This is a genomic window from Pseudomonas sp. GW821-FHT07F01 (assembly GCF_059418825.1).
On the sequence record NZ_JBWKQO010000005.1, the window covers coordinates 1 to 56,124 of the forward strand.

General features: G+C 65.0%; 47 protein-coding genes, 1 rRNA gene and 4 pseudogenes (1 of these 52 only partly in view). 26 read left to right on the forward strand and 26 right to left on the reverse strand.

Going from position 1 to position 56,124, the window contains the following annotated elements; all coding sequences use genetic code 11:
- Positions 1-146 precede the first annotated feature (146 nt).
- The 4 genes from rrf (at position 147) to AC07R1_RS18245 (ending at position 3,977) form a co-directional block, all read left to right on the forward strand.
- Positions 147-262 (forward strand): 5S ribosomal RNA (gene rrf / locus AC07R1_RS18230).
- Between the two features lie 149 nt (positions 263-411).
- Positions 412-1,071 (forward strand): paraquat-inducible protein A, encoded by a 660-nt coding sequence (locus AC07R1_RS18235; RefSeq protein WP_015637045.1) that lies wholly within the window; start codon positions 412-414, stop codon positions 1,069-1,071.
- The gene (locus AC07R1_RS18240) at positions 1,058-1,681 is read left to right on the forward strand and encodes a paraquat-inducible protein A (protein ID WP_015637044.1); all 624 of its coding nucleotides are present in this window, start codon (positions 1,058-1,060) and stop codon (positions 1,679-1,681) included. The genes AC07R1_RS18235 and AC07R1_RS18240 overlap by 14 nt, the downstream gene beginning before the upstream one ends.
- Positions 1,674-3,977 (forward strand): PqiB family protein, encoded by a 2,304-nt coding sequence (locus AC07R1_RS18245; protein WP_011063484.1) that lies wholly within the window; start codon positions 1,674-1,676, stop codon positions 3,975-3,977. Before AC07R1_RS18240 ends, AC07R1_RS18245 begins: the two co-directional genes overlap by 8 nt.
- A 155-nt stretch (positions 3,978-4,132) precedes the next feature.
- On the opposite strand, the gene mksF is transcribed toward AC07R1_RS18245, so the two are convergent.
- From mksF to mksB, 3 genes are read right to left on the reverse strand one after another with little or no spacing between them, the layout of a single operon-like run.
- Positions 4,133-6,976, reverse strand: a complete 2,844-nt coding sequence (gene mksF / locus AC07R1_RS18250; RefSeq protein WP_015637042.1) for an Mks condensin complex protein MksF — start codon at positions 6,974-6,976, stop codon at positions 4,133-4,135.
- Entirely contained in the window at positions 6,973-7,680 is a 708-nt protein-coding gene (mksE, locus tag AC07R1_RS18255) for an Mks condensin complex protein MksE (protein ID WP_015637041.1), read from the reverse strand. Before mksE ends, mksF begins: the two co-directional genes overlap by 4 nt.
- Positions 7,670-8,947, reverse strand: coding sequence for an Mks condensin complex protein MksB (mksB, locus tag AC07R1_RS18260; protein WP_041120711.1), 1,278 nt, complete (start codon positions 8,945-8,947; stop codon positions 7,670-7,672). Before mksB ends, mksE begins: the two co-directional genes overlap by 11 nt.
- A gap of 179 nt (positions 8,948-9,126) precedes the next feature.
- Between mksB and AC07R1_RS18265 the strand changes: the two genes are divergently transcribed.
- Positions 9,127-9,927, forward strand: a complete 801-nt coding sequence (locus AC07R1_RS18265; protein WP_495110810.1) for an energy transducer TonB — start codon at positions 9,127-9,129, stop codon at positions 9,925-9,927.
- Positions 9,924-10,376, forward strand: coding sequence for a ribosomal protein S18-alanine N-acetyltransferase (gene rimI, locus AC07R1_RS18270; RefSeq protein WP_220223283.1), 453 nt, complete (start codon positions 9,924-9,926; stop codon positions 10,374-10,376). The genes AC07R1_RS18265 and rimI overlap by 4 nt, the downstream gene beginning before the upstream one ends.
- Before the next feature lie 138 nt (positions 10,377-10,514).
- On the opposite strand, the gene AC07R1_RS18275 is transcribed toward rimI, so the two are convergent.
- The gene (locus tag AC07R1_RS18275; protein ID WP_011063478.1) at positions 10,515-10,847 is read right to left on the reverse strand and encodes a hypothetical protein; all 333 of its coding nucleotides are present in this window, start codon (positions 10,845-10,847) and stop codon (positions 10,515-10,517) included.
- A gap of 155 nt (positions 10,848-11,002) precedes the next feature.
- On the opposite strand from AC07R1_RS18275, the gene can reads away from it, so the two are divergent.
- Complete coding sequence (gene can, locus AC07R1_RS18280) at positions 11,003-11,647, forward strand: carbonate dehydratase (protein ID WP_011063477.1); 645 nt, start codon at positions 11,003-11,005, stop codon at positions 11,645-11,647.
- 113 nt (positions 11,648-11,760) lie between these two features.
- Here the strand turns inward: can and AC07R1_RS18285 are convergent, their stop codons facing one another.
- The 5 genes from AC07R1_RS18285 to AC07R1_RS18305 form a co-directional block, all read right to left on the reverse strand.
- The gene (locus AC07R1_RS18285) at positions 11,761-12,933 is read right to left on the reverse strand and encodes a hypothetical protein (protein WP_019093569.1); all 1,173 of its coding nucleotides are present in this window, start codon (positions 12,931-12,933) and stop codon (positions 11,761-11,763) included.
- A 116-nt stretch (positions 12,934-13,049) separates the two neighbouring features.
- Positions 13,050-14,771: a J domain-containing protein gene (locus tag AC07R1_RS18290; RefSeq protein WP_495110811.1), complete on the reverse strand. Its 1,722-nt coding sequence runs from the start codon at positions 14,769-14,771 to the stop codon at positions 13,050-13,052.
- Positions 14,772-14,782: 11 nt separating this feature from the next.
- The gene (locus tag AC07R1_RS18295) at positions 14,783-16,480 is read right to left on the reverse strand and encodes a molecular chaperone HscC (protein WP_011063474.1); all 1,698 of its coding nucleotides are present in this window, start codon (positions 16,478-16,480) and stop codon (positions 14,783-14,785) included.
- A gap of 192 nt (positions 16,481-16,672) precedes the next feature.
- Positions 16,673-18,376 (reverse strand): acid phosphatase, encoded by a 1,704-nt coding sequence (locus AC07R1_RS18300; RefSeq protein WP_212805691.1) that lies wholly within the window; start codon positions 18,374-18,376, stop codon positions 16,673-16,675.
- Positions 18,377-18,562: 186 nt separating this feature from the next.
- Complete coding sequence (locus tag AC07R1_RS18305) at positions 18,563-19,981, reverse strand: short-chain fatty acid transporter (protein ID WP_011063472.1); 1,419 nt, start codon at positions 19,979-19,981, stop codon at positions 18,563-18,565.
- A 115-nt stretch (positions 19,982-20,096) separates the two neighbouring features.
- On the opposite strand from AC07R1_RS18305, the gene AC07R1_RS18310 reads away from it, so the two are divergent.
- Together AC07R1_RS18310 and AC07R1_RS18315 are read left to right on the forward strand one after the other, a co-directional pair.
- Positions 20,097-20,330 (forward strand): hypothetical protein, encoded by a 234-nt coding sequence (locus AC07R1_RS18310; protein WP_041774476.1) that lies wholly within the window; start codon positions 20,097-20,099, stop codon positions 20,328-20,330.
- A 4-nt stretch (positions 20,331-20,334) separates the two neighbouring features.
- Positions 20,335-21,723 carry an aminotransferase-like domain-containing protein gene (locus tag AC07R1_RS18315; RefSeq protein WP_041119892.1) on the forward strand — a complete coding sequence of 463 codons (1,389 nt, stop codon included), beginning with the start codon at positions 20,335-20,337 and terminating at the stop codon, positions 21,721-21,723.
- Here the strand turns inward: AC07R1_RS18315 and panB are convergent.
- Entirely contained in the window at positions 21,711-22,538 is an 828-nt protein-coding gene (gene panB / locus AC07R1_RS18320; RefSeq protein ID WP_011063469.1) for a 3-methyl-2-oxobutanoate hydroxymethyltransferase, read from the reverse strand. The genes AC07R1_RS18315 and panB overlap by 13 nt on opposite strands.
- A gap of 175 nt (positions 22,539-22,713) precedes the next feature.
- On the opposite strand from panB, the gene AC07R1_RS18325 reads away from it, so the two are divergent.
- Both AC07R1_RS18325 and AC07R1_RS18330 read left to right on the forward strand, forming a co-directional pair.
- Complete coding sequence (locus tag AC07R1_RS18325) at positions 22,714-24,042, forward strand: MFS transporter (RefSeq protein ID WP_053153842.1); 1,329 nt, start codon at positions 22,714-22,716, stop codon at positions 24,040-24,042.
- A gap of 168 nt (positions 24,043-24,210) precedes the next feature.
- On the forward strand, positions 24,211-24,729 hold the full coding sequence (locus AC07R1_RS18330; protein ID WP_065365164.1) for a hypothetical protein: 519 nt from the start codon (positions 24,211-24,213) through the stop codon (positions 24,727-24,729).
- A gap of 72 nt (positions 24,730-24,801) precedes the next feature.
- Here the strand turns inward: AC07R1_RS18330 and AC07R1_RS18335 are convergent, their stop codons facing one another.
- Positions 24,802-25,218: a lysozyme inhibitor LprI family protein gene (locus tag AC07R1_RS18335; RefSeq protein ID WP_015637031.1), complete on the reverse strand. Its 417-nt coding sequence runs from the start codon at positions 25,216-25,218 to the stop codon at positions 24,802-24,804.
- An 87-nt stretch (positions 25,219-25,305) separates the two neighbouring features.
- Positions 25,306-26,676 carry a GntT/GntP/DsdX family permease gene (locus AC07R1_RS18340; RefSeq protein WP_011063465.1) on the reverse strand — a complete coding sequence of 457 codons (1,371 nt, stop codon included), beginning with the start codon at positions 26,674-26,676 and terminating at the stop codon, positions 25,306-25,308.
- Positions 26,677-26,924: 248 nt separating this feature from the next.
- On the opposite strand from AC07R1_RS18340, the gene AC07R1_RS18345 reads away from it, so the two are divergent.
- Positions 26,925-27,821: a cation diffusion facilitator family transporter gene (locus tag AC07R1_RS18345; protein WP_123431438.1), complete on the forward strand. Its 897-nt coding sequence runs from the start codon at positions 26,925-26,927 to the stop codon at positions 27,819-27,821.
- A gap of 57 nt (positions 27,822-27,878) precedes the next feature.
- Here AC07R1_RS18345 and AC07R1_RS18350 read toward each other — a convergent pair whose 3' ends face one another.
- Positions 27,879-28,553: a heavy metal response regulator transcription factor gene (locus tag AC07R1_RS18350; RefSeq protein WP_011063463.1), complete on the reverse strand. Its 675-nt coding sequence runs from the start codon at positions 28,551-28,553 to the stop codon at positions 27,879-27,881.
- A 386-nt stretch (positions 28,554-28,939) separates the two neighbouring features.
- Between AC07R1_RS18350 and AC07R1_RS18355 the strand changes: the two genes are divergently transcribed.
- From AC07R1_RS18355 to AC07R1_RS18365, 3 genes are all read left to right on the forward strand, one after another.
- The gene (locus AC07R1_RS18355) at positions 28,940-30,190 is read left to right on the forward strand and encodes a TolC family protein (RefSeq protein ID WP_495110812.1); all 1,251 of its coding nucleotides are present in this window, start codon (positions 28,940-28,942) and stop codon (positions 30,188-30,190) included.
- Positions 30,191-30,390: 200 nt separating this feature from the next.
- Entirely contained in the window at positions 30,391-31,560 is a 1,170-nt protein-coding gene (locus AC07R1_RS18360; RefSeq protein WP_015637025.1) for an efflux RND transporter periplasmic adaptor subunit, read from the forward strand.
- A 26-nt stretch (positions 31,561-31,586) separates the two neighbouring features.
- On the forward strand, positions 31,587-34,724 hold the full coding sequence (locus tag AC07R1_RS18365; protein ID WP_495110813.1) for a CusA/CzcA family heavy metal efflux RND transporter: 3,138 nt from the start codon (positions 31,587-31,589) through the stop codon (positions 34,722-34,724).
- A gap of 172 nt (positions 34,725-34,896) precedes the next feature.
- On the opposite strand, the gene AC07R1_RS18370 is transcribed toward AC07R1_RS18365, so the two are convergent.
- Positions 34,897-35,118, reverse strand: coding sequence for a hypothetical protein (locus AC07R1_RS18370; protein WP_011063459.1), 222 nt, complete (start codon positions 35,116-35,118; stop codon positions 34,897-34,899).
- A gap of 176 nt (positions 35,119-35,294) precedes the next feature.
- Positions 35,295-36,623, reverse strand: a complete 1,329-nt coding sequence (locus AC07R1_RS18375; RefSeq protein ID WP_015637023.1) for an OprD family porin — start codon at positions 36,621-36,623, stop codon at positions 35,295-35,297.
- A gap of 321 nt (positions 36,624-36,944) precedes the next feature.
- Between AC07R1_RS18375 and AC07R1_RS18380 the strand changes: the two genes are divergently transcribed.
- Positions 36,945-37,277 carry a DUF2790 domain-containing protein gene (locus tag AC07R1_RS18380; protein ID WP_015637022.1) on the forward strand — a complete coding sequence of 111 codons (333 nt, stop codon included), beginning with the start codon at positions 36,945-36,947 and terminating at the stop codon, positions 37,275-37,277.
- Between the two features lie 60 nt (positions 37,278-37,337).
- Here AC07R1_RS18380 and AC07R1_RS18385 read toward each other — a convergent pair whose 3' ends face one another.
- Positions 37,338-37,832, reverse strand: a complete 495-nt coding sequence (locus tag AC07R1_RS18385) for a RidA family protein (RefSeq protein ID WP_011063456.1) — start codon at positions 37,830-37,832, stop codon at positions 37,338-37,340.
- A gap of 216 nt (positions 37,833-38,048) precedes the next feature.
- Here AC07R1_RS18385 and AC07R1_RS18390 point away from each other — a divergent pair.
- From AC07R1_RS18390 to AC07R1_RS18405, 4 pseudogenes are all read left to right on the forward strand, one after another.
- Positions 38,049-38,819 (forward strand): annotated as a pseudogene (locus AC07R1_RS18390) (PAS domain-containing protein); the annotation flags it as partial.
- Between the two features lie 111 nt (positions 38,820-38,930).
- Positions 38,931-39,365 (forward strand): annotated as a pseudogene (locus tag AC07R1_RS18395) (methyl-accepting chemotaxis protein); the annotation flags it as partial.
- A gap of 273 nt (positions 39,366-39,638) precedes the next feature.
- A pseudogene (locus AC07R1_RS18400) lies at positions 39,639-40,415 on the forward strand (PAS domain-containing protein); the annotation flags it as partial.
- A gap of 105 nt (positions 40,416-40,520) precedes the next feature.
- A pseudogene (locus AC07R1_RS18405) lies at positions 40,521-40,955 on the forward strand (methyl-accepting chemotaxis protein); the annotation flags it as partial.
- Positions 40,956-40,994: 39 nt separating this feature from the next.
- On the opposite strand, the gene AC07R1_RS18410 reads toward AC07R1_RS18405, so the two are convergent.
- The 3 genes from AC07R1_RS18410 to AC07R1_RS18420 all read right to left on the reverse strand — a co-directional run bounded on the left by AC07R1_RS18410 (position 40,995) and on the right by AC07R1_RS18420 (position 43,367).
- The gene (locus AC07R1_RS18410) at positions 40,995-41,522 is read right to left on the reverse strand and encodes a GNAT family N-acetyltransferase (protein ID WP_015637021.1); all 528 of its coding nucleotides are present in this window, start codon (positions 41,520-41,522) and stop codon (positions 40,995-40,997) included.
- A gap of 53 nt (positions 41,523-41,575) precedes the next feature.
- A complete protein-coding gene (locus AC07R1_RS18415; RefSeq protein WP_019093558.1) occupies positions 41,576-42,484 on the reverse strand; it encodes a LysR family transcriptional regulator in 909 nt (302 codons plus the stop codon).
- A gap of 109 nt (positions 42,485-42,593) precedes the next feature.
- On the reverse strand, positions 42,594-43,367 hold the full coding sequence (locus AC07R1_RS18420) for an SDR family oxidoreductase (RefSeq protein ID WP_011063451.1): 774 nt from the start codon (positions 43,365-43,367) through the stop codon (positions 42,594-42,596).
- Between the two features lie 164 nt (positions 43,368-43,531).
- On the opposite strand from AC07R1_RS18420, the gene AC07R1_RS18425 reads away from it, so the two are divergent.
- The gene (locus AC07R1_RS18425; RefSeq protein ID WP_011063450.1) at positions 43,532-44,137 is read left to right on the forward strand and encodes a flavin reductase family protein; all 606 of its coding nucleotides are present in this window, start codon (positions 43,532-43,534) and stop codon (positions 44,135-44,137) included.
- Between the two features lies 1 nt (position 44,138).
- Here the strand turns inward: AC07R1_RS18425 and AC07R1_RS18430 are convergent, their stop codons facing one another.
- Positions 44,139-45,221, reverse strand: a complete 1,083-nt coding sequence (locus tag AC07R1_RS18430) for an SDR family oxidoreductase (protein WP_495110814.1) — start codon at positions 45,219-45,221, stop codon at positions 44,139-44,141.
- A 95-nt stretch (positions 45,222-45,316) separates the two neighbouring features.
- Between AC07R1_RS18430 and AC07R1_RS18435 the strand changes: the two genes are divergently transcribed.
- The gene (locus AC07R1_RS18435) at positions 45,317-46,219 is read left to right on the forward strand and encodes a LysR family transcriptional regulator (protein WP_011063448.1); all 903 of its coding nucleotides are present in this window, start codon (positions 45,317-45,319) and stop codon (positions 46,217-46,219) included.
- Positions 46,220-46,287: 68 nt separating this feature from the next.
- Entirely contained in the window at positions 46,288-46,794 is a 507-nt protein-coding gene (locus tag AC07R1_RS18440; protein WP_019093556.1) for a YbaK/prolyl-tRNA synthetase associated domain-containing protein, read from the forward strand.
- Positions 46,795-46,800: 6 nt separating this feature from the next.
- On the opposite strand, the gene AC07R1_RS18445 is transcribed toward AC07R1_RS18440, so the two are convergent.
- A complete protein-coding gene (locus AC07R1_RS18445; RefSeq protein ID WP_019093555.1) occupies positions 46,801-47,685 on the reverse strand; it encodes a LysR family transcriptional regulator in 885 nt (294 codons plus the stop codon).
- A gap of 97 nt (positions 47,686-47,782) precedes the next feature.
- Between AC07R1_RS18445 and AC07R1_RS18450 the strand changes: the two genes are divergently transcribed.
- A complete protein-coding gene (locus AC07R1_RS18450) occupies positions 47,783-49,189 on the forward strand; it encodes an MFS transporter (RefSeq protein WP_495110815.1) in 1,407 nt (468 codons plus the stop codon).
- 5 nt (positions 49,190-49,194) lie between these two features.
- Here AC07R1_RS18450 and AC07R1_RS18455 read toward each other — a convergent pair whose 3' ends face one another.
- On the reverse strand, positions 49,195-50,127 hold the full coding sequence (locus AC07R1_RS18455; RefSeq protein ID WP_011063444.1) for a DMT family transporter: 933 nt from the start codon (positions 50,125-50,127) through the stop codon (positions 49,195-49,197).
- Between the two features lie 102 nt (positions 50,128-50,229).
- On the opposite strand from AC07R1_RS18455, the gene AC07R1_RS18460 reads away from it, so the two are divergent.
- Positions 50,230-51,129 carry a LysR substrate-binding domain-containing protein gene (locus tag AC07R1_RS18460; RefSeq protein WP_011063443.1) on the forward strand — a complete coding sequence of 300 codons (900 nt, stop codon included), beginning with the start codon at positions 50,230-50,232 and terminating at the stop codon, positions 51,127-51,129.
- A gap of 36 nt (positions 51,130-51,165) precedes the next feature.
- Here AC07R1_RS18460 and AC07R1_RS18465 read toward each other — a convergent pair whose 3' ends face one another.
- The 4 genes from AC07R1_RS18465 to AC07R1_RS18480 all read right to left on the reverse strand — a co-directional run bounded on the left by AC07R1_RS18465 (position 51,166) and on the right by AC07R1_RS18480 (position 55,553).
- Positions 51,166-53,406 (reverse strand): ATP-binding protein, encoded by a 2,241-nt coding sequence (locus AC07R1_RS18465; protein ID WP_495110816.1) that lies wholly within the window; start codon positions 53,404-53,406, stop codon positions 51,166-51,168.
- Complete coding sequence (locus tag AC07R1_RS18470) at positions 53,403-54,017, reverse strand: biliverdin-producing heme oxygenase (RefSeq protein ID WP_041119872.1); 615 nt, start codon at positions 54,015-54,017, stop codon at positions 53,403-53,405. Before AC07R1_RS18470 ends, AC07R1_RS18465 begins: the two co-directional genes overlap by 4 nt.
- Before the next feature lie 258 nt (positions 54,018-54,275).
- Positions 54,276-54,662 (reverse strand): cupin domain-containing protein, encoded by a 387-nt coding sequence (locus AC07R1_RS18475; protein WP_011063440.1) that lies wholly within the window; start codon positions 54,660-54,662, stop codon positions 54,276-54,278.
- 81 nt (positions 54,663-54,743) lie between these two features.
- Positions 54,744-55,553, reverse strand: a complete 810-nt coding sequence (locus AC07R1_RS18480) for an AraC family transcriptional regulator (RefSeq protein WP_047285399.1) — start codon at positions 55,551-55,553, stop codon at positions 54,744-54,746.
- A 243-nt stretch (positions 55,554-55,796) separates the two neighbouring features.
- On the opposite strand from AC07R1_RS18480, the gene AC07R1_RS18485 reads away from it, so the two are divergent.
- A protein-coding gene (locus AC07R1_RS18485) for a LysE family translocator (protein WP_053153815.1) crosses the window boundary here: on the forward strand, positions 55,797-56,124 show its 5' portion. 314 nt of this gene lie beyond the right edge of the window; 328 of the gene's 642 nt are visible here — the first part of the coding sequence; its start codon is at positions 55,797-55,799; its stop codon lies off the right edge, out of view.

A 56,124-nucleotide genomic window follows, 5' to 3' on the forward strand; every position in this document is an offset into this window, starting at 1 on the left:
TTGACCATATAACACCCAAGCAATTTGCTTAAGAAGCGAGTTGCGGTGTGTGAAGACGATACAAACCGAAAGTTTGCAAACACACAAAGCTATTACATACCCATTCGCTGGCACGTTGCACAAGCAACGGACTGGCTACCGAATTTCTTGACGACCATAGAGCGTTGGAACCACCTGATCCCATCCCGAACTCAGAAGTGAAACGATGCATCGCCGATGGTAGTGTGGGGTTTCCCCATGTGAGAGTAGGTCATCGTCAAGATTAAATTCCGAAACCCCAACTGCACATGCAGTTGGGGTTTTGTTTTTGCGCGTGGAAAAACTTGCTCTTATTCGCAAACAAATTTGCACAGTTATTTTCGGATTGGAACACTAGAATAACCGTTACTTTCTCCACTCCCAGAGCCTTCTATGCCAGAACCGGTTGACGCCCCCGGGTTGTCAGAATTACCACTGGACGACCTGGTTGCCTGCCATGAATGCGACTTGCTGATGCGCAAGCCCAAGCTCGCCCTCGGTGAGAAAGCCCAGTGCCCGCGTTGTGGCTATGAGCTCTACGCGCACCGGCACAATGTGGTCGAACGCAGCCTGGCCTTGGTGATCGCGGCCTTGTTGCTCTATGTGCCGGCGAACTTTCTACCCATCATGCAGCTCAATCTACTGGGACAGTCTTCCGAGGACACGGTCTGGAGCGGTGTGCAGGGGCTGTTCGACACCGGGATGGAAGGCGTGGCGGTGGTGGTGTTCCTGTGCAGCATGGGCATTCCCCTGCTCAAGTTGATTTGCCAGCTTTTAGTCCTGCTGAGTATTCGTTGGGACATCGGCCGCAGTTACGGCCTGCTGCTCTATCGCATTTATCACCATCTGCGCGACTGGGGCATGCTCGAGGTCTACCTGATGGGGGTGCTGGTGGCCATCGTCAAGTTGGCCGACATGGCATCCATTACCGTGGGCCTGGGCCTGGTGTGTTTTATCAGTCTGTTGTTGGTGCAGGTCTGGCTGGAGGTGGTGATGTCGCCTCACCAGATCTGGCAAGCGTTATCGGGAGAGGATATACATGCGGGCGATTGAGGCAGGCATTCTGATCTGTACTGAATGCCACGAGTTGAATCGGCAGGAGGCTGACAGCGAAGAGCAGACCTGCACTCGCTGCGGGGCCATGGTTCATCCTCGCCGCCCCAATAGCATACTGCGCACCTGGGCGTTGCTGCTCACCGCCGCGATCCTCTACATCCCGGCCAACGTGCTGCCGATCATGACCGTCAGTTCCCTGGGCCAGGGTGACCCCAGCACCATCATGTCCGGGGTCATCCAGCTGGTGCAGCACGGCATGTTTCCCATCGCTGCGGTGGTGTTCGTCGCCAGTATCCTGGTGCCCACCTTCAAGCTGGTGGGCATTGCCCTGTTGTTGTTTTCGGTGCAGCGTCACCAGCCGCTCTCGGCCCGACAGCGGATCATCATGTACCGCTTTATCGAGTTCATCGGCCGCTGGTCGATGCTGGATATCTTTGTCATCGCCATCCTGGTGGCGGTGGTCAACTTTGGCCGGCTGGCCAGCATCGAGGCCAATCTCGGTGCGGTCGCCTTTGCCAGCGTGGTGATTCTGACCATGCTGGCTGCAGTAACTTTCGATCCCCGACTGATCTGGGATAACACGGAGTCGGACGACGACCATGAGTGATTTGCCTACCGCCAAAACCCGCCCGGCCTCCAACTGGTCGGCTATCTGGGTATTGCCCCTGATTGCCCTGATCATCGGCGGCTGGCTGGGCTGGCGTGCCTACAGCCAGACCGGTATCGAGATCCAGTTGCGCTTTGAAAGCGGCGAGGGGATCCAGGCCAACAAGACTGAAGTGGTCTACAAGGGCATGCCCGTAGGTAAGGTCAAGACCCTGGCTCTGGACGATGAGGGCAACTCCAAGGGAGTGATTGCCACGGTCGAGATGAACAAGGACGTCGAACAGTACCTGAAGACCAACACCCGCTTCTGGCTGGTCAAACCCAGTGTCAGCCTGGCCGGGATCACTGGCCTGGAAACCCTGGTCTCGGGCAACTACATCGCCGTCAGCCCCGGGGATGGCGAGCCGAGTCGCAAGTTCAAGGCCCTGGCCGAAGAGCCTCCTTTATCTGATGCCAAACCGGGCCTGCACCTGACCATCAAGGCCGAGCGCCTGGGGTCGCTGAACCGTGGCAGCCCGGTGTTCTACAAGCAGATCCAGGTTGGCCAGATCAAGAGCTTCCTGCTCTCCGAAGACCAGAACACGGTAGAGCTCAAGGTCTATATCGAGCCCACCTATGCCAATCTGGTGCGCAAACACACACGTTTCTGGAACGCCAGCGGCATCAGCATCGACGCCAACCTGTCGGGGGTAAAAGTACGCAGCGAGTCCCTGTCCAGCATCGTCGCCGGGGGGATCGCCTTTGCCACGCCGGAGAATCGCAAGGACAGCCCGCCCACCGACCCAAGCCTGCCGTTCCGTCTGTATGAGGACTTCGACGCCGCCCAGGCCGGGATCCGGGTCAAGGTCAAGCTCACCGATTTCGAAGGCCTGCAGGCCGGGCGCACCCCGGTGATGTACAAGGGCATCCAGGTGGGTAGCCTGAAGGCCCTGAAGGTCGACTCCGACCTGAGCAGCGCCACCGCCGAGCTGACTCTCGATCCCCTGGCCGAGGATTACCTGGTCCAGGGCACCCAGTTCTGGACCGTCAAGCCTTCGATCTCCCTGGCCGGCATCACCGGTCTTGAGGCCCTGGTCAAGGGTAACTACATCGCTATCCGTCCCGGCGACAAGGGCGCCGCGCCCCAGCGCGAGTTCGAGGCCCGGGCCAAGGCCCCGCCGCTGGACCTGCGTGCCCCCGGCCTGCACATGGTGCTGTTCACCGACAACCTGGGGTCCCTGGATGTCGGCAGCCCGATTCTCTATAAACAGGTCAAGGTCGGGTCGGTGCAGAGCTACCAGTTCTCCCACACCCGCAAGCAACTGGTGATCGGCGTCCACATCGAGAAGGAATATGAAGGCCTGGTCAACGGTTCGACGCGCTTCTGGAACGTCAGTGGCATCACCCTGACCGGGGGCCTGACCGGTGGTATCCAGATCAAGAGCGAGTCGCTGCAAAGCCTGATGGCGGGTGGCATCGCCTTCGAGACCCCGCTGCCCAACGTGCCGCTGAAAAAGCGCATTCCACGTTTCCGCCTGTTCGCCAACCAGGAGGAGGCGGCGCAGCGCGGCACCCTGGTGAGCATCAAGGTTGATCGCGCCGACGGCTTGCGGGCCGGTACGCCTGTACGCTTCAAGGGCCTGGACGTGGGCAAGCTGGAAGAAGTGACCCTCAGCGCCGATATGCAATCGGTCATGCTCAAGGCGCGGATCACCGAAGTGCCCGAGCGCATCGCCCGGGTCGGCAGCCAGTTCTGGGTGGTCAAGCCGGAGTTGGGCCTGATGAAGACCTCGAACCTGGAAACCCTGGTCACCGGCCAATACATCGAGGTCCAGCCTGCGACGAAGAGCCAGGGCGTGCAGACCAGTTTTGTCGCCTTGCCGCAACCGCCGGAAGCCAGCGTTCAGGAAGCCGGCCTGAGCCTGGTGTTGAGCGCTGCTCGGCGTGGCTCGCTGAAAGTCGGAGTGCCGGTAACCTACCGCGAAGTGGCGGTGGGCAAGGTGACCGGTTACGAGCTGGGCCAGACGGCCGATCGGGTACTTATCCACATCCTCATCGAACCCAAGTACGCACCGCTGGTTCGCAGTGGTACGCGCTTCTGGAACAGCAGTGGATTTGGTGTCGACTTTGGCCTGTTCAAGGGGGCGACGGTGCGTACCGAATCCCTGGAGACCCTGATCCAGGGGGGGATTGCCTTCGCGACACCGGATGGCGAGCGCATGGGCAACCCGGCGCGGCCTCAGCAGACCTTCCCGCTGTTCGACAAGTTCGAAGAGGAATGGCTGACCTGGGCACCGAAGATCCCCCTGGGCAAATAACCTTCTTGTAGGAGCCGGCTTGCCGGCGAAGAGGCCCTCAGCCTTGCGTCGCGCCAGAGGACGCCTTCGCTGGCAAGCCAGCTCCTACAACAGCTTTCCCATAAAAAAGGCCGCGCTCGGAAGAGCGCGGCCTTTTTCGTTGCAGCGTTACGAAATCAGACTTCGTCCAGCTCCGCTTCTGCTTCCGGCTCTGCGTTCAGCACGGCCTTGACCTGATCGTGACGACGGATGAACTTCCAGTCGGCCTCGTCGATGTAGATGCCGTTCGGTCCGCTGCCACCTTCCAGGTCGATGGCCACCTGGGCCGAAACCTGGGGCTTCACACTGGCCAGGATTGGCACGAAGCCCAGTTGCAGGCTGGTTTCCAGCAGCGCCGCCTGGTTGCGCTCGTCGATGTCCGCCGCCTCGTCGAGGTAGTAAGGCAGGCGGATGCGCCCGGCCTGGTCGCGGTCCATCAAGTGCAGCAACAGGTACATGTTGGTCAGCGCCTTGATGGTCATGGTGGTGCCGTTGGACGCCGCGCCATCGATGTCGGTGTGGATGACCGGCTGGCCGTTGACCTTGGTGATCTCGAACGCTAGTTCGAACAGGTCCTTGAGGCCCAGCTGGTTGTGGTTGGCCGCCACCAGCCGCGCCAGGTACTCCTTGGCTTCTTCGTTCTTGTTGTCCTGCTCGGCGCTCTGGCTCAGGTCGAACACCGACAGGGTCTCGCCTTCTTCGTATTGCCCGGCGCTGTGGATGATCTGGTCGATGTGCTTGAGGGCTTCCTTGTTCGGCGCCAGGACGATGCGGAAGCTCTGCAGGTTGGACACCTGGCGCTTGTTGATCTCGCGGTTGAACAGCGCCAGCTGGTGTTCCAGGCTGTCGTAGTCGCTGCGGATATTGCGCAGGGTCCGGGCGATATCGGTGACCGCGGCGCGGCGCGCCTTGCCCAGGGTCAGGGCTTCGTCGGTGCGGTGGGCATAGGCGTTGATCAGCAGCTGCAGGCGCCGCTCTACGTCATCCTCACTGTCGAACTTGGCCACGCCCTTGAGGCGCACCTGGGCATACAGCGCCTCGATCTGTCCGTCGACCCGTTGCAGACCCTGCCAGCTGTCCTGGTAGTCGTTGAGCAGTGGCAGCAGGTTGTCCATGGAGTCGTCCACTGGGTCCATGAACGGCGTGCCGAACGGCAGGTCCGCCGGCAGCAACTGACGGCGACGCAGGGCGTCGTCGAGGGTGCGCTGCTTGGCTTCCATGTCGGCAATCTGCCGGCCCACCAGTTGCAGCTTCGCGGACAACTGCTGGACGCGCTCGGTGAAGGCGTCGCTGGAGCGCTTGAGTTCGTCCTGGGCGGCCTCCATCTGTGCCAGCTGCTCCAGCTTCTCGCCTTCCTCGGCGCTCAGAGTCTGAGCGCGGCGGAAGTCTTCCAGGGCCTTCTGGGCATCCAGTACCTGTTGGTACAGGGCTTCGGTCTGGGTCTTGCTCGCGGCGCGGTCGGCGGCCACGGCGGCCTGGGTCTTGAGCTGCTTGAGCTCTTTTTCCAGGCGTTCTTTCTGATCCCGCAGGGCGGCGCGGTCGGCCAGGGCCTGCAAGGCTGGCGGTTCGATGTGGGAGATGTCGATCGACAGCCCCGGCACTTCGAAACGCTCGCCCTTGAAGCCGTCGAGGATCAGCTCCACCGACTTCACCCACTCGCCGTTGTCGTCCAGGGCAATGCCATGCTCGCCCAGGGGCAGGCTGAACAGCGCGCTGTTGAACAGGCGCATCAGGCGCTCCACGTCCTGCTGGGAGAACTCTTCCCGCAGGCGGGCGTAGCTGTTGTTGTCGGCATGATCGAGCTGCTGCTTCACCGACTTCAGGCGTTTTTCCAGGTCCCGCAGGCGCTCTTCCAGGTCTTCGGCGGAGAATTGCCGGGACTGGGCCAAGGCGCCGGCCAGCTCGTCGTGAGCATCCTTGGCCGCCAGCAGTTGCTGTTCCAGGACCTTGACGTCATCCACCAGGGCGAAGCGGTGCTTGAGCACCGACAGCTCACCCAGCCAGCGCTGGGTGCCGGTGATTTCCCGCTCCAGGCGCATCATTTCCTGGGTGCTGCTGCGCTGGTCGTTCTGCAGCGCGTCCTGCTCGTTGCGGTAATGCTCGGCCTGGATGGTCAGCTCTTCCTTGCGGGCGCCGGCGTAGTCCGACCAGGTGCCCAGCAGCGAGTCCAGCAGTGGCGACAGGCGATGCAGTTTGCCCCGCAGAATGTCCCGCTGCTTCACGCCGTTGGCCAGGGCCTCCACCAGGGGGCCGGCGGCCACCAGGGAGTTGTAGTCCTGCTCCATGCGCCGCACATCGCGGAAAGCTTCGTCGCACGCGGCGATGTAGTCGACGCTGCCGGAGCGCAGGCTGTGCTCGAAGGCGTCGAGGAACAGCTGCTTGAGCTTGGCCGCGGTGATTTCGCGCATGTGCAGCAGGTTGATGAACAACGCGCGGAAGGTCTTCAGGCTTTGCTCGCTGGTGGAGCGCAGCGGGATCAGGGTCAGGTCCAGGGGGATCGAGGTGTGGCCGCCCACCAGCAGGCGCCGCAGTTCATCGGGCTTGAGCTCATAGGCCTTGAGGCCCTGGCGCTCCAGGTTGGTGAACAGCTCTTTCTGCCGCAGGCAGGTGTCGTCCTTCTGGTAGTGCGCCAGGTCCAGCTGCCCGGCGTAGGCGAAGAACTGGTGGCCGAAACCGCCGCCCGGGCCGCGCCCGACCACGCCGATCACATGGGGGCCGTGGGGCAGCGAGACTTCCACCAGGATGTAGCTGGTGTCGGAAGCGAAGTAGAAGCGCCGGGATTGTTCCAGGCTGTACTTGCCGAAGCTCATGTCCGACATGCGTGCCAGGATCGGGAATTGCAGGGCGTTGATGGATGCCGACTTGCCCAGGTTGTTGGCCCCGTACACCGACAGCGGCTCTTCCAGGGGGAACAGGCCGAGGCTGTAGCCGGCGGTGTTCAGTAGGGCGAAGCGGCGGATGCCGTAGCGTTCCTTGCTCATGCGTCGAGCTCCTGTTCTTCGGCGATGGCTCGGGCCAGCGCGTCTTCTTCACTTTCTTCGGACTCGTCGAATTCGCTCAGGTCCAGCGGGTCATCGGTCTGCAGCAGTTTCTCGTCGCTGTCGTTGTCCACCAGCACCGGGGTCGGCAACGGCAGCACGCTGTGCAGGCTGGCGGCCAGGTCGCGGTCCTGCTGCACCGACAGGCAGACATCGAGGAAGCGGTGCATCGGCGGCAGGAAGCGATAGATCCCCGGCTCCTCGGCGGCAAAACCCAGCTGGGTCATGCGGCGCATGATCTTCTCTTCCAGCTCTTCCTGGGTCTGCACTTCGGCCTGGATGAACAGGTCGCGGTACTTTTCCAGCAGCGACGGCAGTTCGTCGCGGCCCAGGCTGCCGCCGTCGAGCACGGCGATCGGGTCGCGGCCCTGGTCGGCCAGGTGCTCCACCAGGATGAAGGTGAACAGCGCCAGGCGCTGAGCGGTCTTGTTCACCTGGGCGGCGGCGTTGTCCGGCACGAAGTAGTAGAAGCCGCGGGTATCGCACACCAGCTCGAAGCCCAGGGCCTTGAACAGGGTGCGGTACTGGTCCTGGAAGTTCGACAGTTGGGCGTACAGCTCCGGGTCGCGGCGGCTGACGTGGTAACCCTTGAACAGCTCGCGGAAGATCGGCGCCAGCTGGGACAGTTCGGAAAGATCAAGATGCATTGGCGTTGCTCGCAGAATGCTCGGCGGCGTCATCGCGGGCCGAGAGCAGGGCGAAGGAGCGCAGGCTGACCTGGTGCTCCTGGGTGTGGTAGTCGCGGCGTTCGAGGCGCTCGCGCTTGAAGCGTTTTTCCCGGGACAGGCGCGAGAACCAGTACAGCAGTTCGTCGGTGGCGCCATCGGGCTCCTGGTCCAGCAGCCAGCTCATCAGGTCCGGCATCGGCAGGGCGTCTTCGCAGCGCTCGAGCATTTCCCGGACCGTACGCGGTGCCTTGGGGGCCACGCCCTTGTGGGTCTTGTGGGCCTTGGGGAAGCGCGCGGGCTTGGGTTCGAAGCGGGCCAGGGCGTAGACATAGGCTTCCACCTGGCCGGAGCTGCCGAGGAAGGTGCTTTGCGGACGGGTGAACATCGGCATGGCGGCCTGGGGCACGGCGTCGATGCCCTTGCGGCGGATGGCCGACAGGGCCAGGGCCGCGCCGCGGGTCACGGCGTTATGACGGCGCGCCTCCTCACGCAGCGGCAGCAGCAGTTCCCGGGCATGGCGCAGGGTCAGCTGGGCGCTGGTCTGCATTTCCAGGATCCGCGCGTGGGTGCGCAGCAGCATGTCGTCGTCCACCAGGTGGCCCAGGCGCTGCTGTTCGGTGAGCATGCGCAGCAGGACGTTCTCCACCTTGCGCACGCCCTGTTCGAACGCGCCGTCGGCGTTCACCAGCTGGATCATCGGTTCGACGTATTCGTCCCAGGTGGCCAGCACCTCGGCATAGCGCTGGCGCAGGGGGATCTGCCGGTCGCTGGTCTTGGCCCGCTCGGCCACGGCCACCAGGGCCTGTTCGTCGTTGGCGAGCTTCTTCAGGACATCGCGCACGCGCATGTCCAGCAGCCGCAGCTGGCGCGCCAGGTCGTTGCCGTCGCGCACGTCGAAGGCGTCCTGGATGTAACCGGCCAGGCGCTCGAGGTGGCGCAGGTAGGCTTCGATTTCCAGGCACAGGCCCAGGCGGTGCTCACGGCGCAGGTAGGCGAGGAAGTCGTGGATCTGCGCATTGAGCTCGAAACGGTTCGGGCTTTTCGCCACCGGGACCAGGATGTCCAGGCGTATCCATACGTCCAGCAGGTGGGTGATGTCCTGGGGCGTGCTGTCCAGTTGTTGGGCAGACAGCTGTGAACGCAGTTCGGCAAGACTCAGGGTGCCTTGGTCGAAGTGCTCGCACAGCGGCTCCAGAAGTGCCCAGTGTTCGGCGAGGGCGCGCAAGACGCGCTTGGGTTCGATCATCGGAATGGCCGGCTGGTTGGCAATGAAAAGCGGCGATTGTACTGCATCAGGGGGCTGACGATTCACCCCCAGGTCCAGGTATGAGACGGACAGTCGCTTTTGTGCGCAATCAACTGCGGGCGATCTTCGGCGAAGGACGGTAGAATCCCCCACCTCAGTTATCCACAAGTGGCCGACCTTTGCTTATCGAGTCCCGTCGTCGCGCTTATCTGTCCGCCATGCAGGTGGTCAGTTGGCTGCCGCGCAGCGAATTGCCCTTTGCCGCCCCTTCGCGCCCCGAGTTGCTGGCCCTGCCGGAACCGGAGGTGGAGGCGCCGCCTGCCCCTGTGGTCGAGGCCAAGGCTCCCGCGGCGCCGGCTGCAAGGAACGTCGAACGGCCGAAGATCGAGGTGCCGCGCCCCTCCACCGCCCCTGCGCGCCCAGCCAGCAAGGCGCCGATCGAGGGCGAAGAGGCCCCGGCCCCGGTGGTCAAGGCCCCGGTGGTACCGCCGCCGCGTTTTGCCCTGCAGTTGCTGCGCGCCGGCCGTTGCCTGCTGCTGGTGGAGTTACCCACAGGCGAAGCCTTCCAGAGCCGCGACCCGGCCTACCTGTTGCTCAAGGACATGCTGCGCGCCGCCGGCCTGCCGGACAGCCCGCAGATCCTCGCCGAGCCGGTGCGCTGGCCGATGCTGACCCGGGGCAACCTGGACCAGGGCCCCGAGGCTGCGCGGGATTTCGTCCAGGCCTTTGTCGGCGTGCGGATCGAGCAGGAACCCTGTGTCTGTCTGTGGCTGATCGGCCTGCCGGCGGTGCGATTTGCCGGCGAGGCGAATGCCGAATCCTACAACCGCGAACTCCAGGTCGAAGGCCTGGGTTCGACCTGGGCCCTGCCTGGCCTGGAACTATTGATGGAAGAGCCACAGCGTAAGGCTGATGTCTGGCAAGCCATGCGTCGCTTGATGACGCGCTGGAAAAGCACTGATGAGCAAAATGACCAATGAGTGACGCGTTGACCTTCCGCCTGGCCACCGAAGCGGACCTGGATAGCATCCTGAAAATCGAATATGCGGCGTTCAGCCACCCCTGGACCCGGGGCATTTTCATGGATGCCTTCAAGTCCTACGAGGTCTGGCTGATGTTCGAAGGCAGCCAGCAAGTGGGCCACGGGGTGATCCAGGTGATCATCGACGAAGCGCATCTGCTGAACATCACCATCAAGCCGGAAAGCCAGGGCCGCGGCCTGGGCCTGCGGTTGCTGGAAGAGCTGATGAAGCGCGCCTACCAGAAGGACGCCCGGGAGTGTTTCCTGGAAGTGCGCTCCAGCAACCAGACCGCCTATCGGTTATACGAGCGTTATGGCTTCAATGAAGTGGGGCGCCGCCGCGACTACTACCCGGCGGTAGGCGGTCGCGAAGACGCCCTGGTCATGGCCTGCACGCTGGTCGACTGAGCCTCTAACCGCACGCGGGCCGCTGCAGGATCTGGCTTGCCAGCGAAGGCGCCATTCGGGGCGATGCACGGCTTGAGGGCCTCTTCGCCGGCAAGCCGGCTCCTGCGGGAGAGCGCGTCATTGAATGCGGTGCAGGGCTCAGGGCTTGCCGTCCAGCGGGTCGCGGCGGGCCAGTTCGGCTTCATCCAGGCCATTGCCGCCACCAATGTTCTCTTCTTCGACAATACTCAGGTCCCAGTCGGCCGGTTTGTCGGCACCGGCCTCATGGGCGGAGCGGGCACCGTCTTCGCGGATCAGGGTTTCCGGGCTCAGGTCATCATCGCTTGCACCGTCGTCCGTGACGCGGTTGCTGGCGCGGGCGGCGGGTTCGTCGTCATCGAAATGCAGCTCCTCCATGGAGCCCATGCGGTCCTGATCGTCGTCGATGGGTTCGGGCTGGGGGGCGTTGTAGGGGCGTCGTGATTCGTTCATGGCGATTACTCATACTTCGGGACTGGATAAAGGGTGGACCCTTGCACGCCCCTGAAGATTCCCCCGCAAGGGATGGCCGGTATCTGTAGCAATAGGCGTGACCTCGACGGGCGGCCGTCTGTCAAAGCAGCGCATCATTCTTGAGGCTTCACAGCATGAACGAACTACAAGATCTGATTGATAACAACGAGCGTTGGGCCGAAGCGATCAAGCAGGAAGATCCGGACTTCTTCTCCAAACTGGCTCGCCAGCAGACCCCGGAATACCTGTGGATCGGCTGTTCGGACGCGCGGGTGCCGGCCAACGAGATCGTCGGCATGCTGCCGGGCGATCTGTTCGTGCACCGCAACGTGGCCAACGTGGTACTGCACACCGACCTCAATTGCCTGTCGGTGATCCAGTACGCGGTGGATGTACTCAAGGTCAAGCACATCCTGGTTACCGGCCACTACGGCTGTGGCGGCGTGCGCGCCTCTATGCAGGATCGCCAGCTGGGCCTGATCGACGGCTGGCTGCGTTCGATCCGCGACCTGTACTACGAGCACCGTGAAGCGCTGGGGCAGTTGCCCACGGAAGAAGAGCGGGTCGACCGCCTGTGCGAGCTGAACGTGATCCAGCAGGTGGCCAACGTCGGCCATACCAGCATCGTGCAGAACGCCTGGCATCGCGGGCAGAGCCTGTCGATCCACGGTTGCATCTATGGCATCAAGGACGGTCGCTGGAAGAGCCTGAATGCCACCATCAGCGGCTTCGAGCAGTTGCCGCCGCAGTATCGGCTGCGTCCGGTGGGCGCGGTCTGATCGTCGCTGGCCCCAGGCGGCGATAGGGCGCAGGCTTGCGGGCTCTGTCAGAGCACCGCGACCCTGCGGGTCGATCGCAGCCTGCGGCAGCGGCTACAGGTTGAGGGGTCGGCTCAGAGGTGCGGTACCTCGGTGCTTGGCGCCGGTGCCGGGGCCTTGAGCTGGTTGAGCTGGGTCTTGACCGGTGCACTGGTGCATTTGGCCGCGGCTTGCTGCTCGCTCAGCTTGCGCACCGAGGTGTAGAACAGCTCGCAGGTCTGCACTTTCTGCGTCACCTGCCAGGTCTGGGTGCAACTGCTCAGCAGCGTACTGGGATCGGTTCCCGGCTTGCTGCCCATGCCGGCCTGCCAGCAGGCCGCGCTCAGGTCCTGGCCCATCACTTTCAACCCCGCGGCATCGGCCTTGGCCTGGTCATCGTCGTAGTTCGCCGGGTCTGCCGCGTACCAGATATAGCTCGGGTGGTTGGAGCCCAGCACCGGCACCTTGACCCCCTCGCTGGGGCTGATCTGTGCCAGGCCCAGCACATTCACCGTGACCCCGTACTGCTGCTTGAGCCAATTGCGCACCGGTGCGCCGAAGGCCACCATCGGCAGGGCCGCGCCGCTGGTGCTCTGGCTGACCTGCCTGACCATGCTGGTCTGGTAGCTGTTGAAGTAGCTGTAGACCCCCTCCAGGTCCTTGCCGGCACTCGATGGCGCGGCAATCGGCGCGATGTCGACGATGGTCTGGTAGGCCGGGGTCTGCTCGGCGGCGATGCCGTTGGCCGTCAACAGGGTTGCCCAGCGGTCGGTGGTGGCCGACTCCAGATAGTCCTGGGCCTGGGTCAATGAATAGTCCGGCGGGAAGTGCAGCAGTTCGACGCTCTTGCGGTTTTCCAGGGCCATGCCCAGGGGCAGGAACAGGTACCAGCTGTAGGCCCATTTGCCATCGGCATTGAGCTGGCTGGCGCCCTTGTAGGCCAGGTCGCCGGCATCCAGCAGGGCACTCAGGGGCTTGTCGTAGCCGTCCGGCACACCGCTGATGGAGGCCAGGACCTTGTCGCCGGTGGTCTTGACACTGACTTTTGCAGCGCTGTAGCCGTCACGCTGCACGCTCTGGGTCAGGTAGTGAGCCACCGTCTCCTCCAGGGTCCAGTTGCGATAGCAGATCACGTTGCAGTTGTTGGGGTAGGCGAAGAGTTGGGTGACGCGCTGGGGGCTGCCCAGATCGACTTCGACATCGGCCTGTGCCGTCGCGCTCAGGGCAGCAGCGGTCAGCGCCAGGGTCATTCCTGCGAATTTGAACATGCTCAGATCCTTTTCAGCGTGAACCCCTTCGAAGGGGGGAAGGACATACTGAAACAGCACCGAGCGGAGAAACAGCCGGGAGTGAAAAAATATCCATTGCCCCGGCCGCGCAGGGTTCAACCAGGCATGAGGCGCGTCCAGGGAAACCCCGGGGCGTGGAGCTGACAGACCCGGATGACCACGATCATGACGACCAGATAGATCGGCTGCCAGGGGCTGAAGTGATTCCAGTGCAAGGCGCCCAGCCAGGGGCTGCGGGCACAGAAATCCGGGTCCGGCTGGCCGATGCGCCGCGAATGCAGCAGGCCGATCAGCACAAAGCCCAGGTAGGCCAGTATCCCCAGGGCCCCCAGCCAATAGCCGAACAGGCCCAGCATGACCGTTTGCGGCACCCCGTGGCGCAGCACCAGCCAGTGCTGGTGCGGATTCAGGCGCTTGGGCACCAGGCGCTCGCTCAACCACAGGTCGATGGCCAGCAGGCGGGCGATCGCAGGGGCCCAGGTGTTGAGCAGGATCAGCCCGAAAATCGCCAGGACACCCCCACAGAACAGCCCCATCATCACTGCAAGTTCTTTGCTGTGTTGGGGCTTGTTCATGAAGTACAGGCTCAGGGCCAACCCCATGGCGACCCCTGACCTGATCCAGCTGTCCACGCCCTGCGGACGCGGCATCAGGTTCTGCCAGAAAAACACATCGCTGCGAGGCAGCCGCTCCAGCAGCGCCGGGAAACGCGAGGCCAGGGTCTGCGACAGCTCCATACAGGCCTGCCAATGTTCGTCTTCGAAGTGCCGGGTCAGGGCGACCTGGCGACGTCGGGGCATGGGGTTCAGCAGCAGGCGAGCCGCGGCAACGTCCGGCGTCGCTTCGCCGGGTTCCCCGGCGTTGGCCAGCAGCTTCTGATAGAAGGCCTCCTGCTGGCAGCGCTCGATCAGCGACTGCCAGAGCCACGCCGGTTCAGGGGTGTTGCCACGGCTTTCGTCCCAGCCGAACAACTGGCATACCCGATCGAACAAGGGTACCTGCCAGGCTTGCTGCTGCAGCAACTGCAGCATTTCATGCTGCCAGTTCTGGCGATGATCGAAGATCCGCAGCCAGGGTTGTGCGCAGTAGCTCGTCAGGCGTTCGAGGAAGGCCCGCTCCTGGCCGGCTTGCAGCAACGCTTCCAGCGTCCGGCGGTATTCCTGCAACAGCGTCTTGACCAGGAATGCCTCTTGCCAGGCCTCCATGGGCGGTTGTTGCCAGGGTGTCAGCCAGTCCAGATGCTCGGCGGCCCAGCCGATGATCGCGGCGTATTGCTCGGGGTGGGCGCAGCACGCCACCAGCAGGCGCTGCAGGAAATCGTCCTCGCAACCCTCCTGCCGAGCCTGTTGCCAGCGCTCTGGCAGGTTCTCGACGCCCAGCCCCTTGAGCAGCGGCAATGCGCTAGTGGCTGGAGCGGGTAGGGGGGCGGGATCCTGCGGGGCGGGCGGGACCCAGTCCGCCAGCGGTTCGACGGACAGCGGGACGTCTTCAAGCAGGCTGGCCCATTGCTGGGCCTGGGAAGGGCCCCTCGGCGTTGGCCGCGGGGCGGCCGCGTCCATCTCTATCAGGCCCGAGCAGGCCTGCAGGTTGTCCGGGGGCGGTGCCTTAGTGGAGGCGGTCTGGATCACCTCGACTTCATCCGCGATCTCTTCCCGCCAGCGGGCCAGTTGCAGCGCCTGCTCATAGGCTTCACGCAGGCGCTGGAAGCCTTCGGCATCCTCGTCCGGACGGGTGATCTTCAACTGCCGGGCATAGCTGCGCTTGATGCTGCGTTCGTCGGCGTCCTCGGGCAACTCCAGCAGGGACCAGCAATCCATGTTGCCGCTCCTCAGTGCCAGTGGCCGTTTTCCAGGTGTTGCAGTTGTTCACTGAGCTGGCTGCGCACTTCGCGGATCTTGCGTTCGTCCTGGGTTTCCAGCACTTGCTGGAATTGCCCGGCCCAATAGCCGATCTGTTCGCGCAACTCCCCCAGGCTCTCCTGATACAGGCGTTCCAGTCGGGCGCTGAGCAGCGTGTTGACCTGCTGGTCGCGGGGGTGAATCTTCAATTGCGCCAGGGCCTTGAGGCGCTCCTGGATTTCTTCCGGAGTCAGCACGCCGGGGTTGTTTTCGATCACCAGGGAATGGCTTTCCCCGGTCAGCGGGATGCTCACCTGGGCTTCCAGAAGGCCGTTGATGTCGTAGGTGAAGCGCACGTCCAGCGAGACTTCGCCGGCGGGGCGCTTGGGCACGCGCATTTCCAGCTGGCCCAGGGCGACGTTGTCGCGTACCAGGCGGCTTTCGCCCTGGAAGATCTTCAGTAGCACCTGCTCCTGGTTGTCATGCAGGGTCTGCACGGTCTTGACCCGGCTTACCGGCACCACGCTGTTGCGCTCGATGATCGGCAGGTAGTGCCCGCTCTCGATCTGGTTGCCGTATTGCTGGGAGGTCTCGATCCCCAGGGTGTAGGAGCAGACGTCGGTCAGCACCACTTCTTCCAGGGCCGCCGAGCGTGCCTTGAGGGCCGCCTGGACCGCCGCGCCCTGGGCCACCACCTGGTCGGGATCGAGGCTGATGGAGGGAAAGCGCCCGAACAGCCCGGCCGCCAGCTTGCGCACCAGGGGCATGCGGGTGGCGCCGCCCACCAGGAGGATTTCATCCAGGTCGCTGACGCGGATCCGTGCATCGCGCAGGGCGCGTTCGATGGGCGCCCGCAGGCGTTCCAGCAGCGGCGCATAGAGGCTGGCCAGTTGCGCCTGGGTGATGGTCTGGGTCCATTGCCGGCCATCGACCCGCAGGCTGAATTCGGCACTGGGCTCCTGGCCGAGGGCGCGGCGCACGCGCTCGGCTTCCCGGCGCAGTGCCTGGAGCACGCTCTGGCGTTCGGGAAAGCCCGCGGCCTGGGCCTGCTGTTCGAGGAAGTGTTCCAGCAGCAGGTTGTCGAAGTCCTCGCCGCCGAGGAAGTTGTCGCCGGCGCTGGCGCGGACTTCCATGACCCCGTCGAACAGCTCCAGGATCGACACGTCGAAGGTGCCGCCACCGAGGTCGAAGACCAGGAACGAGGTTTCCCGGTCACGCTGGTGCAGGCCGTAGGCCAGGGCTGCGGCGGTGGGTTCGTTGATCAGTTTTTCCACCTTGAGCCCGGCCAGTTCGCCGGCAATCCGCGTGGCCTTGCGCTGGGCATCGCTGAAGTAGGCTGGCACGCTGATCACCGCTTCCTCCACCGGTTCGCCATAGGCCCGCTCAACGTCTTCCTTGAGGCTCTTGAGCACCAGGGCCGAGAGTTCTTCGGGGCGGTAGGTACGTTCCCCCAGGCGCACTTCGGTGGCGCTGCCCATATAGCGCTTGAACAGCGCCGTGGTGAGCTGCGGGTGCGTGTGCAGGCGCTCCCTGGCGGCTTGCCCCACCAGGATCCGGCCTTCGTCGTCCAGGCCCACCACGCTGGGGGTCAGCAGTTCGCCCAGGGCATTGGGCACCAGCTCGCTGGCGGTTTCGCGCCAGACCGCGACCAGGCTGTTGGTGGTCCCCAGGTCGATACCTACGATCATGACGACGAACTCCCTTTCCAATCGGAAAACAGATGAAACAAATAGGTGGCGCGCAGGATATTACCCGCCGGGTGGATGGGTAAAGTGGGTGATGTTATATGGCTATCATTTGTGCCGGTGCCGCAGAACCGAAGCCGGGCTTGGGTTTCGGTTCTGCGGTGGCAGGTGGGCCCGTTGCGGGCCCGGCCGGGGTCAGGCCGTGAAGTGCAGGGCGTTGGTCAGGTCGCCCATGGGCTTCTGGCCCCGGGCGATCATGGCCTGGTCACGTTCCTTGATGCCGTCCAGGGTTTCCAACTGGAACACCCGGGTGATCAGCCGCAGGATCGAGGCGGTGTCGTAGACCGTGTGGTCCACCGTGCCCTTGCGGGCGAACGGCGATACCACCAGCGCCGGAATCCGCGTGCCCGGGCCCCAGCGGTCGCCCTGGGGCGGCGCCACGTGGTCCCACCAGCCGCCGTTTTCGTCAACGGTGACGATCACCACCATGTTTTTCCACTGCGGGCTTTCCCGCAGCACTTTCAATGCCCGGTCGATATGCCGGTCGCCGGCGGCCACATCGGCATAGCCGGCGTGCAGGTTGAGGTTGCCCTGGGGCTTGTAGAAGGTCACCGCCGGCAGCTTGCCGGCCTCGGCATCGGCGAAGAACTTGTTGGTGCTCGACTCATCGCCCAGGCCGCCGTCGCGCAGGCGCTTGGCCCGTTCGGCGGGGTTTTCCGGGCCCTGGCGCACGAAGTAGTTGAAGGGCTGGTGGTGGTACTGGAAGTTGGGGATCTTGGGAATCCCGCCGGAATCCTTGAACTGCTCCAGGGTCGCCTGCCAGGCGCCGCCGTACCAGGCCCAGTCGACGTTCTTCTTCGACAGCTTGTCGCCGATGTGTTCGTGGGTTTGAGGCACCAGTACGCTGGGCAGGTCCGGCTTGGCGTAGTCCGGGCGCTCCGGGTCGCGGATCCAGGTCGGCCAGTAAGGCGGGGCCATGGTATTGACCGCGAAACCGTCCGGGGTCAGGGCGCTGGGACCGAACTGCGGAGCGCCGTCCATGGCACTGGCCGGGGACTTGTCCAGGGGCTTGAGGCGGGTGCCCTTGGGGTCGTCGCCCTGCAGGGTGGCGATCTGCGACTTGGCCACCGAGTTGGCGGCATCGGGGTAGAACGGCACCTTGGCGCTGATCAGGTACTGGTGGTTGAGGAACGAGCCACCGAATGCCCCCTGGAAGAAGTTGTCGCAGAGCACGAACTCCCGAGCCACGTCCCACAGGCGCAGGGAGTAGCGGGTCTGGGCGTAGTGGCCCATGGTCAGGGCGCCGGAGTCGGCCCAGGCCACGAAGCTGTCGTTCTTGCCGCCGTTGATCTGCATCTGGTTCTGGTAGAACACGTGCCACAGGTCGCGGGTCACCAGGCCCAGGGGCAGGTCCTCGCCACTGGGCCCCTTGAGGGCGAAGGGGGCATTGGGCAGGTTTTCCTGGAACTGGGTTTCCACCGGGTAGGTGATGCCGTCCAGGGTCTGCGGGCCCACCTGGAGAATGCCGCCCCAGATCGGCGGCAGTTTCTGCAACAGGTTGCCGTCGCGGTCGCGCTGCTGGAAGTCTTCGGGCTTGAGGGCCGAGAGCGGTTTCTCCACCCCGGGAAAGTTGGCGAACAGGTTGTTGAAGCTGCGGTTCTCGGCGAACAGTACCACTACGTTCTTCACCTGCTCCTGCAGCGCCTTGTCCAGTTCGGCCGGGGACAAGGGGCGTTCCACCGGCGGTTTGCCTCCTGGCTCGCCGGGCTGGCCGCAGGCGCTCAGGGTGGCGCCGACCCCCAGAACCGCAACGCCGCCTAGGAAGCGGCGGCGGCTGGTATCGGTAGGCTGGTCGGTGGCGGATTCGGGGGTGTCGCGCAGGTCGGTATCGTCGCTCATGTCGGCTCCTTGCTCGGCTCTCTGAGGATTCGTTACAAAGTATTTCGGTCGCACGGTAACAACCGAATATGACGCAAAGGCTACAGGAATGCGGCACGGCCTGGCTGTCTGGGCCCTGGATAAATCTGCGATTGGGCCGGCGGGCCGTTATCCACAGGCCCGCTGTGCAGCGGGCCTGTGGCTCTGTCAGGGAATGACCGGCGGCAGGTAGGACAGGGTGGTCCCCAGGGCCCAGAGCAGCACCAGCACCAGGGGCGCATGCACCAGCAACTGGACAAAGGAGAAGCCGATCAGGTCCCGGGCCTTCAAGCCCAGCACCCCCAGCAGCGGCAGCATGTAGAAGGGGTTGATCAGGTTCGGCAGGGCCTCGGCGGCGTTGTAGATCTGTACCGCCCAGCCCAGGTGGTACTGCAGGTCATTGGCCACCTGCATCACGTAGGGCGCCTCGATGATCCACTTGCCGCCGCCCGAAGGAATGAAGAAACCCAGCACCGCCGAGTACAGCCCCATCAGCAGCGCGTAGGTGTCGTGGGAAGCGATCTGCACGAAGAAGGTCGAGATGTGGTGGGCCAGGGTCTGGCCATCCACGCCCTTGACCACGGTCATCAGCGCGGCGATCGAACCGTACAGCGGGAACTGGATCAGCACCCCGGTGGTGGTGGGCACTGCCCGGGCCACGGCATCGAGGAAGCTGCGCGGGCGCCAGTGCAGCAGGGCACCGGCCATCAGGAACAGGAAGTTGTAGGTGTTGAGCCCGGAGATCGCGGTGATCGCCGGTTTGGTGGCGAACTCGTGATACAGCCAGCCGGCCGCCAGCAGCGCCAGGAGAAGGGTCAGCAGCGGGCTGTATTCCAGCCATTCGCCAGGGCGGGTCCGGGGTTGCGGCTTGGGCATGCTGAAGCTCGGGTCGACCCCGCAGGCCTGGGCATCCCGGGCGCTGCCGGGGCCGGGCGCCGTGGCGTAGGCGACGATCAGCGAGACCACCACCAGGGCCAGCAGCAAGACGCCGGATTGCCAGAGAAAGATGGTCTGGGTGAAGGGAATGACCCCGGTGATGGCCAGGATCGACGGTGGCAGGCTGCCGGGGTTGGCCTGCAACTGCGCCGCCGAAGACGACAGCCCCAGGGCCCAGACCGCGCCCAGGCCCAGGTAGGCGGCAGCGCCGGCGGCGCGGTAGTCCATGCGCAGTTCGGTACGCCGGGCCAGGGCCCGCACCAGCAGGCCACCGAACACCAGGGACAGGCCCCAGTTGAGCAGGGAGGCGACCATGGAAATCAGCGCCACCCAGGCCACCGCCGAGCGGCCGTTCCTGGGAATGCGCGCCAGCTTGTCGATCAGCTTCACCGCCGGCGGCGAGCTGGCTACCACATAGCCGCCAATGACCACGAAGGCCATCTGCATGGTGAAGGGGATCAGGCTCCAGAAGCCGTCGCCAAACGCCATCGCGGCATCGGTGGGCTTGGCGCCCATGGCCAGCGTGGCCAGGGCAACGATGATCACCGCCAGCGCGGCGAACACCCAGGAGTCGGGAAACCAGCGTTCGGCCCAGTTCGAGCAGCGCAGGGCAAAGCGGGCGGAGCGGCTATCTTGAATATCAGCGGCCACGTGAGTACCTCGGATTTCTTATGTTTATAAGGAGGTCGGCCGCCCCAGGCAGAGGCGGCCGAGAACTGTGCAAGAATGCGGCAATTGCCACGGACTGCAAAGGATCTCAACGCCCATGTCATTTTCCCCCGAAGAACGCGCCGCACTGCTCAAGGTCAAGGGTGTCGGTTCTACCGTGGTCGCTCGCCTGGAACAACTGGGCATCACTTCCCTGGCCCAGCTGGCCGCCGCCGATGCCCTGCACATCGTCACCCAGGCTTCGGCCCTGGTGGGTTCCAGTTGCTGGAAGAACAGCCCCCAGGCCCGCGCGGCGATCCAGGCGGCGATCGCCATGGCCAAAGGCAACTGAAGCGGTGCAGCGCCACCCGTCTTTCGCCTATCAGGCGGTCTACCGCTACCTGTCGCAGTGGATCGACAACGCCGCCAGCGATCAGGAGCAACGCCTGCCGTCATTGCGCGAACTGGCGCAGCGGCTGAAGGTTTCCCTGTCCACCATCAAGTACGCCTACGCTCTGCTGGAAGACGAGGGGCGCATCTGTTCGCGGCCGCGCCAGGGCTATTTCACCCGGGCCCTGGCCGCCGCGACCGTGCCCGAGGCCGGTGAGGATCTGCTCGACAACCTCTATGCCCAGGCCCGCCTGCCGGGGCGCCTGGCGCTGTGCAGCGATGCGCCGGCGATGCTGCTGTCGCTGGAGCAACCCTTGCTGATGACCGAGCGCGAACTGGCCCGCCAGTACCCGCGCAACCAGGCACCGCTGTACCAGCCCCTGGGCGAGCAGGAACTGCGCAGCGAACTGGCCCGGCGCTACACCTGCTCCAGCCGCGATTACTGGCAGGCCGACCAGGTGTTCCTGGGGGCCGATCTGCACAGCGTGGTGGAGTTGGCGTTGCGGGCGCTGGACCTGGACGGCGGCGTGGTGCTGGTGGAGTCCCCGTGTTCCTGGGCGATCCTGCGCCAGTTGCGGGCGGCGCGCCTGCGGATTATCGAGCTGCCCCTGGATGCCGGCGGGCGCTTCGATCTGCAGCAGGTGCAAGCGCTGCTTCAGCGCGAGCCGGTGCGCCTGGCGGTGTTCTCCTCGACGGTGAACATCCCACACGGCAGCCTGATGCCCGCCGCCGACAAGCAGCAGCTGTGCCGCTGGTTCGCCGAGCGGGGGATCTGGCTGCTGGAGAACGACAGCTACGGAGCATTCAGCTTCGTGCCCGGCGCTGCTCGCTATCGGGATTTCGCCGACCCCGAGCGCCTGCTGGTGTTCGCCAGCCTGGACAAGGCCATCGGCGCCGAGGCGCCCTTGAGCTACGTGCTGAGCCGCAGCCTGGGCCCGGCCTTGCAGCGCCAGTGCCTGGAGCGGCGCTTTCGTCTGTCGCCGATCCGCCAGAAGGCCGTGGCCCGGCTCTTGAGTTCCGGTCGCGTAGACCAGCACGTACTGAAACTGCGGGGCATGCTGCAACAGCGGATGAAGCAGTTGCAGCAACTGCTGGACGAGCAGGCCGGTGGGCTGTTGCATGCGCCGCTTGCCGCCGGCGGCGCGACCTTGTGGGTCGAAGCCAGGCGCCCGGTGCCTATGACCCGGGTCTACGAGCGCCTGCTGGCCGACGGCATCGTCATCGCCCCGGGGGCGATCTTCAGCCAGCAGGGCTTGTGGCAGCAGCACCTGCGCCTGAGCTTCACCCTGGACTGGAGCAAGGATATCCAGGGCGCCCTCGGGCAGTTGGCGCGGGCGGTGAGTCAGGCTTCCTGAACCACCCCATAACAATGCTGCAACTGCGGAAAGGCCTGCTCCCGAACCTCTGCGGCGAAGCGTTCGCAGGCCTGGCTGATCAGGGCGCCGGCATCGGCGTATTGCTTGACGAAACGCGGCACCTGGGGCCCGCCCAGCCCCAGCAGGTCCTCGGTCACCAGTACCTGGCCGTCGCAGGCCGGGGAGGCGCCGATGCCAATGGTCGGCATCGGCGAGAAGTCGCTGATGCGCCGCGCCAGGGGCTCCGCAACCCCTTCCAGCAACAGGCTGAAGGCGCCGGCCTCGAGGTGGGCCCGGGCATCTTCCTCGATCTTGCGGGCCGCCTCGCTGTCGAGCCCCTGGGCCTTGAACCCGCCCATCTGGTTGACGAACTGCGGCATCAGGCCGATATGCGCCATCACCGGAATGCCCCGCTGCACCAGGAACTCCACGGTGGGCGCCAGGGCCCGGCCGCCCTCCAGCTTGAGGGCGGCGCAACCGGTGCGGGCCATCACCTCGGCGCAATTGCGGTAGGCCTGTTGCGGGGATTCCTGGTAGCTGCCGAAGGGCATGTCGGCAATCACGCAGGCCAGGCGGCTGCCGGCCACCACCGCGCGGGTGTGGGCGATGATTTCCGCCAGGCTCATGTCCAGGGTCGAGGTGCGCCCGTAACCGACCATGGCGGTGGAATCACCGATCAGGATGAAATCCACGAAGGGGTCCATCAGCCGCGCCATGTGGCTGGTATAGGCGGTGAGGGAAACGATCTTCTGCCGGCCTTTCATGGCCACCAGTTGCGGGACGCTCAGGCGCTGGGTGCGGGTATGGCTGCTCATGACGACTTTCCTGATTCTGCTTGGGTGGGAAAGTGCCCGATTATTGGCCTGGCGCGCGGCCGTTCAAGGTACAGAAAACCCCGGAAAACCAACCCAGGGCCGGGAACGGGTTGTTCCCCGGATCTTTTGCGTAGACCATGAGCGCCTTTGCTTTGTGCTGCCATCGAGTTGCTTTATGACCCCTTCCACTGAGTCGTCGCCGGCGCGCTTTTCCCGCTCCGACTACAAGACCCTGGGCCTGGCCGCCCTGGGCGGTGCCCTGGAAATCTACGACTTCATCATCTTCGTATTTTTCGCCCTGACCCTGAGCCAGCTGTTCTTTCCCCCGGAAATGCCCGAGTGGCTGCGCCTGCTGCAGAGCTTCGGGATCTTCGTCACCGGCTACCTGGCCCGGCCCCTGGGCGGCATCCTCATGGCCCATTTCGCCGACCGCCTGGGGCGCAAGAAAGTCTTCAGCCTGAGCATCCTGATGATGGCGCTGCCTTGCCTGCTGATCGGCATCATGCCGACCTATGCCCAGATCGGTTATTTCGCGCCCTTGCTGCTGCTGGCGCTGCGGGTGCTGCAAGGTGCCGCCGTGGGCGGTGAAGTGCCCAGCGCCTGGGTATTCGTCGCCGAGCACGCGCCGCGGGCCCATCGCGGTTATGCCCTGGGCTTTCTCCAGGCCGGGCTGACCTTCGGCTACCTGCTGGGCGCCCTGACCGCGACCCTGCTGGCGCGGGTCTTCAGCCCCGAGGAAATCCTCGACCACGCCTGGCGCTATCCCTTCCTGCTGGGCGGCGTGTTCGGCGTGATCGGCGTCTGGCTGCGCCGCTGGTTGAGCGAAACTCCGGTGTTCGTGGCGCTGCAGCACCAGCGCGATGCCGCCGCCGAACTGCCCCTGCGCACCGTGTTGCGGGAACACCGGCTGGCGATCCTGCCGGCGCTGATCCTCACTTGCGTGCTGACCTCGGCGGTGGTGGTGTTCGTGGTCATCACCCCGACCATGATGCAAAAAAGCTTCGGCATGAGCGCCAGCCACACTTTTGCCCTGAGCAGCCTAGGGATTGTCTTTCTGAACATTGGTTGCGTGCTGGCGGGGCTGGTCGTCGACCGCCTCGGCGCCTGGCGCACGGTGATGCTCTATAGCCTGCTGCTGCCACTGGGCATCGCCGTGCTCTATGGCTGCCTGATCAGCGGCGGCGCCTGGATCGGCCTGGCCTATGCCATCGCCGGCCTGGGCTGCGGCGTGGTGGGGGCGGTGCCGTCGGTGATGGTGGGCCTGTTTCCGGCGCGGATTCGCGTGTCGGGGATCTCCTTCACCTACAACATCGCCTATGCCCTCTGGGCCAGTACCACGCCGTTGCTGCTGATCGCCCTGATGCCCTGGAGCCCCTGGATCTGCGTGATCTACTGCGCAGTGATGGGAGCGGTGGGAGTCGTCAGCGCCGCTTACTTCGGCGGCCGTGTGGGTGAGGAAGGGCCTGCGGCAGCGAGAGAAAGCTGCATGGCTGACCAACGCTAGGACTTTTCTTCGGCCTGCTGTGATTCAGCGAAGCGGCGAGCTAGAGCCTTCACCAAAACGCCTCTTGATCCCGCGTGAAACCGGGCTGGAAAAGGGCTTTCAGCCCCCGGTTTTTTCCCGCTAATCTCCCGGAACGCGCGGCCTGCGCTTGGGTTTCCGGGAGCTGTCTTGATTCGTTCGACGCTGTGTTCCTTGCGAAATTTCTCCGCCTTGGCGCCACTGTTACAAGTGGCGCTGATGAGCTTCGTGCTGGGGTTGGTGTTTGCCCTGATCCAGGCCTGGACCTGCACGCAACTGGACTACGGCCTGGAGGGCGCCAGCCCCGACAGCTTGCGCGCCCGGGTGATCGCAGTGGAGGCCGGGGCGCTGCTGGTGGAGGAACTCGACACCGGGGAGCGCCAGCGCTTGCGCCTGAACCGCGAACTGACCCGGCTCCAGCTGCCACTCGCTCAACTGCCGGGGCAGACCCTGGTACTCAGCCACCTGCGGGGGTACCTGCTCAGTTGTCGCCGCGACGATCAACCCGGGTGCAGCGCCCTGTGTTCCAGCGCCGCAGAGTGCCAGCAGCGCCTGCGCCAGGGCGACTCGTGTGTTGGCATGCTGGGCTTTGCCTGGCTCGTCAGCCTGATCTGCGGACTGCTGCATGGCTCGGGGCATCGACCGTTCTGGCCGCGAGCGGGCTCCTGAGGCCGCTTTCGCGGGCAAGCCCGTTCCTGCAGGTGCTCCGGCTTGCCGGCGAAGAGGCCCCCGGGCCTGCTGTCATTCGGGCAGCAGTTGTTCCAGATAGCGGGTGCGTTCGGTGCTCAGGCGGGTCACGCAGAGGTTGATCAGGGTCACATGGGCCGGCTTGCCCGGTTCCACTTCGAAGGCCTCCAGCACGCAGGTGCTGTCGCGGTATTTGATCCAGGCGCGTTGGGCGTTCTTCAATTTGCCGAGGTATTCCTGTTCTTGCAGCAGGCTGCTGGGGTACAGGTTGTGCACCCGGACCAGCAGCGCCTGATAGCTCTGGTTGAGTGCGGCGTCGGCCCGCTCCTTGTCCTGCTGGGCGCAGCGGTCGACCTGTTCGCTGACGCTGATGTGCTCGCAATCCAGCGCTGCGGCCTGGGCAGGCGCCCAACCAGCGGCGCCTGCAATTACGGCGATGACGAGGCCAAAGATCCAGGGCTGATAAGGCATGTCGGTCCCTTGCGCTGAGAATGAAGCGGGCATTCTACAGCGCTGTTCCCAATGCAGAAGGGCTGGCCTGCCCACCACGGCCAGCGGTTATTGCAGCCAGTGCCAGAGCAGCAGCGTCCCCACCAGCCCGACCACGGAAACAATGGTCTGCAGCACCGACCAGACCCAGAGTGTCTGCTTGAGTTGCAGGCCGAAATACTCGCGCACCATCCAGAACCCGGCGTCGTTCACGTGGCAGAAGAACACCGAGCCGGCGCCGATGGCCAGCGCCACCAGGGAGCTTTGGGTGGCGGCCAGACCGGCCATCATCGGCGCCAGGATGCCGGCGGTCGTGGTGGTGGCCACGGTAGCCGAGCCGGTGGCCTGGCGCAGGGCCACGGCGATCAGCCACGCCAGGAGGATATAGGGCAGGTGCGCGCCTTCGGCCACCTTGCTGATGGTCTGGCTGACCCCGGCATCCAGCAGCGTCTGTTTGAGCCCGCCGCCGGCGCCAATGGTCAGCAGCAGCACGGCAATCGGTGCCAGGCTTTTGCGCAGGGTGTTGCCGACCTGGTCCCGGGCCATGCCGTTGGCCCAGCCCAGGCAGATCACCGCGGCGATCACCGCCAGGCCCAGGGCGATCAGGGGTTCGCCGAGAAACTTCAGGGTCAGGGCCAGGGTGTTCTCCGGGCTCATGGCGACCTTGGCCAGGGTGCTGCCGAGCATCAGCAGCACCGGCAGCACAATGATCAGCAGCGACACGCCGAAGCCCGGCTGGCGCGGGGCCTTGGGTGCAGCACTGAACAGCGCGCCGAGCTCCGCCGGTTCGCTGACCTGCAGGCGCTTGGACAACCAGTTGCCATACAGCGGGCCGGCCAGGATCACCGCCGGCACGGCCAGGCACAAGCCCAGCAGCATGGTCAGGCCGAGGTCGGCGTGCAGGGCGCTGACGGCAATCAGCGGGCCCGGGTGCGGGGGCATGAGCGCGTGCAGGGTGGTCATCCCGGCCAGGGCCGGAATGGCGATTTTCAGCAGCGGCAGGCCCGAGCGGCGGGCCATGACGAAAATGATCGGCACCATCATCACCAGCCCCACTTCGAAGAACAGCGGCAGGCCGATGACCATCGCCACCAGGGCCATGACCCAGGGCAGCGACTTGCCCTTGCCCAGGCCCAGCAAGGTCGAGGCGATGCGGTCGGCGGCGCCGGACTCGGCCATCAATGCGCCGAGCATCGAGCCCAGGGCAATGATGATCCCGGCCTCGCCGAGAATCGCCCCGGCGCCCTTGCTGAAGGCCTTGGCCACTTCCTCCGGCGGCAGGCCTGCGCCCACCCCGGCAATGAAGGTGCCGATCAGGATCGACAGGAACGGCGGCAGTTTGGTGGCGCTGATCAGCACAATGATGCTGGCGATGGCCACCAGGCAGCAGATGATCAGGCGGGTGTCGTGGACCATCCAGGCGGCAGTCGATACATCCAAGGCGGGACTCCTCAATCGGCTATTTTTATCTGTTACGTTTTGTTTCACTTTTTTGGGAGCATACCCGAGGCGCCCGCCGCAGAGGGCTTATGCGCACTTTTGGTGCATTCGTTAGCCGGCTAACTATGGGCCTGCCCTGGATAACCGGCGGATAACCGGCAGATGACAATTCGCTTATCCAGCCCTGGGCACCTGGCCAATCGAACTATCATCAGGGCCACGCTTTACCAGCCAACCGAGGATCTTTCATGGGCGCAGGACACAGTCACGGCCAGGTACGGGCCGGGCATGAACGCAAGTTGTGGATGGCCCTGGGGCTGACCGGCAGCTTCATGCTCGCCGAGGTCATCGGGGCCTTTGTCACCGGCAGCCTGGCGCTGCTGTCGGATGCCGCGCACATGCTCACCGATACCCTGGCGCTGGCCATCTCCCTGGTGGCGATCCAGGTCGCCAAGCGCCCGGCGGACCGCAAGCGTACTTTCGGTTATGCGCGCTTCGAGATCCTCGCCGCGGCGTTCAACGCCCTGCTGCTGTTCGTGGTGGCGTTCTACATTCTGTTCGAGGCCTGGCAACGCCTGCAGGCACCGGCCGAGATCCAGTCCACGGGAATGCTGGTGATCGCGGTGCTGGGGCTGATCGTCAACCTGATCTCCATGGGCCTGCTGGCCTCCGGCAGCAGCCAGAGCCTCAACGTCAAGGGTGCATACCTGGAGGTATGGAGCGACATGCTCGGTTCACTGGGGGTGATCATCGCCGCGCTGGTGATCATGTTCACCGGTTGGGGCTGGGTCGATTCCCTGGTGGCCGCGGCCATCGGCCTGTGGGTGTTGCCTCGGACCTGGACCCTGCTCAAGGAGAGCATGAACGTGCTGCTGCAAGGGGTGCCGGACGGGGTCGACATCGACCAGGTGGAGCAGGCCATACGCCAGGTGCCGGGGATCAGCGACGTGCACGACCTGCATATCTGGGCCCTGACCAGCGGCAAGAACGTGCTTAGCGCGCATCTGGTGGCGCACCTGCAAGGGTGGGATGAACAGGCGATCCTGGCCGAGGTCACCGAGCTGCTACAGGAGCGCTTCGACATTGCCCACGTCACCTTGCAGGTGGAGCAGGCAGGGTTTCATGAGCAGGTGCATGAACATTGAGGGAGCCGCGCTTGCGTCTTGTGCAGGAGCCGGCTTGCCGGCGAACACGGCCGTGCCTCAGTCGCGTTCTTCAAGGACATAACCCACACCGCGCAGGGTGTGGATCAGTTTGCGTTCGAAAGGGTCGTCGATCTTCGCCCGCAGGCGGCGGATCGAGACTTCCACCACATTGGTGTCACAGTCGAAATTCATGTCCCAGACAAAGGAAATGATCTGGGTCCGCGACAGCACCACGCCGCTCTGGCGCATCAGCAGGTGCAGCAGGGCGAACTCCTTGGTGGTCAGGTCGATGCGCTGCTTGCCGCGAAAGGCCCGGTGCCGGCCCTGGTCCAGCTCCAGGTCGGCGACCCGCAGCACATCCGGCACCGGCGCCTGTTCGCTGCGGCGCATCAGGGTGCGGACCCGGGCCAGCAATTCCGGAAACTGGAACGGCTTGACCAGGTAATCGTCGGCGCCCAGGTCCAGGCCACGGATCTTGTCCGCCAGCCGGCCCTGGGCGGTGAGCATCATCACCCGGGTGCTGCTGTCCTGGCGGATCTGCCCGAGCACGCCCCAGCCGTCGATGTGCGGCAGGTTGATGTCGAGGATCACCAGGTCGTACGCATGCTGGCGAGTCAGGTGCAGGCCGTCCGCGCCGTTGTTGGCGCAATCCACCACGTAGCCACTTTCAGTCAGCCCCTGATGCAGGTAGTCAGCGGTCTTGGGTTCGTCTTCGATGACCAGAATACGCATGAAAATGAGGTTCTCGGCAGGTGGGGGACAGTAACGAAAAGACGCGAGTAATCAGCGGGCCAATGCTCGAAAGTTGTGCGGCCCCGTGCCGTATTCGTGTTCTTTAAAGTTCGCTTGCTGGCACTTGAAAAGTGCTCTTGATGTTCACTTCGAATAGCCGGATGTTAATACAGAACCTTGAGCCAGAGCCTTTGCTAACGGATTTGTAATCTTTGCGCCACCCTGCTGATAAGCACTGAAAGTTACAGTTGGCCGAACTTGAAACTCTCCCTGTCAATGGGCGAACTGCTGCAGTTTCATATCGGCCGGAACTCCTGTGGATAAGCGTCGATATGGTGCGCTGCAACTTCGCAGACACTTTGCCTCCATAGGGGCCGGAACTTGTTATGCCGACTTTCCCGAGAATATCTGCCCGGGCAGCACGCACCTGCGTCCTGACCCTGTTGCTGGCCCTGGCGAGCCAATCTGCAAGCGCCGTCGAGCAACCGCTGTTGAGCCTGGACAGCGCCCTGGCCCGAGCCTTTGCCAACAACCCTGAACTGGCCGCCGCACGCTGGGAGATCGACATCGCCCAGGGCGCCCGCCAGCAGGCCGGGCTCATCCCCAACCCGGTGCTGTCGGTGGACGCCGAGGACACCCGCCGGGATTCGCGCACCACTTCGGTCAAGCTCAGCCAGGCCCTGGAGCTGGGGGGCAAGCGCGGAGCACGGATCGACGTGGCCAGTCGCGGTCAGGAACTGGCGGCCCTGGAGCTGGAGCGGCGTCGCAATCAGTTGCGTGCGGATGTTCTGGATGCCTATTACACGGCGCTGCGGGCCCAGGAACGCACCCAACTGGCCGGGCGCTCCCTGGCCCTGGCCGAACGGGGCGTGGCGGTAGCCCAGGGCCGGGTCAACGCCGGCAAGGCCTCGCCGGTGGAAGCCACCCGGGCCCAGGTGCAACTGGCCGAGGTGCGCCTGGAACTGAACCGGGGGCAGATGGAGCAGGACAATGCCTACCGACGCCTGGCCATGGTCACTGGCGCGGCCACCAGCGACTTTGCCGGGGTGCAGGAGCAGCCCCGGGCACTGGCGGCGCTGCCGGCCCCGGCACAGTTGCTTGGCCGCCTGCCGGAAACCACCGAACTGCGCCTGGCGGAGCAGGAAGTGGTGCAGCGCGAGGCGTCCCTGGGACTGGAAAAGGCCCAGCGCATTCCCGACCTGGACGTCAGCGTGGGCAGCCAGTACGACGCCAGCGCCCGGGAGCGGGTCAACCTGGTAGGGCTGTCGATGCCTTTGCCGCTGTTCAATCGCAACCAGGGCAACGTGCTGTCCGCCGCCCGCCGCGCCGACCAGGCCCGGGACCTGCGCAACGCCACCGAATTGCGCTTGCGTACCGAAACCCGCCAGGCCCTGGAACAGTGGAGCACCGCCCGGGGCGAGGTGCAGTCCTTCAACCAGACCATCCTGCCCGCCGCCCAGCGTGCGGTGGACAGCGCCACCCAGGGCTTCGAGATGGGCAAGTTCAGCTTTCTCGACGTTCTCGATGCTCAACGCACCCTGATCGGCGCGCGCACCCAGTACCTCGCCGCGGTGGCGCAAACCACCGATGCCTGGGTACGGATCGAGCGCATCTACGGCGACCTCAGCCGTTGGTGAAACCCTGGCTGATGGGCCTGGCGTGCCTTGCCGCGTTGCTGGTGAGCGACTGCAGTGGCGCACCCCCGACAGCCCCCGAAGACCCACCCGCGCATTGGTGCGTGCATGAGCTGCATCGGGCCATTGGTCAATGGCTGTTTCCCTCTACCCCGTAAGGCAGCGCCTGGCGCTACCGACCCTCGATCGATTCAGGAGTCCCCATGGATAAAAAACGCAGCCTTGTTCTGGCCAGCACGGCAGTGGTCGGCCTCGGGCTGGCGGCCTTGCTGCTGCCGGGCCTGTTCGCCAGCCCGGCAACGGTGCCCCAGGCCGAGGAGGCCGGGCACGGCGCCCAGGAGCCCGAGGGCCATCTGGAACTCAGCCCGGAACAGATCCAGGCCGCCGGCATCGAGCTGGCCGCAGCCGGTCCGCGGCGCCTCAACCGGGTACTCAGCCTGCCGGGAGAGATCCGCTTCGACGAGGACCGTACCTCGCACATCGTGCCCCGGGCCGCCGGTGTGGTGGAGTCGGTACAGGTCAACCTCGGCCAGGCGGTCAAGCGCGGCGAACTGCTGGCGGTGATCGCCAGCCAGCAGATCTCCGATCAGCGCAGCGAGCTGGCCGCCGCCGGGCGGCGGGTGGAACTGGCCCGTACCACCTTCCAGCGCGAGCGCCAGTTGTGGGTCGACCAGATCTCCGCCGAGCAGGATTACCTGCTGGCACGCCAGGCCCTGCAAGAGGCGGAAATCGCCCTCAACAATGCCCGGCAGAAGATGAATGCCCTGAGCGGCAGCGCCCAGTTGGTGGGCGGCAACCGCTATGAAATGCGCGCGCCGTTCGACGGTGTGGTGGTGGAAAAACACCTGAGCGTGGGCGAAGTGGTGGGCGAAACCAGCGCCGCGTTCACCCTCTCGGACCTGTCCCGGGTCTGGGCCACCTTCGGCGTGTTTCCCAAGGACCTGGACAAGGTCCGGGTCGGCCAGCCGGTGCAGGTCAGCTCCAGTGAGCTGGGGACCCAGGTCCAGGGCCAGGTGGCCTACGTCGGCAGCCTGCTGGGGGAACAGACCCGCACCGCCACGGTGCGGGTGACCCTGGCCAACCCCAATGACGCCTGGCGCCCGGGGCTGTTCGTCTCGGTACAGGTGGCCACCGAAGCCTTCGACGCACCGGTCAGCGTGCCGCAGACGGCGATCCAGACCGTGGAAGACCGGCCTTCGGTGTTCGTCCGCGTGGCCGAGGGGTTCCAGGCCACGCCTGTGGTCACCGGGGCCAGCCAGGACGGTTTTGTCGAGATCCGCGAGGGCCTCGAAGCCGGGGCCCAGGTAGCCGCCCGCGGCAGCTTTACCCTCAAGTCCGAACTGGGCAAGGGCGCGGCCGACCACGGCCATTGATCGGCCTCATCAGAGAGTGACTTCCCATGTTTGAACGCATCATTCAATTCGCCATCGAGCAGCGCATCATCGTCCTGCTGGCGGTGCTGCTGATGGCCGGCGTCGGCATCGCCAGCTACCAGAAGCTGCCGATCGACGCGGTGCCGGACATCACCAACGTCCAGGTGCAGATCAACTCCGCGGCGCCGGGGTTCTCGCCCCTGGAAACCGAACAGCGCATCACCTTTCCCATCGAGACGGCCATGGCCGGCCTGCCGGGGTTGCAGCAGAGCCGGTCGCTGTCGCGCTCGGGGTTGTCCCAGGTAACCGTGATCTTCAAGGACGGCACCGACCTGTTCTTCGCCCGCCAACTGGTCAACGAGCGCCTGCAAGTGGCTCGCGAGCAATTGCCCGATGGTGTGGAGGCGGTGATGGGGCCGATTTCCACCGGGCTCGGGGAGATCTTCCTGTGGACCGTGGAGGCCGAGGAGGGCGCCCGCAAGGAGGACGGCACGCCCTACACCCCCACCGACCTGCGGGTGATCCAGGACTGGATCATCAAGCCGCAACTGCGCAACGTGCAGGGCGTGGCCGAGATCAACACCATCGGCGGCTTTGCCAAGGAGTACCAGATTGCCCCGGACCCCAAGCGCCTGGCGGCCTACAAGCTGACCCTGAGCGACCTGGTGACGGCCCTGGAGCGCAACAACGCCAACGTCGGCGCCGGCTACATCGAGCGCAGCGGCGAGCAGTTGCTGATCCGCGCGCCGGGGCAACTGGCGTCCATCGAGGACATCGCCAACATCGTCATCAGCAGCAGCGACGGCACGCCGATCCGCGTGCGCAACGTGGCCGACGTGCAGATCGGCCGCGAGTTGCGCACCGGCGCGGCCACTGAGAATGGCCGGGAAGTGGTGCTGGGCACCGTGTTCATGCTGATCGGCGAGAACAGCCGTACCGTGTCCCAGGCGGTGGCGAAGAAACTTGAGGAGATCAACCGCTCGCTGCCCGAAGGCGTGGTGGCGGTCACGGTGTACGACCGAACCAACCTGGTGGAAAAGGCCATCGCCACGGTGAAGAAGAACCTCTTCGAGGGCGCGCTGCTGGTGATCGTGATTCTGTTCCTGTTCCTGGGCAATATCCGCGCGGCGCTGATCACCGCCCTGGTGATCCCGCTGTCCATGCTGTTCACCTTCACCGGCATGTTCAGCAACAAGGTCAGCGCCAACCTGATGAGCCTCGGTGCCCTGGACTTCGGCATCATCGTCGACGGCGCGGTGGTTATCGTCGAGAACGCCATCCGCCGCCTGGCCCATGCCCAGCAGCACCACGGGCGCATGCTGACCCGCTCCGAACGCCTGCATGAAGTCTTTGCCGCGGCCAAGGAAGCCCGGCGCGCGCTGATCTTCGGCCAGTTGATCATCATGGTGGTGTACCTGCCGATCTTTGCCCTTACCGGGGTGGCCGGGAAAATGTTCCACCCCATGGCCTTCACTGTGGTCATGGCGTTGCTGGGGGCGATGATTCTCTCGGTGACCTTCGTTCCGGCAGCCATCGCGCTGTTCGTCACCGGCAAGGTCAAGGAAGAGGAAAACCTGCTGATGCGCAGCGCCAAGCGCGGCTACGCCCCGGTGCTGGACTGGGTGATGGCCCGGCGTGGCCTGACCTTCGCCCTGGCCGGCTTGATCCTCGCTGGCAGTGCGCTGCTGGCCAGCCGCATGGGCAGTGAATTCATCCCCAGCCTCAGCGAAGGCGACTTTGCCCAGCAGGCCCTGCGGGTGCCCGGCACCAGCCTCACTCAGTCGGTGGACATGCAGCAGCACCTGGAGAAAACCCTGCTGGCGCAAGTGCCGGAGATCGAGCGGGTGTTCGCCCGCACCGGCACCGCGGAGATCGCCTCGGACCCGATGCCGCCGAATATTTCCGACAGCTACCTGATGCTCAAGCCCAAGGCCCAGTGGCCGGACCCGAACAAGTCGCGAGAGGCGCTGATCGCTGATATCCAGCGTGCCAGTGCCCTGGTGCCGGGCAGCGCCTACGAGCTGTCGCAGCCGATCCAGCTGCGCTTCAACGAGCTGATTTCCGGGGTGCGCAGCGATGTTGCGGTGAAGGTGTTTGGCGATGACATGGCGGTGCTGAACAAGACCGCTACGCAAATTGCCACGGCCTTGCAGAGCTTGCCTGGCGCCTCGGAAGTCAAGGTCGAGCAGACCTCGGGGCTGCCGGTGCTGACCATCAATATCGACCGCGACAAGGCCGCGCGTTTCGGCCTCAACGTGGGGGACGTGCAAGACACCATCGCCGTTGCGGTGGGCGGGCGCCAGGCCGGCACCCTGTACGAAGGCGACCGGCGCTTCGATATGGTGGTACGCCTGTCCGATCAACTGCGCACCGATATCGACGGCCTGTCCCGGCTGCTGATTCCCATACCGGCGACGGCGGGCACGGCCAACGGGCAGATCGGCTTCATCGCCCTGTCGGAAGTGGCCAGCCTCGATCTGGTGCTGGGCCCCAATCAGGTCAGCCGGGAAAACGGCAAGCGCCTGGTGATCGTCAGCGCCAACGTGCGCGGGCGGGATATCGGCTCCTTCGTCGAAGAGGCCACAAGCCTGATTGCCGAGAAGGTCAAAATCCCGGCCGGCTACTGGACCACCTGGGGCGGTCAGTTCGAACAATTGCAGGAAGCCTCCCAGCGCCTGCAGGTGGTGGTGCCGGTGGCCTTGCTGCTGGTGTTCGGGCTGCTGTTCATGATGTTCAACAACCTCAAGGATGGCCTGCTGGTGTTCACCGGGATTCCCTTCGCCCTGACCGGCGGGATCATGGCCCTGTGGCTGCGGGACATACCGCTGTCGATCTCGGCGGGGGTGGGCTTCATTGCCTTGTCCGGGGTCGCCGTGCTCAACGGCCTGGTGATGATTGCCTTTATCCGCAACCTGCGAGAGGAAGGGCGCTCGTTGTCCCTGGCGATTCATGAAGGCGCCCTGACCCGACTGCGCCCGGTACTGATGACCGCCCTGGTGGCCTCCCTGGGCTTCATCCCCATGGCCCTGGCCACCGGCACCGGCGCCGAAGTGCAACGGCCCCTGGCCACGGTAGTGATTGGCGGCATCCTGTCCTCCACCATCCTCACCTTGCTGGTGCTGCCTGCCCTGTACCAATGGGCGCATCGCAGGGAAGAAGACTGATCGCGCGCCGCTTCTTGTAGCCGCTGCCTGCGGCAGCGGCTACAGGTGTCAGTCCTGCGGCAATTTTCGGGCAAAAAAAGCGCCCCAAGGGGGCGCTAAAAATTCATCTCTTTCCAAAGGAGCATCAGAAAAAACGCTTCAAGAGATGAATGTGCTCGGTAGGCAATCGCTGTCAGATGTCTTCTTCGGCCGTGGTAGGCGCAGAAGCATCGCGAGGGGCTTTGCCGGTGCTGCCGGTGGCGGCTGTTTCCTGGTTGGCGTCGCCGTGGATCTGTTCCTGGCTGGCCAGGAAAGCTTCGCGGACCTGCTGTGGGCGTTCGCTGCCATCAGCGGCCCAGGTGGCGGAGCTGGTTGTGGCCAGTAGGCCGATCAATAACAGTTGGGTTGGGCGCATGAGCTTCTCCTGACACGTTGGGCGGCCGTGAAAAACACGGTGGCTGCCAGTGTGTCCGGGAGTATATGAAGGCCAACCTAACGAGAAGGTGAGGCCGATATTACAGTTCTGAAAGGCATGAGTCTGTGAAGAAGTTTTAACACCGGGCAGGCCTGGCGCCTGCCCGGAGCCGCTCTCTAGAGCAGGGCCAGGGGGTACTCGACGATCAGGCGAAACTCTTCCAGGTCGGATTCGAACTGGCTGGAACGGATGGTCGCCTGGCGGATGCGCAGGGACAGATCCTTGAGGCTGCCGCCCTGGAACACGTACTTGGCTTCGATATCCCGCTCCCAGCGGCGCTGGTCGGTCAGTGGGTCACCTGCCGCATCGCGGCGCATGTACACCGAGTTGGCGTGGCTGTAGTCGGCGCCGCTGCCGCGGGCGTAGCGGGTCATGAACGACAGGCCGGGAATGCCCAGGGGCTGCATGTCGAGGTCGTAGCGGACCATCCACGAGCGTTCCTTGGGCGAGTTGAAGTCGCTGTACTGGATCGAGTTGTCGAGGAAGATCGAGTCCGACTGGCGCAGGTAGTCGAAGTCGTCGTTGCCGTTGTTGCGCTGATGCGACAGGGCCAGGGTGTGGGCGCCGTAGGTGGCTCCGACCTTGGCGCTCCAGATGTTGTTGTCGAGCTCGCCCAGGAGCTTCTTGCCTTCATCGACGGCCTTGTAATAGTTGAAGCCGCTGAACAGGCTCAGTTGGTCGGACAGCGGGTAGTTGCCCGCGACGCCGAAGTAGTACTGGTCCCAGGCGTCCTTCAGGCGGCTGCTGTAGAGGCTGAAGTTGAGATTGGAGTTGAGCCGGTAGTCGCCGCCGAAGTAGCCGACCCAGGGCGAGTCCACCTTGCCGGCGTAGAAGGTGGCGAAGCCATCGCGCATGCCACTGCTGTCGGGCTGGCTCATGGCATGCAGGCGGCCGCCCTGCAGGTTGAGGCCGTCGATGCTGGTGTTCTCCAGGGTCACCCCGCGAAAGCTTTCCGGCAGCAGGCGGGAGTCGCCGTAGTGCACCACGGGGGTCTTGGGAAACACATCGCCGACTTTCACCACGGTATCCAGGGCTCGCATTTTCACCGCACCCCCAGCCTTGCCGTAGCTGTCGGCGGGCCGGTTGTCGTGGTTCAGCGGCAGCATGCCGAAGGAGCCACCGCCGCCGCTGCGGCCGGTGCCAGAGTCGAGCTTGAGGCCGTACATGGCAAAGGCATCGAGGCCAAAGCCCACCGTGCCCTGGGTGAAGCCGGATTCGAACTGGCCGATCAGGCCCTGGGCCCAGGCTTCGGAATAGCCGTTGCCGGTGGGGCTGGACTGGCCCTTGCGGTCGTCGCGGTTGAAGTAGAAGTTGCGCAGCAGCAGGTCGAGGCGGCTGCCTTCGACAAAGCCTTCGGGCCGTTCCTCGGCGGCCACTGCCGCCATAGGGCTGAGCCCCAGTACCGCAGCGAGCACGGACAGGGACAAGGGGGGATTGATACGCATGGGGGTCGCTCCTGAGTGTTGGCAGCTATCAACTTTTATATCGCCAGAGGCGTTCTTATTGGGCTCGACCGGCAGGCGTCGCAACGCCTGCCCAGTCGCTGTCGATAGTTGCAAACGGCAGATAACGGCGGGGTGACCCGGTCATTACAATTGTGCAAGAAAGCCGTCCAGGGCCCGGGCCAAAACCCCGACGGGCCGGGGGTTATCCCGGGTAGGGCGGGCTGTCGGCAGCGCCCATTACAGATAAGTAATCTGCCCGCGATCATCCTGACAGGGTCGGTTGCTTATCCTCGCTGGCGTCAACTGGACGAGGAAACTGTGATGAAAGCAATCAACCTGAGTCTCGCCGCGCTGCTGTTGAGCCTGGCTTCCCTGGCGCAGGCCGAAGGGGGAGGCGACCGTACGTTCGCCCGGGCCATGGTGGAAAACCAGAAGGCCATGGAGCGCTATGCGGCGAACCAGGGCAAGCCGGCGCCGGTGGTGCAGGCGTACCGCTACGGCATGAAGCTGGATGTCGCCAAGGTGGTCAACGTGACCCCGCCGATCAAGTCCTGCGAGGTGGTGCCTTCGCGCATGACGTATGAGGATTCCGCCGGCCAGCTCAAGACCATCGAGTACCAGGTCATGGGCCAGTGCCGCAACAACGGCAGTTGATGGGCCGCCGGCGCTGCTGTGCCGGGCCCGCAGGGGTAGGCCCGGCCAGCGTGGCTGCACTCAGTCGTTGCCGGAGCCGGGGTGCAGGGCGACGATCATGTCCACTTCCACCGAGGCATTCTTGGGCAATTGATAGACCCCCACCGAGGTCCGTGTGTGTACGCCGGCGTCGGCAAAGATCGAATAGAGGACTGCGGAGGCGCCGTCCGCCACTTCGCTCTGCTGGGTGAAGTCCGCCGCGCTCTGTACATAGACGTTGATCCGCAGGATGCGCTTGATCCGCTGCAGGTCGCCGAGCATCTGCTCGAGGATCGCCAGGGCCCGCAGGGTGCAGATCTGCGCCCCGTGCCGGGCCTGCTCCAGGGAGGTTTCGGCACCGACCCGGCCAACCACCATCACGGTATTGTCGATACGCGGGATCTGCCCGCTGACATACACCTCATCGCCATTGCGCACCGCCGGCACGTAATTGCCGCCAATGCGCATCTCGCCTTCGAAACTGTGTCCGACCTGTGCTGCGGCCTGCTGGAAAAGTGCCTTGCGTGATGCATCCATAGTCCAACTCCGTCGATCGCCCTGGAATTTCCCGTCGCCGACTATACGCGCTCCTTGGTTGCGCGAAATCCCCGGCTGCGGGCCCGAATTCCGCGGCCTTGCTGGCTGCGGAATTATTTTTGTCAGACAAGCCTTAATGGCTATTAAGAAAAATCTTTCAGGGCCGATGTTAGGCCCAAAGCAGTCCACTTTTTCAGCCCCCCCCGGTACATCCTCATGTTCAATAAACGCTTGAAGCAGGAGTTGTCGACTCTACGCGAAGAACTTTCGAGCCTTCAGCAAGTGAAGGAGAGCCTTGAAAGCGAGATGCTCGTCATCAACCTGAGCGCCGATGGACGGATTCAGTCGGTCAATCACAATTTCGCCCAGGAAATGCTCTACAAGACTGGCGATCTGGTGGGCCGGGCCCTGGAGGACATCGTCCCGGAACACGTCAAGCATGATGAGTTTCACCTGCGGTTCAAGGCGACCCTGACCCGGGGCGAACACTTTGCCGGGGCGGTGCGGCTGCTGCGCGGCAATGGCCAGGAAGCCTGGCTGCGTTCCATCTCCCAGCCGGTTCGCGACTCCGAGGGGCGGATCAAGTATTTCGCGATCTTCTCCAGCGACCTGACCCGCACCATCGAGGCCTCTCGGGAGCACGAGAACCTGATTGGCGCCCTGATGCGTTCCACCGCGCTGATCGAGTTCGACCTCAACGGCAACGTGCTGACGGCCAATGACCGCTTCCTTTCCAGCATGGGCTACAGCCTGGCGCAGATTCAGGGCAAGCATCACCGCATCTTCTGCGAGCCGGAGGAGTACAACAGCCAGGCCTACCAGGCCTTCTGGAAACGCCTGAACGCCGGTGAGTTCATCGCCGAGCGCTTCAAGCGCATCGACGCTCATGGCCGGGTGGTCTGGCTGGAGGCTTCCTACAACCCGGTCATGGACGCCAACAACAAACTCTACAAAGTGGTGAAGTTCGCCACCGTGATCACCGACCAGGTAAACCAGGAACTGGCCGTGGCCGAGGCGGCGAGCATTGCCTACAACACCTCGCTGCAGACCGACAACAGCGCCCAGCGCGGCACCACGGTGGTTACCGAGGCGGTGAACGTGATGCGCGATCTGGCCAAGCACATGCAGGAGGCCGGCGAAGGCATTGGCGCCCTCAACGAGCAATCCCTGGTGATCGGCAGCATCGTCAAGACCATCAGCGGGATTGCCGAACAGACCAACCTGCTGGCACTCAACGCGGCCATCGAGGCGGCCCGGGCCGGTGAGCAGGGACGTGGTTTCGCGGTGGTGGCCGATGAAGTCCGGCAACTGGCCTCGCGCACCAGCAAGGCCACCGAGGAAATCGTCGGCGTGGTGCGCCAGAACCAGGATATGGCCCGCGAAGCCGTGGAACTGATGGCCGAAGGCAAGCTGCAGGCCGAGCAGGGGCTAGCCCTGGCGGCGGAAGCCGGCACCGTGATCGTCGAGATCCAGGACGGCGCGCAGAAGGTGGTCAGCGCGGTCGGCCAGTTCGCCAACCAACTGTCCTCCTGATTGCTCCCCAGCACAGTGCTCCCGTCACGGGGCACTGTGGATTTCAGGGCAGCATCGGCCAGCCCCGGCGCCCTTGGCGCCATTCATTTCCCACGCTGAGACACTCGGGCCTGACCGATAGGGCCCCGGGCGACGGCTGCGTCCAAGAAAAACCAAGAAATTTCCTAGAGGCTTGTAGGAAGTATCTGGAAAGCGCTGCGAGGCTTGGAGAAAGCCCAAACTGCGCCGATGGCTAGGGGTTGTTGTATCCACTCCTAGTCTGTCGGTGTATCCATGTTCAACAAACGTTTGAAGCAGCAACTTGCCACCCTGAGCGACGAGCTGAACGCTCTGCAGCAATTCAAGGCCTGCCTGGAAAGCCAGGTGCTCAATCTCGAACTCGATGGCGAGGGGGCCATCCGCCGGGCCAACCAGAACTTCATCCAGGCCCTGGAACTCGATGGCCAGCCACTGGCCGGCGTGGCCCTGGAGAGCATCATCTCGCGCCACCCGCAGGCTGTGCCGTTGTATCGCGAATTCAAGGCGGCCCTGGGGCGCAACGAAAGCTACACCGGCCAATTGCGCCTGCAACGCGGAGGCGGCCGCGAGGCCTGGCTGCAGGTCTGCGTGCAGCCGATCCGCGATGGCGCCGGGCGGCTCGATCATTACAACCTGATCTGCACCGACCAGAGCGCTTCGGTGGAAAGTGCCTGCGAGCATGAAAACCTGATGGCGGCGCTGCTGCGCTCCTCTGCGGTGATCGAGTTCGACCTGCAAGGCCGGGTGCTGACGGCCAACTCGCGGTTTCTCGCCTGCATGGGCTACCGGCTGGATGAGGTCCAGGGCCAGAACCACCGCCTGTTCTGTGAACCGCAGGAATACGAGGGGCCCGGCTACCAGGAGTTCTGGGCGCGGTTGAACGCCGGCGAATACATCGCCCAGCGGTTCAAGCGCATCGACAGCCAGGGGCGGGTGGTGTGGCTCGACGCTTCCTACAACCCGGTGCTGGACGCCAGTGGCCAGCTCTACAAGGTGGTGAAGTTCGCCATCCTGATCACCGATCAGGTGAACCAGGAGCAACGGGTGGCCGAGGCGGCGGACATCGCCTACAGCATCTCCCGACAGACCGACACCAGCGCCCAGCGCGGCTCGGCGGTGGTCACCGAGACCCTGGACGTGATGCGTGACCTGGCTACCTGCATGCAGCAGGCCGGGGACGGCATCGAAGCCCTGAACGAGCAGTCCCTGGTGATAGCGAGCATCGTCAAGACCATCAGCGGGATTGCCGAACAGACCAACCTGCTGGCCCTCAATGCGGCCATCGAAGCGGCCCGGGCCGGTGAACAGGGGCGGGGTTTTGCGGTGGTCGCCGATGAGGTCCGGCAACTGGCCTCGCGCACCAGCAATGCCACCGACGAGATCGTCGGCGTGGTGCGCCAGAACCAGGACATGGCCCGCTCGGCGGTGGAGCTGATGGCCGAGGGCCGGCAGCAGGCGGAACAGGGCCTGACCCTGGCAGCGGAGGCCGGCACGGTCATCGTCGAGATTCAGGACGGTGCGCAGAAAGTGGTCAGCGCGGTCGGCCAGTTCGCCAACCAGCTGTCGGCCTGAGGGCGTGGGCGTGCGTCTTGGGGGCGCACGCCCGGGTTGCTAGCGTGGCGCAGGCCCATGGCACTCGTAGTGCAAGCGGTCGAACCACTCGCCGTGCAACAGGAAGCTGCGCCGCGAATGGCCGTAGCAAGAGAAGCCGCAGGCTTCCAGCACCCGCACCGAACCGGTGTTCTGCGGCCGCGCATTGGCTTCGATGCGGCTCAGTTGCAATTCGCCGAAGGCGCGCAGCAGCACCTGCTGCACCGCAGTGCGGGCAATGCCGCGGCCGTTGAAGCGGGCGCCGACCCGGTAGCCCAGTTCCGCGCAATTGAAGTAGGGGCGCTGCACCCGGTGCAGGTTGACGCGCCCCACCAGCACTGCGTTGTCGCGGATCAGGAACTGATAGCCGCGGTCTGCCTCGGCATCCTCGCACGCCTGGTTTATGGCTTCGGCGACCCCTTCGCGGGAGTAGTAGGTGGCAGGCCGGGCGTTGATCGAGGCTTCGAAGAACGCTCGGTTTTCCCCTTCGAAGGCCAGCAGGTCATCCAGGTCGTCGAGGTGTGGAGCGCTGATGTGCAGGTGGGTCATGGTGCCAGTGCCTCAATCCGTGAAGGCGCTTTCTTCTCACGATCCGCGGGTGTTCAGCAAGCCTCCAGGTGCGGTTTGATCAGCTCGGCGAACCATTCGATGAACACGTTGAGGCGGCGCGAGCGATGGCGCCGGTCGGGGTATAGCGCGCAGATATCCATGGGCGCCACCGGCAGTTCACGGAGCACCTGCACCAGCTCGCCACGGTCCAGCAGGTGCTGCACGTCGAAGCGTGGCACCTGGATCAGCCCCAGCCCCTGCCGGCAGCAGGCGATGTAGTTCTCGACGTTGTTGACGATCACCCGGCTGGGCAGCCCCAGCAGGTGCTCGCGACCTTCCAGCAGGTATTCCCAGGGCTGCTCGCGGCCGGTATCCGGGGAGGCATAACCGACCATCCACTGGCCGTTCTGCAGGTCCTGGGGGGTGTGGGGCTCGCCCTGTTCGGCCAGGTAGGCGGGGCTGGCGCAGTTGATCAGCGCCAGTTGCCCCAGGGGGCGGGCGACCAGGCTGCTGTCGGCCAGGCTGCCGACGCGGATCGCGCAGTCGATGCCTTCCTGGACCAGGTCGATGCTGCGATCGCTGGCGCCCAGGGCCAGTTGCAGGCCGGGGTATTGCGCCAGCCATCGGGGCAGGGCGGGGACGATCAGGCGCCGGGCGATGCGGCTGGGCACATCGATGTTCAAGCGCCCGCTGACGTCTATCTGGCGGTGGTGGAACAACTGGTTGAGTTCGGCGGCGTCTGCCAGCAGGCGCCGCGCCCGTTCCAGCAGAATGGCGCCGTCGGCGGTCAACTGCACGTGGCGGGTGGTGCGGTGCAGCAGTCGGGTGCCGAGGCCGGTTTCCAGTTGCTGCACGGCGGAAGAGACGGTGGCCCGTGGCAGTTCCAGGGCATGGGCAGCCTTGATGAAGCTACCCATGTCGGCCACCTGGATGAACACGCGGTATTGCTCAAGCTTATCCATCGTTTGAACGATCCTGGTTCGGGGGCGCCTGACGGCAGTGGATCGCAGCATCGGCCGAGGCGATCGATGCTGCGGCTCGGCAGGCCAATTTACCCCTTGGGCGCCAGGATTACTTGGTGGTGTAGCCGCCGTTGATCAGTAAGGTCTGGCCAGTGATCCACCAGCCTTCGGTGACCAGGTGGCGAATGAAGGGCACCACGTCCTCGATATCGGTGAGCCCGGTCTTGCTCGAAGGCGACAGGGCTGCGGCGCTCTTGTGGTACGCCACGGCGTCGGCGCCTTCGGCCGGGTAGAAGAATGGGGTATCCATGGGCCCGGGGCCGACGGCAGTCACTGAAATGCCGCGGGCACCGAACTCCTTGGCCGCGGCCCGGGTGAAGTGTTCCACCGGCGCCTTGGAGCCGCCATAGGCGGCATAGAACGGAGTGAAGGCCCCCAGCAGCGAAGTCACCAGGGTCACCAGCTTGCCGTTGTCCTCCAGGTGCTTGCCGGCTTCCTTGATAAAGAAGAAGGCGCTCTTGGCATTGACCGCGAACATCTGGTCGTACTCGTCCTCGTTGATTTCAATGATGGGTTTCTTCAGCACCTTGCCCACGGTGTTGATGGCGATGTCGATCTTGCCGAAGCGCGCCTTGGCCTCGTTGAACAGCTGCTCCACGGCACTGGCGCGGGTGAGGTCGGCCTGCCACGCCTGGGCCTCCACACCCAGGGCCTTGAGTGCCGCCACCGTGGCCTCGGCGTCGGCCCGGCTGGCGTTGCTGTTGTAGTGCACGGCCACCGCCCGGGCACCGTGGCTGGCCAGGTCGCGGGCAATCAGGCCGCCGAGGTTCTTCACGCCACCGGCGATCAGCACGACTTTGTTGTTCAGGGAGTGATCGGTCATGGCGCGGGTCCTTCAACAATTGGGGTGAAGGCTGAGTCTAGTGTCTGCACCGCTGTTGATAAGCCGTCGGCGGCTGGACGGATTATCCAGAAAATCCGGCCAATGACCTTGCCTGCCGACGGCCGCGATGGGGCTACAATCGCAGTTTTTTTCAGGAGCCAGTCATGTCCGATCTTCGTCGCCCGGTACCGCTGGACAAGGCGTACCGCTTGCTCAACCACGGCCCAACGGTGCTGGTCAGCGCAGCCCATGGCGGGCAGCGCAACATCATGGCCGCGGCCTGGGCCATGCCCCTGGATTTCGAGCCGCCGAAAGTCGCCGTGGTGCTCGACAAGTCCACCTGGACCCGACAACTGCTGGAGGCCTCGGGCACCTTCGTGCTCAATGTGCCTTGCGTGGCCCAGGTGGATATCGTGCAGAGCCTGGGCAACAGCTCCGGGCTTGAGCTGAGCCAGGGCGGTAGCGACAAGTTCGCCGCCTACGGTCTGCAGGCCTTTGCCGGCGAGCAACTGGCGGCGCCGCTGCTGGAAGGTTGCGTGGCCTGGCTGGAATGCCGGCTGCTGCCCGAGCCCCACAACCACCAGCAGTACGACCTGTTCCTTGGCGAAGTGATTGCCGCCCAGGCCGATGCCCGGGTGTTCAGCGAAGGGCGCTGGCACTTCGACGGGCACGACCGGCTGCGTACCCTGCACCATGTTGCGGGCGGGCATTTCCTGACCATCGGTGACGCCGTTGACGGTCGGCAACTGCCCCTGGTCGGCGAGCCCTGAGTCAGGGGATCAGCCGGTAGTCACGCAGCCGTTGCAACTGTTCGAGCACGCTCTGGTGGCTGTCGATGCAACCGGTAAAGCCGGCCTGGTGGATCTTGATGGTGCTTTGCACCATGTCGTAGCCGGTGTTGAGCCAGCCATCGACGAAGGGCCAGGCGGCGATCTGCTCCCAGGGCGTGGGGCGCAGTTGCTGTTCCTGGACAATGCGCGCCCACAGCGGCGCCTTGTCGGCCATCTGCACCCCCAGGTTCATCGGTTGCGGAGCGGCGCTGGCAAGGCCGAAGAACCCGGCGATCTGTGGCCACAGGTGCTGCCAGCGAAAGTGATCGCCATTGGTCACGTTGAAGACCTGCTGCTGTGCATTCGGTGAAGTCAGGGCCCAGAGCACGGCCTGGGCCAGCACCCGGGAATCGGTGGCCTGGTGCAGCGCCGACCAGGCCTGCAGGCTGCCGGGAAAACGCAGTGGCAGGTTCAGTGCCTGGCTGATGGCGGCGAAGCTGGCGATGCCGGTGAGGATGTTCATCGGTGAGTTGAGGCTGGGGCCCATGACCCCGTCCGGGCGCAATACCGTCCAGGCAAAACCCTCGCGTTCGGCTTCATGCCACAACAGGTCTTCCTGATCGTTGTAGAAGATCGGCCCCATAAAGCGCGGGTCGCTTTCCTTGGCTGGCGTCTTATAGGACCCCAGGTGTTCACCGTAGGATTTGCCGCCACCGATCAGCACCACCTGGCGCAACCTGGCTCCGGCCTGGCGCAGGGCCTTGAGGCTGTGCTCCAGCATCGCCAGGTTCGGCGCCACTGTGGCGGCCATGCTTTCCCGCTCGCTGTAGGCGCAGAACACCAGGTCGGTGACGCTGCCCAGTCCGGCAAAGGCGCGGGCGGTGCCGGCGACGTCCAGCAGGTCGGCGCTGATGTGCGCTGGTGCCGGGCTGCCGTCCAGCAGGCTGGTCGGTGGGCGGCGACGGGCGGCGGTGGTCAGTTGCCAGCCCGGGGTACGGTGCATCAGCTCGACCACTGCGGTGCCGACCACGCCATAGCCGCCGATCACCAGCAAGTGACGGTCCGGGGAAGTTGAAACGCTCATCTGGGATACCTCGAATAAAGGGATCGCCAGCATAGAGTCGGGTCTTTGAGTGAAATAGACTGCCGGCCGGAACAGCATCTATGAGTTGAATTCATATGGCGGGCAGCGAGATCAACCGGTTTGCCGAGATGGAAACCTTTGTCGCGGTGGTGGAGTGTGGCGGCTTGTCGGCCGCTGCGCGGTTGAGGCAGGTGACGCCTTCCTCGGTGAGCAAGCTGCTGGCGCGGCTTGAAGCACGCCTGGGCGTACGCTTGCTCAACCGCTCCACTCGCCAGTTGCAACTGACCGCGGAAGGCCGCGGCTTCTATGAAAACAGCGTGCGCCTGCTGGCAGACCTGCGAGAAGTGGAGGGTGAGGCCAGCAGCGCCCGGGCTCCGGTGGGCCGGGTGCGGGTCAACACCAGCGCCTCCTTTGGCCTGCATGTGCTGGCGCCCCTGGTGGCGGAGTTTCTCCAGCTGTATCCGCAGGTGTCCCTGGACCTGGTGCACAGCGATGCCCTGGTAGACCTCTTGGGGGAACAGACCGATGTGGCGATCCGCACCGGGCCGCTGGCGGATTCGCAGTTGATTGCCCGCAAGCTCGGGGAAACCCGCGGCGTTGTCGTTGGCTCCCCGGCCTACCTGGCTCGCTGTGGCGTACCGCAGACCCCGGAGGATCTGGCCGCGCACCACCTGCTCGGTTTCGACTACGCGCGGGCCTTGCCGGGCTGGCGCCTGGGCGCGGCGGGCGAGAGCCAACTGCTGCAGCCCAATGGCCGGGTGCAGGCCAGCGACGGCGAAGCCTTGCGCCATCTGGCGCTACACGGTGCCGGGCTGGCGCAACTGGCGGCCTTCACCATCGCCGATGACCTGGCCAGCGGCAGGCTGGTACCGGTACTGGAAGCCTTCAACCAGGCGCCGCTGGAAAGTTTTTATGCGCTGTATGTCGGCCAGGGCGGCCACGTGCCGTCGCGGGTACGGGTGTTCATCGACTTCCTGGCACTGCGGGTGCGCTTGTAGCCGCCACTGGTCAGGCGTGGCGACGGATGCTTGAATCAACCCCCTGGCGACTTTTCCAAGGACAGAACATGCATGCAGTTTTCCAACGACTGGTGAGCCTGCTGGACAGCCACCAGGCGCGCTATCGGGTGATTTTTCACCCGGCCGAAGGGCAGTCGGCGCGGGTTGCCGAGATCCGCGGCACCGAACCTGGGCAGGGGGCCAAGGCCATGCTCTGCAGCCTCAAGGGCACAGACGAGGTGTATGGGCTGGTGATTCTCAGCGGCGACCAGAAGCTGGACATGAAAAAGGTCGGCGCGGCCCTGGGGGGCAAGAAGGCGCAACTGGTATCGCCGGAGCTGGCCAGGGAGCTGACTGGTTGCGTGATCGGCGCCATTGCTCCGCTGAGTTTCGATCCGCGCATCCGGCTGATCGTCGACCCGCAACTGACCTCCCGCTATAGCGAGATCGCCTTCAACGCCGGGCGCCTGGATGCCTCCATGGTGCTCGATACCCAGGACTACCTGAGGATCGCCCAGCCGCTGCTGCTGAGCGTGACCCGGGACCTGGAGAGCGACAGCGCCCAGCCCGGTTGAAGGCGGCTACCAGCTCAACCGAACCAGGGCCTCGGCAAAAGCGGTGAGCTTCGGCGAGCACTGGCGCGAGGGCGGATACACCAGCGACAGCTCGCGGCTGCGCCCGGCATGCTCCTGCAGAACCGGCACCAGCCGGCCGGTGTCCAGGGCTTCGCGTACCGCGAACTCCATCAACTGGGCAATGCCGAAGCCGCCGAGCACCGCGTCCACCAGGGCATCGCCGATATCGAAGATCAGCCGGCCCTGGACGGCCAGGTCCAGGGGCTTGCCCTGGTCCATGAACTGCCAGTCCACCAGCCGGCCGCTGCGCAGGTTACGCACGGCCAGGCAGTTGTGCTGCTGCAGGTCGGCCAGGTGCCGGGGCGTGCCATGGCGCTCCAGGTAGCCTGGCGCCGCCACCGTGACCCAGCGCAGGGGCGCCAGGGGCCGGGCAATGAGGCGCTGGTCCTGGATCACCCCGGTGCGCACCACCGCGTCGAAACCTTCATCGATGATGTCCACCACCCGGTCGGTCATCACCGCTTCGATGCTCAGCCCCGGGTGCTGGGCCGTCAGCTCGCCGATCACCGGCATCACCACCTTGCGCCCGAACAGTGACGGGGTACTGATCTTCAACATTCCACTGGGGGATTCGCGCCGGTCCAGCAGCAGGTGTTCGGCATGGGCCAGTTCCGCCAGCAGGGGGGCGGCGCGCTCGACCAGCACCTGGCCGTCCGGGGTCAGGCTGACACTGCGGGTGTTGCGTTGCAGCAGGCGGACCCCGAGCTGCTGTTCCAGGCGGGAAATGGCTCGGGACAGGCCGGACTGGGTCAGCCCCAGGTCACCGGCGGCACGGGTGAAACTGCGGGTTTCGGCAACCCGGACCAGCAGGCGAAGGGCGTTCAGATCCATGATTAAAGTCATTACTGAAAGAGAGAATGGCTTGTTTATCATTTAAACGGCATCGATGACACTGGCCGCCGGTTATTTCCACACAAGGATCTTCGCGATGTCCGCGACCCCGTTAGCCAAGCCGTCGGGCTGGATGCTGTTACTGCTGGCCACCGCGCAATTGATCATCGCCCTGGACGCCACCATCGTGTTTGTCGCCCTGCCGGAAATCGGCAGCCACCTGGGCTTCTCCGCCCAGCAGTTGCAATGGGTGGTCAGTGCCTACAGCGTGGCCTTCGGTGGTTTCCTGCTGCTGGGCGGACGGGCGGCGGACCTCCTGGGCAAGCGGCGTTTCTACATCGTCGGCCAGTCCTTGTACGCCCTGGCCTCGCTGGCCGGCGGCCTGGGCGGCAGCGCGCTGCTGCTGGTGCTGGCCCGGGCGGTGCAGGGCGTGGGCGGGGCAATGCTGTTCCCCGCGACCCTGGCCCTGATCAACACCTGGTACGCCGAGGGGCCGGCGCGCAACCGGGCCTTTGCGGTGTGGAGCGCAGCCTCGGCGGCGGGGCTGGCCCTGGGGGCGCTGCTGGGCGGGGTGCTGACCCAGTACTGGGGCTGGGAGGCGGTGTTCCTGGTCAACGTGCCCCTGGCTGGGGCCTGTGCGTTGCTGGCCCGGCACTGGATACCCGCCGACCCTGCGCGCCAGCGCGGCCGTCAGTTCGACTTGCGCGGCGCGCTGACCGTGACCCTGGGTGGCACCCTGCTGGTGTTTTCCATCGTCCAGGGCCCGGAGTGGGGCTGGAGCGCCCCGGCGACCCTGGGCTGCCTGGCGTTGTCCCTGGCCCTGCTCGGGTTGTTCGTGCGCCTTGAACAGCGTAGCGCCGACCCGCTGATGCCCCTGCGCCTGCTGGGTTATCCACAACTGCGCATGGCCATGGTGATTACCGCGCTGTTCATGAGCAGCTTCGGCGTGCAGTACTACTTCCTCAGCCTGTATTTCCAGCAGGTCGATCAGTTCAGTGTGTTGCAGAGCGGACTGGCGTTCCTGCCCTCGACCCTGCTGTGCACGGCCGGGATCTGGGTCGCGGAGCGGGCCCTGCTGCGCGTAGGCTTGCGGGCGACCCTGGTCAGCGGCTTGCTGCTCGGGGCGCTGGGCATCGGCCTGATGTACCTGGCCCTGCCGGGCAGTAGCGGCTTTGTCGGCCTGCTGCCGGGGATCGTGATCATGAGCATCGGCCAGGGCATGACCTGGACCTCGATGTGGGTCTCGGCCGGGCAGGGTATCGCGGCGTCCGAGCAAGGGGTGGCTGCGGGCGTGGCTTCCACCAGCCAGCAGATCGGCGGCGCCCTGGGGCTGGCGCTGCTGGTGTCCCTGGCCAACACCTTGAGCGCCGGCGGTAATCAGGCCTATGGCATCGAGATGGCTACCGCCGCCAGTGCCCTGCTGGCGCTGTTCGGGGCCTTGCTGGCGCTGCGCCTGCCCCGGGCTGGAGTGGCCTTGCCGGCCTGTTCCGTGGCCCAGGGCTGAGGGCGTCAGCCATGGGCCTGTGGCAGGTGGCGGCGCACTGCCCACAGGACCCCGGCCAGGAGCAACAGGGCGGCGCTGCTTTGCAGCAGGCTGGGCAGGTGCTGCAGGCAGATGAAGCCATAGAGCAGGGCGAACAGGGTCTCGAACACGATCAACTGGCCGCTCAGGGTCAGCGGCAGGCGCCGGGTCGAGGCATTCCACATGCGATTGCCGAACCAGGAACCGAGCACCGCGCTGGACAGGCTCAGGCCCCAGAACAGCATCCAGCGCTGCTCGCTGGCCTCGGCCCGGGTGCCGGGCAATGAGAACCCGTCCGCCAGCAGCCAGACCAGGGCGCTCATCAGCCCAGTGGTAATGCCCCACAGGGTCGACCACTGGCTGCTGTTGAAACGGCTGCCTTTGAGGTAGCGGGCGTTGTCGGTGGCAAACCAGGTCCAGCACAGCAAGGCGCCGAAGGCGCAGAGCAGGCCCAGGGCGCGCTGGCCCAGTTCCACCGAATCGCTGTGGGCGGTGAGCAGGGTGTCGAGGTTGATGCAGCAGATGCCGGCGAACACCAGCAACAACGGCCAGCGCAGCCGGCGCAGGGGCACGGCATCGGCATCGCCGCGGCCGGCCAGGGTGATGGTCAGCGGCAGCAAGCCGACGATCAGTGCGGTGCTGGCTACGCCGGCCCACTGGATGGCGCTGGCCAGGAGCATGAAGTAGATCAGGTTGCCGGTTAGCGCCAGCTTCACCAACAGTACGGCATCGCCCCAGGTCAGGCGTTGCAGCAGCTCCCGGGCCTGAGGCGCAGCCAGGAGCAGGGAGAATGCACCGTAGAGGCTGAAGCGCGCGCAGCTGAGCAGCAACGGGCTGAACTCAGGCAGCAGGCTGGGCACCACAATCGCCAGGCCCCAGACCGCACCGGCCAGGGCGGCATAAGCAACTCCACGTTTCATGCAAACACTCGTACCTAGTCATCAAGCTGCGCAGGCTAGTCATTGCTGACCGGATGGACAAAGGATATATAGGCACCTACCTATTCTCCTGGGGAATGCCTTGTGAGCCGCTTCGCCCGTCATCTGCCGCCGCTGGAAACCCTGGTCACCTTCGAGGCGGTGGGCCGTAACGCCAGCTTCACCCGCGCGGCCACCGAGCTGTGCCTGACTCAGAGCGCGGTCAGCAAGCAGATCCGTGCCCTGGAGCTGTCGCTCAAGACCGAACTGTTCGAGCGCCAGGCCCGGGGGGTGAAGCTCACCGCCAGCGGCGCCTCGCTGTTCGTCGAGGTCAGCACCCAGCTCGAAGCCCTGCTGCGCAGCGTCAGCCGCCTGCGGGCCGGGCGCGACGCCAATACCATCACCGTGCAATGCACCCACGCGGTGGCGCAGTTCTGGCTGTTCCCGCGCCTGCTGGCATTCAACAAGCAGCACCCGGACATCACCGTGAGCATCCATGCCAACAACGACATGGACGAGTCCAGCGTGGCCGAGCATGACTTCGGCATTCTCTATGGTGCGGGGCACTGGTCGTCCCTGGCGGCGGTATCGCTGTTCGCCGAGATGGTCTACCCCATCGTCAGCCGGCGCCTGGAGCTGCCTGTGGTCAAGGAGCTGGCGCAACTGGCCGAACTGCCGTTGATCCAGCTGGACGCCTCGGAGTGGAACTGCATCGACTGGCGGGACTGGTTCCATCATTTCGGGCTGGACTACAGCGCGCCACCGGGGGCCCTGGGGTTCAACCAGCTGACCCTGATGTTCAGCGCGGTGCAGCAGGGCATGGGCGTGGGGCTGGGCTGGGATTTCATGGCCAGCCAGTTGGTGGCCCAGGGCGAGTTGCTGCGGGTTGGCGAGTGGGCGTTCCGCACCGGGCAGGCGGATTTTCTGGTGCATCCGCGGCACAAGCGCCTGTCCGCCAGCGGCCAGTTGTTTCGCGACTGGCTGGTGGCCCAGGCGGCTGAATGAGCGCCCGGGGCCCAATGGCCAGCCCCGGGCTATGGGTCAGAGGCTGGCGCGCGGCACGCTGAAGCGGAACTCGCTGCCCTTGCCCACTTCGCTGTGGGCTTCGATCTTGCCGCCGTGGGCGTGGATGATGCCCTGGGTGATGTACAGCCCCAGGCCGGTGCCGTTGGGGTTGCCTTCCTTCATGGTCCAGTAGCGGTCGAAAATGAATGGCAACTGGTCGGTGGGAATGCCCTCCCCGGAGTCGCGCACGCTGAACACGATCTGCTCGCCGTCGGACATCGCCACCACCCCGACCTTGCCCTGTTTGGGGGTGAACTTTATGGCGTTGCCCACCAGGTTCGACAGCACCTGGAACAGGCGCTCGGGGTCGGCGTTGATCCTGAGGTCCGGTTCGGCGTGGAAGCTGATGTCGATGGCCTTGTCCAGGGCCAGTGGCGCCAGCAATGAATAGGCCTCTTCGAACATCTGGCTGACGTCCAGCGGCTGCGGGGCGATGCTGTAGCGCCCGGCCTCGATCTTGGAGGTGTCCAGCAGGTCTTCCAGGAGATTGTTCATGCGGCTGGCGGCCTGCTGCATGGTGTCGATGGCCGATGAAATGCGCCGTGAGGTATGCGGGCCATCGGAACTGAAGGCCTTCTGCATCATGCCGCAGAGCATGGAGATCACGGTCATCGGGTTGCGCAGGTCGTGGGACACCACCGCCACCAGTTCGTCCCGGGCGCGCACGGCCTGTTGCTCGCGCAGCACCTGGCGCGCCAGGTCGTGCTCCAGGGCCGAGCGGCGCAGGTCATTGGCGGCGAAGCGGTCGCCGTGGCTCCACTTGGTGGCGATCCCGGCCATCTCCACTTTCCAGATCTCGAACGAGGTACGCGGCCGCAGGCGCAGGCCGGCGTCGGAGTTTTCCAGGTCCAGGGGCTTTTGCGGGTTGCCGCTCCAGTTGATGTTTTCCTTCACTTCCGGGCGGAACCACAGCACGCCGTTATCCACAGGCTTGGGCAGGGTCATGGCCAGGACCCCGCTGGCCACCTGTTGATAACTCGCCGCCGGCGGGTAGACGCTGGCCAGGTGATGGCTGGCGAACACCGCCTGCCCGGTGCCTTGCAGCCAGCGGTGCAGGGCGCGGATTTCGTCCTGGGGCGGGCAATTGCCGAAGCAGTGCAGTTGCTTGTCTTCGATGATTGCCACGCCACCGGCCTGGGTCAGCTCCAGCAGCAGTTGCGGCACCTGGGTCAGGCCGTCGAAGACGCTGTCGGGGGTGTCGCGCATGGCCTGGTCGAGGCGGGCCAGGGCGGCGACTTTCTCTTCCCGCTGGCGGCTGATATCCAGGGCTTCCATGGCGCTGATCTGCAACGACAGCACCTGGCCGATGGTCTGGCAGGCAATGCGCAGCTCGTGGGGCACCAGCAGCGGCTGGCGGTTGCCGCAACTGATCAGGCCCCAGAGCTGGTCGCCCTTGAGCAGGGAAATGCTCATGGAGGACAGCACGCCCATGTTCTTCATGTACTGGCAGTGGATCGGCGACACGCTGCGCAGGGTGGCGAAGCTCAGGTCCAGGGCCTGCTGAGTGTCCGGGCGCAGCGCCGGCAGCAGGGGCACCGGCTGGTAGTCGGCGTTGGGGATGATCCGCAGCCAGTTGCTGCGGTACAGCTCGCGGGCTTGCTGGGGAATGTCCGAGGCCGGGAAGAACAGGCCATTGAACACTTCCATGGTGGGGCGGGTGGCTTCGGCGATCACCTGGCCGTGGCCTTCCTCTTCGAAGCGGTAGATCAGCACCCGGTCGTAGCCGGTCATCGCCTGGATTTCGCTGACGCTGATGGCGTACAGCTCATTCAGGGTCTTGGCCGTCTGCAAGCGCCGCAGCAGGCGCCCCAGGTTCTCGGTCTGCTCTTTCAGGTGCTGGGGCTGCAGGTGTTCGAGCTGGATTTCCAGCTCCAGCATCAGCACTCCCTGGTGGCGATGCAGCAAGCCTTCGAAGCGCGCGCCATTGACGGCCAGGTGCAGCGGTGGCGCATCGGACAACCGCGGCAGTTGCAGCACCTCGCGGATGCGCTGGCCGTCGGTGTCTCCCAGCAGTTGCTCCAGGGGCTGGCCGAGGACCTGCGCGGCAGGCTGGCCCAGCAGGGCCTCGACGTTGGCGCTGATCTGCTGGATGCGCAGCTCCGGCTCCGACAGCGTCAGCAGCACGCCATGGGGCTGGATCGCCCCGGGGGAGCGGATTGGCTCATCGGCGCAGTTGGCCAGCAGTTGTTCGAAGGCTTGGGCGTCTTGTGGGGTCATAGCAGCACCTCGCGGCTGTCGAGCCAGTGCTCGAAACAGGCAAATGTGGATTGCGCGGCGCTGACCACTTGTTGTCGTGCGCTCGCGTCCTCGGGCATGCGCCCCAGGTAGTCGAGAAAGTCTTTCCAGCGCCGCCCGGTGGCGGCGCCATACACGTCGAGGAAAGCCCCGCCGTTATCCCCGTGCAGGTCCAGGCGCTGGGCCATTTCCCGGCGCAGGATCTGCCCGCCCAGGGTCGCGCCCTCCAGTACATAGAGGGCGCCCAGGCACGCGCCGGGGCTGGCCAGTGCGGGCAGATGGTCGCAGCGGGGCAGGGCGTCGATGCGCTCCGGGGCCAGGCCCAGGGCCTGCAGGTCGCCGGCCAGGGCCGGGGTCTTGCGGCGCTGCTCCGGGTCGTAGCCGGCAGGGATCAGGCCGCTGTCATGCAGGGCCGCCTCCAGGGGCTGATAGAAGCCGAAATAGGCCTGGATCAGGCGCCGGTACCAGGCCGCATCGAGGTGCTCGGAGAAGAACGGCAGGCGCTTTTCCAGGGCCACGTGCAAGGTCGCGGTGCCGGCGCGCAGGTCTTGAAGCAGGGTGGGGGCGGTGGTGTCTTGGTGCGGTTTGGGCATTCAGGGGTCAGGGGTCGCAACAGGTAATGGACGCGCCATGGGCGTCATCGAAAGCTGGGACCAGGCTGTAGTCCCTGCACTAGAGCCATCGCACAGAAAAATAAGAGCGTCACTCTACCTGTGCTTTTTGCACTGACGTACAGTTTTTGACGCACCATTGGTCGGCCAAGGGTAGTCGATCGATGACGTGTTGCTGTGTCTGACTGTGTTCAAGAGGCAGAAATTCCTTTTTCCGTCTCGCAGGTTCAGCGGTGAGGATCAGATCCAGACGTCGTTCTGGGCGGTGCGTTCGCCACCTTGATCGCCGGTGTTGAGCACGCCCTTGGGTTCGATCAGCAGCAGTTTGACCTCCTGCTCGGCCCAGGGTTTGTGCTCGACGCCCTTGGGCACCACGAACATCTCGCCACTGCCGATGGCCACCCGGCCGTCACGGAAGTCGATGTACAACTGGCCGTCGAGCACGATGAAGGTTTCATCGGTGTCGGCGTGGGAGTGCCAGACGAATTCGCCCTGCAACTTGGAGATCTTGAACTGGTAGTCGTTCATCTCGGCGATCACCTTGGGGGTCCAGTGTTCGCTGAACAGGCCGAGTTTGCTGGCGAAGTTGATGCTCTGGTAGGCGTCTTGCGGGGCAGGGTTTTGCATGGTGTGGTCCACCTCAGTGATGAATGAGCGCTGAGGGTAAACAGCCAGGGGCCAGGGCTTCTTGAACGATCGTGTGTGGCCTCAGCGGCCGAGCATCTTCAGCCAGCGCGCCGGTGGCAGGCCGTAGGTCTGGCGAAACTGCCGGGTCATGTGGCTCTGGTCGGTGAAGCCGGCGATCAGTGCGGCGTTGGCCAGGGTCTGGCCCTGCACCAGCAGCGCGCGGACCAGGTCCAGGCGGCGCATGCTCAGGTAGCGGTAGGGGCTGGTGCCGAACAGCAAACGAAAATCCCGGGACAGGCTCCAGCGGTCGCGCCCACTGTGGGCCGCCAGTTCCTCCAGGGTCAGGGTGCGGTCCAGGGCACTGTGGATGTATTCCCGGGCCCGCTCGGCCGCCACATAGTCGAAACGTTGCCGTGATTGGGCGACCCCGGAGACGCTGTTCAGGGCATGGGCCAGGTCGAACAGGGCGTCTTCCTGTTCCAGCGGGTCCAGGGGGCTGTCGACCCCACGCAGCAGGGCCTCGGTGGCGGCAAACAGCCGCGGGTCGTTGGACAGGCCGCCAGTAATGAAGGGCAGCGGCTGGCCGCCGAGGATCTGCTGGATCAGCGCCGGCTCGACATACAGCATGCGGTAGTGAAAGCCGTCGTGGGTGCCGGCCTCGCCGTCGTGGGCTTCGTCGGGGTGCAGGACCATGGTGGCGCCGGGCAGGCTGTGGCGCCAGCCGCCGCGGTACTGGAAGCTCTGCACCCCGTGCAGGGTGCGGCCGATGGCGTAGGTGTCATGGCGGTGCATGTCATAGCCATGGCCGGCGAAATACGCCTCGATGCGCTCCAGGCCCCGGGCGGGCGGCGCGCGGTGAACCCAGTCGGTGACAGCTGCGGGTTTGGCCATGGAACGGTCCTGATGGATGAAACCAAGGGCCGTACGTTAACTCAGGGGCGCGCTGGCTGTCTTGCCCCTCGGTTCTACGCCGTAGCGGTTCTGCCGGAAGAAGGGCGGCTTGCAGGAGGGTTCCGGCGCTGCACGATGGCTTGTTGCCTGAGCCGGGTTGCGAGGCCAATCGGCGGTTGCCTGGGCAGGCGCGAGTGGAGTAGCGTCGTTCCCCCCGGACCCTCTTCATGGCCATCTGTTCCCATGTACGCCTCACACCTGGTTTACCTCGCCCCGTTGTTGTCGCTGGCCCTGCTCTGGAGCGTGGCGGTGATCACCCCCGGGCCGAACTTTTTCACCACTGCACAACTGGCGGCGGGCTGTTCGCGGCGCCATGGCCTGTTCGCCGCCCTGGGGGTGGCCAGCGGCACCGTGCTCTGGGGGCTGGCGGGAGGCTTGGGCATCAAATCGCTTTTCAGCGCGGCGCCGGCGCTGTTCGTGTTGTTCAAGGTTGCCGGTGGCTGTTACCTGATCTACCTGGGGCTCAAGCAGTTCAAGCGCAAGCCGGCCCTGGAGACCCCGACCACCGATG

Bases quoted from the DNA above. Each gene is read 5' to 3' on its own strand.
- AC07R1_RS18480 (WP_047285399.1), bottom strand. From the start codon at position 55,553: ATGGCCAAACCCGCAGCTGTCACCGACTGGGTTCACCGCGCGCCGCCC.
- AC07R1_RS18415 (WP_019093558.1), bottom strand. From the start codon at position 42,484: ATGGATAAGCTTGAGCAATACCGCGTGTTCATCCAGGTGGCCGACATG.
- AC07R1_RS18450 (WP_495110815.1), top strand. From the start codon at position 47,783: ATGTCCGCGACCCCGTTAGCCAAGCCGTCGGGCTGGATGCTGTTACTG.
- AC07R1_RS18475 (WP_011063440.1), bottom strand. From the start codon at position 54,662: ATGCAAAACCCTGCCCCGCAAGACGCCTACCAGAGCATCAACTTCGCC.
- AC07R1_RS18300 (WP_212805691.1), bottom strand. From the start codon at position 18,376: ATGAGCGACGATACCGACCTGCGCGACACCCCCGAATCCGCCACCGAC.
- AC07R1_RS18245 (WP_011063484.1), top strand. From the start codon at position 1,674: ATGAGTGATTTGCCTACCGCCAAAACCCGCCCGGCCTCCAACTGGTCG.
- AC07R1_RS18310 (WP_041774476.1), top strand. From the start codon at position 20,097: ATGTCATTTTCCCCCGAAGAACGCGCCGCACTGCTCAAGGTCAAGGGT.
- AC07R1_RS18275 (WP_011063478.1), bottom strand. From the start codon at position 10,847: ATGAACGAATCACGACGCCCCTACAACGCCCCCCAGCCCGAACCCATC.
- panB (WP_011063469.1), bottom strand. From the start codon at position 22,538: ATGAGCAGCCATACCCGCACCCAGCGCCTGAGCGTCCCGCAACTGGTG.
- AC07R1_RS18430 (WP_495110814.1), bottom strand. From the start codon at position 45,221: ATGAGCGTTTCAACTTCCCCGGACCGTCACTTGCTGGTGATCGGCGGC.
- AC07R1_RS18365 (WP_495110813.1), top strand. From the start codon at position 31,587: ATGTTTGAACGCATCATTCAATTCGCCATCGAGCAGCGCATCATCGTC.
- mksB (WP_041120711.1), bottom strand. From the start codon at position 8,947: ATGATCGAACCCAAGCGCGTCTTGCGCGCCCTCGCCGAACACTGGGCA.
- mksF (WP_015637042.1), bottom strand. From the start codon at position 6,976: ATGAGCAAGGAACGCTACGGCATCCGCCGCTTCGCCCTACTGAACACC.
- AC07R1_RS18440 (WP_019093556.1), top strand. From the start codon at position 46,288: ATGCATGCAGTTTTCCAACGACTGGTGAGCCTGCTGGACAGCCACCAG.
- AC07R1_RS18345 (WP_123431438.1), top strand. From the start codon at position 26,925: ATGGGCGCAGGACACAGTCACGGCCAGGTACGGGCCGGGCATGAACGC.
- AC07R1_RS18455 (WP_011063444.1), bottom strand. From the start codon at position 50,127: ATGAAACGTGGAGTTGCTTATGCCGCCCTGGCCGGTGCGGTCTGGGGC.
- rimI (WP_220223283.1), top strand. From the start codon at position 9,924: ATGAGTGACGCGTTGACCTTCCGCCTGGCCACCGAAGCGGACCTGGAT.
- AC07R1_RS18425 (WP_011063450.1), top strand. From the start codon at position 43,532: ATGTCCGATCTTCGTCGCCCGGTACCGCTGGACAAGGCGTACCGCTTG.
- AC07R1_RS18235 (WP_015637045.1), top strand. From the start codon at position 412: ATGCCAGAACCGGTTGACGCCCCCGGGTTGTCAGAATTACCACTGGAC.
- AC07R1_RS18350 (WP_011063463.1), bottom strand. From the start codon at position 28,553: ATGCGTATTCTGGTCATCGAAGACGAACCCAAGACCGCTGACTACCTG.
- AC07R1_RS18375 (WP_015637023.1), bottom strand. From the start codon at position 36,623: ATGCGTATCAATCCCCCCTTGTCCCTGTCCGTGCTCGCTGCGGTACTG.
- AC07R1_RS18435 (WP_011063448.1), top strand. From the start codon at position 45,317: ATGGCGGGCAGCGAGATCAACCGGTTTGCCGAGATGGAAACCTTTGTC.
- AC07R1_RS18360 (WP_015637025.1), top strand. From the start codon at position 30,391: ATGGATAAAAAACGCAGCCTTGTTCTGGCCAGCACGGCAGTGGTCGGC.
- AC07R1_RS18325 (WP_053153842.1), top strand. From the start codon at position 22,714: ATGACCCCTTCCACTGAGTCGTCGCCGGCGCGCTTTTCCCGCTCCGAC.
- mksE (WP_015637041.1), bottom strand. From the start codon at position 7,680: ATGCATCTTGATCTTTCCGAACTGTCCCAGCTGGCGCCGATCTTCCGC.
- AC07R1_RS18295 (WP_011063474.1), bottom strand. From the start codon at position 16,480: ATGATCGTAGGTATCGACCTGGGGACCACCAACAGCCTGGTCGCGGTC.
- AC07R1_RS18370 (WP_011063459.1), bottom strand. From the start codon at position 35,118: ATGCGCCCAACCCAACTGTTATTGATCGGCCTACTGGCCACAACCAGC.
- AC07R1_RS18420 (WP_011063451.1), bottom strand. From the start codon at position 43,367: ATGACCGATCACTCCCTGAACAACAAAGTCGTGCTGATCGCCGGTGGC.
- AC07R1_RS18445 (WP_019093555.1), bottom strand. From the start codon at position 47,685: ATGGATCTGAACGCCCTTCGCCTGCTGGTCCGGGTTGCCGAAACCCGC.
- can (WP_011063477.1), top strand. From the start codon at position 11,003: ATGAACGAACTACAAGATCTGATTGATAACAACGAGCGTTGGGCCGAA.
- AC07R1_RS18385 (WP_011063456.1), bottom strand. From the start codon at position 37,832: ATGGATGCATCACGCAAGGCACTTTTCCAGCAGGCCGCAGCACAGGTC.
- AC07R1_RS18285 (WP_019093569.1), bottom strand. From the start codon at position 12,933: ATGTTCAAATTCGCAGGAATGACCCTGGCGCTGACCGCTGCTGCCCTG.
- AC07R1_RS18355 (WP_495110812.1), top strand. From the start codon at position 28,940: ATGCCGACTTTCCCGAGAATATCTGCCCGGGCAGCACGCACCTGCGTC.
- AC07R1_RS18240 (WP_015637044.1), top strand. From the start codon at position 1,058: ATGCGGGCGATTGAGGCAGGCATTCTGATCTGTACTGAATGCCACGAG.
- AC07R1_RS18335 (WP_015637031.1), bottom strand. From the start codon at position 25,218: ATGCCTTATCAGCCCTGGATCTTTGGCCTCGTCATCGCCGTAATTGCA.
- AC07R1_RS18465 (WP_495110816.1), bottom strand. From the start codon at position 53,406: ATGACCCCACAAGACGCCCAAGCCTTCGAACAACTGCTGGCCAACTGC.
- AC07R1_RS18380 (WP_015637022.1), top strand. From the start codon at position 36,945: ATGAAAGCAATCAACCTGAGTCTCGCCGCGCTGCTGTTGAGCCTGGCT.
- AC07R1_RS18290 (WP_495110811.1), bottom strand. From the start codon at position 14,771: ATGGATTGCTGGTCCCTGCTGGAGTTGCCCGAGGACGCCGACGAACGC.
- AC07R1_RS18470 (WP_041119872.1), bottom strand. From the start codon at position 54,017: ATGCCCAAACCGCACCAAGACACCACCGCCCCCACCCTGCTTCAAGAC.
- AC07R1_RS18410 (WP_015637021.1), bottom strand. From the start codon at position 41,522: ATGACCCACCTGCACATCAGCGCTCCACACCTCGACGACCTGGATGAC.